Raw genomic sequence first — 52,813 nt, forward strand, 5'->3', positions numbered from 1 at the left:
ACCAGCCTGCTCGATCTGAATGACCGCATCTGCCGGTGGCCGATGGGCCATCCCGGCGAAGCGGACTTCCACTTCTGCGGTGTCGCGGTAAACCCGGGCTTCCCCTACTGCGTCGAGCATTGCGGGCGGGCGTTCCAGGCACAGCTGCCGCGCGGCCATCGCCGGCCGCCGCCTCCGCTGCCCTTTGGCGGACCGCGCGTTCGCTGAGATGCAGCAGCGTTAAACGGCTCGGGCTTGCTCGTGCTCGGTGATGCTGCGCACAGGATTTACTGCGTAGAACGAATACAGCGCCGCGGTCGCGGCGATGTCGCGAAAGGTCATGCCTGCGGCAAAGCCGCTCCGGAATGCGGATGTGACCGGCTTGAAGGCCAAGGCCGTGCGGCGCGCCGCCGCCGACCCGTAAAAAGTCTGCGCGCCGCGCGCGCACGCCGCAACATCGCGCGCGACCGGTGCCTGTTCCTGCCTCAGCACGCTGGCAGCACGTCGCGGGCAGCCGTGGGCAGACAGGATCGCTGCAGCCGCTGCTTGGCCGCTCTTGATCGCATTGTGGATGCCCTCGCCCAAAAGGCGCTCGCAAGTCCCCGCGGCGTCACCTGCAAACAGCACCCGACCAACGCTGGACGCGGCGCCGTGCCCATCGATGCCAAGCGGATGACCAACCACGCCGTCCAGCAGACCAGAACCGGTTGCGGTGCGCGCGTAGCTGTGCAGGGCATCGCGTGACAGGTTGACGTCTTCGTCCTGGGTGTAGAGCCCGATATTGAGGTGATCCCCCTTGGGAAAAATCCAGCCATAACCGCCCTGCACCGCGCCGAAATCGAACGCCAGCTGGCGGCGGTTGGCACCCGGCATCGGCATATGCCCCTCCAGCGCGAACGCACGCTGTACCTTCTTAAGTCCCGTAAGGCGGCGGATCGTGCTGTTTGCGCCGTCAGCTGCAATCACGAACCGGGCGGCTTCGCTTGCGCCGCTGGCAAAACGCAGCACGGCTTGGCTGGGCGATTGATCCACCGCCACGATCCGGTCTGTGCCGCGGTTGGAAAAGACGGCGCCCCGCTCCACAGCGCGGTCCAGGCAAAAGGCGTCAAGCTCGGCCCGCACAGTGGTGACCAGCATCGGCGCCGGCCCGGCGATGTGCTGCACTGTGCCGCCATCGGTACTCAGCGCCATGTCGCGCACCACGCAGCGCACCACCGGCGCAATGGAAAAGCGCAGGGCGTTAAGCGCCTTGATCGTCACCCCGCCCGCACATGGCTTGACCCGGGGAAAATCTGCCCGTTCAACAAGCAGAACGCGCATCCCGCGTAGCACAAGGTCATAGGCGGCAGCACAGCCGGCTTGGCCTGCGCCAACGATCACCGTATCCCATTGTTCGCCGCCTGTAGTGCCCATCCCTGCCCCATTCCTTGCGAAAGACTGTGTGCGCAGCGCGGGCCCGGGTCAACGTTGACGACGCCAGTGGAAACGGCGCAGCCCAAGGCCGGTCTCCTGACAAAAAACGGGGCCACGCTCGCAGCGTGACCCCGGATTTTCTTGACGAAGGATCGCAGGATCAGTCGTCGGATTTAAGGAACGCCGGAATGTGATCGGGTGCCGGGCCATCGTCACGGTCGCTGCGCTCACGGCGCGGGCCGCGATCGCCGCCGCCATCACGGCCCCGGTCGTTTCTGGGACCACGATCGCCGCCACCGTCACGGCGCGGGCCGCGATCACGGTCACCGCCGCGGCCGCCAGGACGGCGATCGCCGCCTGGACGGTCACCACGCGGTTCGCGCGGCGGACGGGTGTCTTCCAGCTCAGCGCCGGTTTCCTGATCGACAACGCGCATCGACAGGCGAACCTTGCCGCGCGGATCGATTTCCAGAACCTTGACCTTGACCGGCATCCCTTCCGACACGACGTCGGTGGGCTTTTCGACACGCTCGTTGCGCATTTCGGACACGTGAACCAGGCCGTCCTTGCCGCCCATGAAGTTCACGAAAGCACCGAAATCAACGATAGTGACAACCTTGCCGTCATAGACCTTGCCGACTTCGGCTTCCTCAACGATGCCGAGGATCCAGTTCTTGGCGGCTTCGATCTGGCTGAGGTCAGACGAGCTGATCTTGATCAGGCCTTCGTCGTCGATGTCGACCTTGGCGCCGGTTTCCGCGACGATTTCGCGGATCACCTTGCCGCCGGTGCCGATCACTTCACGGATCTTTGACTTGTCGATCTGGATCGTCTCGATGCGCGGAGCGTGGGCCGACAGCTCAGTCCGGGCAGTGCCCAGCGCCTTGGTCATTTCGCCCAGGATATGCGCACGGCCTTCCTTGGCCTGATGCAGCGCGGCTTCGAAGATTTCCTTGGTGATCCCGGCAACCTTGATGTCCATCTGCATCGTGGTGATGCCTTCAGACGTACCGGCCACCTTGAAGTCCATGTCGCCCAGGTGATCTTCATCACCCAGAATGTCGGACAGCACGGTGAAATCATCGCCTTCCAGGATCAGACCCATCGCGATGCCCGAAACCGGGCGCTTGATCGGCACACCGGCATCCATCATCGACAGCGCGCCGCCGCAGACAGTGGCCATCGACGAGGAGCCGTTGGACTCGGTAATGTCCGAGACCACGCGGATCGTATAAGGAAACTCTTCCTTGCTGGGCAACACAGCCTGCAGCGCGCGCCAGGCAAGCTTGCCGTGGCCGGTGTCGCGGCGCGAAGGCGCGCCGAAGCGGCCCACTTCACCAACCGAATAGGGCGGGAAGTTATAGTGCAGCATAAAGCTGGAATAGCTCAGCCCTTCCAGCCCGTCGATCATCTGCTCGGCGTCTTTGGTACCAAGCGTGGTGGTGCAGATCGCCTGCGTTTCACCGCGGGTGAACAATGCCGAACCGTGGGTACGGGGCAGGAACCCGACCATCGATTCGATCGGGCGAACCTGGTTGACCTTGCGCCCGTCGATGCGGGTGCCGTCCTTCAGGATCGCGCCGCGCACGATGTCGGCTTCGACCTTCTTGACCGACTTGATCGCGACCATCTGGGTCTGTGCGTCCTTGTCGGCAAAGGCGGCCTTGGCCTTGTCGCGCGCCGCGTTCAGCGCGTTGGAGCGGGCCGACTTGTCGGTCAGCTTGTAGGCGGCGGCAATGTCCTTGCCGATCAGCTTCTTGAGTTCGTCCTTGATCGCGGTGTTGTCGCTGGTGGTGACGTCCCAAGGGTCCTTGGCAGCCTTTTCCGCCAGGTCGATGATCAGGTTGGCAACCTTCTTGCATTCTTCATGAGCGAACATGACCGCGCCCAGCATGATTTCTTCGGGCAGCTCGCGGGCCTGCGATTCGACCATCATCACAGCATTGCCGGTGGCGGCGACGACCAGGTCGAGCGCGCCGGCAGCAGCAGCATCCTGCTTGGGATTGAGGGTATAAGCGCCGTCTTCGTAACCCACGCGCACACCGCCGATCGGGCCCATGAATGGCACACCCGATATGGTCAGCGCAGCCGAGGCAGCGATCATCGCCACGATATCAGGCTCGCACTCACCGTCGTAGGACAACACGTGCGCGATCACGTTGATTTCATTGTAGAAACCTTCGGGGAACAGCGGGCGGACCGGACGATCGATCAGGCGGGAAACCAGCGTTTCCTTTTCCGTCGCGCCGCGTTCACGCTTGAAAAAGCCGCCCGGAATGCGTCCGGCAGCAAAATACTTTTCCTGATAGTGGACGGTCAGCGGGAAAAAGTCCTGACCTTCCTTGACGCTCTTGGCAGCCGTTACGGCGCAGAGCACAACAGTTTCGCCATAAGTGGCGATGACCGCGCCGTCAGCCTGACGGGCAACACGGCCGGTTTCCAGAGTGAGGGTCTTGCCGCCCCACTCCATCGATACGGTTTTTACGTCGAACATTTAGTGTTTCCTTGTGAACCCGCGCGGCCAGATTGCGGCGCGGGGCCTTCTGCCGGGTCAATCCGTCCCGGTCCGGTGCGGGGCATTTATGGCCCCCTTAAGGCCCCGCACCGAATTGCGCGGGAACCCCAAAGCAAAAGCGGCCCCCGTCGGGAGCCGCCTCGCGTTATTACTTGCGCAGACCCAGCTTGGCGATCAGCGCGTTGTAGCGGTCAACATCCTTGCGCTTGAGGTAATCAAGCAGGCTGCGGCGCTTGTTGACCATCATCAGCAGGCCCCGGCGCGAATGGTTGTCCTTGTGGTGATCCTTGAAGTGACCCTGCAACGTGTTGATGCGGCTGGTCAGGATCGCGACCTGGACTTCCGGCGAACCGGTATCACCCTTGGCGCGGGCGTTGTCTTCGATGATTTCAGTCTTCTTTTCGGCGGTAACCGACATATTTTTACTCCGCGACATCGGGAAGGTTGAAACCCCGGACTACAGCGGCGTTGCCGCCGGAAAGATCGACCAGCGCGACAGGAACAGATCCTTTTCGCGCCCAGTAAAGCCCATCGTCCTGGGTCAGTCCGGTCAGAACCCGGCCCTGGCGGACCATGCTTGCCTGTTCCGGACCGAGGTTGAGAGCCGGGATGTCGACCAGCCCTGCCTCCAGCGGCAAGAGTACGTTCTCAAGCGCCGCGCCCTTACCCACTTCGTTCAGTTTGTCCAGCGAAATCGCCTGATTTTCGGCAAACGGCCCCGCGCGCAGGCGGCGCAGCATGGTGACATGGCCGACTGTCCCGAGCGCACGCGCGATGTCGCGGGCCAGGCTGCGGATGTAGGTGCCCTTGGATACATGCGCAATCAGCGTGACGGCGTTATCGGCCGCCGACTGGATGGCCAGCGAATGCACCGTCACCGCTCTTGATTTGAGTTCCACTACCTCGCCCTTGCGGGCCAGGTCATAAGACCGTTCACCATCGACCTTGAGCGCCGAATAGAGCGGCGGAACCTGCTGGATCGGGCCGGTGAAGCGCGGCAGTACGGCCTCGATCGATGCCAATACGGGGCGCACCGGACTTTCTGCGATCACCTTGCCTTCAAGGTCGAGCGTGTCGGTCTCCGCCCCGAACCGTACGGTGAATGCATAGGCCTTGCTGGCATCAAGCATGCGCCCGCACAGCTTGGTCGCCTCGCCCAGCGCGATTGGCAGCACTCCGCTGGCCAGTGGATCGAGCGTGCCCCCGTGGCCGGCCTTGACTTTGCCATAGCCTGCCTCGCGCAAGTTGCGCTTGACCGCGCCGACCGCCTGGGTCGAGCCGAGCCCGACCGGCTTATCCAGAATGATCCAGCCATCCGGCATCGGCTCAGCGTCCGGCGATGGTCTGCGCAAGATCGAGGTAGCGCTGTGACATCCAGTCAACCGGCACGCCGATCAAGTTACCGACCGGATTGAAGCCGGGTATCAGCTGCGGCAGCACAACGATCAGCCCGATTACCAGCAGAAACCCGTACTTGCGCAAGCTGCCATAGGCCTGCGCGGCGCGTTCGGGCAGCAGGCCTTCCATGATGTGCGAACCGTCGAACGGCGGAATCGGAATCAAATTGAACAGCGCCAGGAATATATTGATCAGAATGAAGTTGAGCAGATTGAGGCCGGCAAAATGCACTGCCGTCATGGGCGCGGGCTCGCCGGTCAGCTTGATCAGCAAGCCCAACCCAATCGCGCCGGCCAGTGCCATCACCAGATTCATGGCGGGGCCAGCGGCCGCCACCAGGATCATGCCGCGTTTGGGATTGTTAAGCCGCCGGAAATCAACCGGTACCGGCTTGGCCCACCCAAACACGGGCAGTCCCATCAGCTTTAGCGCGCCCGGTACCAGGATCGTGCCAACCGGATCGACATGGCGCAGCGGGTTGAGACTTAGACGGTTGAGCTGCGATGCGGTGGGATCGCCCAATGCGCGGGCTACCCAGCCGTGGGCTACCTCGTGAAACACGATGGCAAAAATCAGCGGCAGGATAATGGCTGCCGCGTTGAAAATGGTATCGTTCATAGTCCCAATCGCTCCCGGTCGCGTTCGACGACCGAGAATATGGCGCTGTCGCGCTCAAAGCCGGTCCAGGTAATCCGTTCATTGCGCAGCACCCCGTCCAGGCTTGCGCCGATCTTGCGGCAGGCCGCCTGGCTGCGGGCATTGCGGGTGTCCACGGAAAAAAAGATCCGCTTCAGTCCGCAACGAAAACCGTGGGCCAGCATCAGGCGCTTGAGCGGGCCGTTAATGCGCCCGCCGCGGAATTGCGGCCGCAGATAGGTGTTGCCGATTTCCGAGCTGCGCCACGCGGCGTTGGTGCCTATCCACGCAGTCATTCCGGCCAGCTCGCCATCGACCAGGATGGCAAAGGGAAGACGTTCGACACCGCAGATCAGCGCGGTGAAACTGTCGTCGAAATGGCCGGCACCATAGGACACGCCGTACATATCCCAGATCGCCTCATCCTCGGCGCAGGCAGCGCGCAAGCCATCGCGGTGGCGCTCTTCCAGGGGTTCAAGCCGAAGATCTCCATCTTCCAGAACGGTCAGCAAGCCCAGCGGATCCGGCATCATCGACCCAGCGCCTCGACAAAGTGGCGGCGGCACAGCGCAACATAGCGGTCGTTGCCGCCGATTTCGGTCTGGGCACCGTGCTGGACGGCAACACCGCTGGCATCGACCCGCAGGTTCATGGTCGATTTTCGGCCGCAATGGCACACCGCCTTCAGTTCAACCAGGTTGTCGGCAATCCCCAGCAAGACTTTTGCACCAGGAAAAAGCTCGCCCTGAAAATCGGTGCGCAGCCCATAGCACAGCACCGGGATGCCCGCCTGATCGGCCACGCGGGCAAGCTGCCACACCTGCGCTTCTGTCAGGAACTGCGCCTCATCCACCAGGACGCAGGCCAGCGGCTCAACACGGGTGGCGGCTGTGATCCGTTCCCACAGATCGGTAACTTCAGCAAAGCGGTGGGCGTCCGCCCCCAGCCCGATGCGGCTTTCGATCGCCTTTTGATCGCTGCGATGGTCCAGGGCCGCGGTCCACAGCATTGTCGCCATGCCGCGCTCACGATAATTGAAATCGGCCTGCAGCAGCGTGGTCGATTTTCCCGCATTCATGCTGGCGTAGTAAAAGTACAGCTTGGCCATCGCCCGATCAGATAGGGTGTTTGCCGGCAAAGACCAGTGCGATTGACAGGTAGCCGGCGCAGGCCCAGCCTTGCGCACGGCACATCAGGTCGCAGGAGAGTGAAATGCGGGCAGGCCATGCTGCGGCAATCTTGCTGTTTTGTTCCGGCGCCGCCGAACCGACCCATCGTTATGCCCTGGGGCCGGGCAGCGATGTCAGCGCAAAGGTCGGTTTTTTCGGGCTGGCAAGCAAGACTGCGACGTTTCCGCGAATGAGTGGGTCCATTGCCTTGCAGCCCGGGCGGCTTGATACGATCAACCTTGATGTCACGCTTGATGCCACTGCCCTGAAGGCAGGTGATAGCGTCACGCAGAAACGGCTGATGGGAAAGGACTTTTTCGACGTCGCCCGTTATCCGACCATCGCCTTTTCCGGGCGCCGCATGGTAATGAGCGGCCCGCTCACTGCGACAGTCGATGGGCAGATCACGGCGCGCGGTGTGACCCGGCCGACGCGTCTGGACGTTACCTTCGACCAGCCCCCTTCCCGCGCGACGGGCCGCGATCCGGTTGGTTTCACCGCAAGGACTGTGATCGACCGGCGTGATTTTGGCATGACAGCCTACAGCTTTATCGTGGGCAAGAAGGTCGCGATAACCATCAAAGCGCAAATGGTGCCGACATAACACGCGAAACCGGGGGCCTAACGGCACATCATCGCCCTGTCGCAAAGCGGACACGTTAAGCCCCGGCGTTAACATAATCGAAAGGCTGTTTGGCGAACCTGCGTTAGGGATATCACGGGGTGCCAAATGCGGATTTTTCTTTCACTTGTGCCGTTGCTGGCAACTGCGGCGGCGCAGCCTGCCTACCGTTATTAGCTGGATAGCAGCGCAAGCGCTATCGACGCCAAAGTGACAGTTCTTGGCATCGCAAAGAAGACTGCCCAATTTCCGAGAATGTCAGGCGCAATGGCTTTCACGCCGGGACAATTGGGCGCGTTCGATCTGGATGTCGCAGTGGATGCCCGCGCTATGGCGACACGCGACAAGGCGATTGGCGATCAGCTGAAAGGGCCGAACTTCCTTGATGTGGCGCATCACCCTGTGGTCAGCTTTTCGGGCCAGCGTATGACCATGACCGGGGCGACAACGGCCCAGGTATCGGGCCAACTTACCGCCCGCGGCACGACCCGCCCCGCCATGATGAGCATTACTTTCGCCACACCGCCAGCCGAAGTGACCGGACGCGAGCCCGTGCGCATTACCGCCAGGACGACGATTGATCGCCGCCAATTCGGCATGAACGGTTATTCGGGACTGGTTGGCAAGGACGTGACCATTACGATCAACGCCCGGATGGTGCCGGACTAGGGTTCTTCGTCACCCAGATCGCGCTGGACCTTGGGATCGCGCAGGAGCTTTTCGATCTTCTCCGCCTCGTCAAATGTTTCGTCGGGCAGAAACTTGATCTTTGCCGCGTATTTGAGCCGCAGCTTGCCTGCGACTTCCTTTTGAAAGAACGCGGTGTGGGTGCGCAGCGCTTTCAGCACCACCGCCTCGTCCTCACCCAGCAGCGGCTTCACGAACACCGTCGCGTGGCGCAGGTCGGGCGACATGCGCACTTCCGTAACGCTGACCGCGTGGGCCGTCAGCACGTCATCGTGGACCATCTGCCGGGTCAGCAGATCGCTGATGACATGACGGACCTGCTCACCCACCTTGAGCAGGCGGACCGAACGGGTTTCAAGGTTAGCGCTGGGCTGAGCCATTTTTGCAATATGCCTTGATATTTTGTGAGTTCAAACGGGCCATTTCGCGATTGTATGCCCTGAAATAGCTAGTGATCGCATTACCACATGCTGTTTTGGGGGGATCGAAGTCGCAGCAAAAGTGCCCCTTAACACTAAATATGCCATCGAAATCAGGTCCGGCGAAAGGCGACAGACCGCCGGCACCCATCCCACTAACTTCGCAAACACCCTCTGCCGCAAGTGTTGCAACGACACCGTTGTGGCTCATCAGCAAAAATCGACGATCGCCACGATAGAAATTCGCCTCCGCGTCCTTGAAAGGATCGCGCCTGCCGACCTCGGAAACGCAAGCCAAGACTTTGTCATTAAGGCCAGCTCGCTCGGCCCGATGCAGCAGAAACCAAACCGACGATACAAGTCCTGCGATGAGCACCGTCGCAAGTGCAATCGCAGAATAAAGCAACCGGCTGCTCTTCAATGCAATATCCTAAGTTCGGGAAGAATTACAACGTCCGTTCGCGCTCTTCCACCTCGAACACTTCGAGCATATCGCCCGCCTTGATGTCGTTGGTGTCCTGCAGCAACACGCCGCATTCCAGGCCAGCGCGGACTTCGGGGACATCGTCCTTGAAGCGCCGCAGCGAGGCGATCGTGGTTTTGGAAACGATGACATCCTGACGGGTAAGACGGGCAAACAGGCCCTTCTTGATCCCGCCTTCGAGCACCAGCAGACCCGCCGCCTTGTCGCGCTTGCCGGCCGGGAACACGTCCTTGACCTCGGCGCGGCCGACCACGTGTTCGATCCGTTCCGGACCCCAGATGCCGGCCATCTCTTTCGCGATTTCGTCGGTCAGGTGATAGATCACATCGAAGTATTTCATCTGCACCTTCTGGCGCTCGATCATCTCGCGCGCCTTGGCGTTGGGGCGGACGTGGAAGCCGATGATCGGCGCGCCGGTGGCCGCCGCCAGCGACACGTCGCTTTCCGTAATCGCGCCAACGCCCGATTGCAGCACCTTGACCTTGATTTCGTCGTTCGACAGCTTGTTGAGCGCATTGACGATCGCTTCGGTCGATCCCTGCACGTCGCTTTTGACCACAACCGGGTATTCGATCACATCGGACTTGGCCTTCAGCGCCGAGAACATGTTTTCCAGGCTGGCAGGCGTCGTTGTGGTGCGCTTGGCCGTGGCCTTTTCCTGGCGGTAGGCGGCGACTTCGCGGGCGCGGGTCTCGGTGTCGACCACAGCCAGGGTGTCCCCGGCCATCGGCACGCCGCCGATCCCCAGCACTTCAACCGGGAGCGAGGGCGGCGCGATCTTCACCTGGCGGCCCTTGTCATCCAGCATTGCGCGGACGCGGCCCGAATGGGTGCCGACCACCAGAATGTCACCGACCTTCAGCGTGCCGCGGTTGACCAGAACTGTCGCCAGCGGGCCCTTGCCCTTGTCAAGCTTGGCCTCGATCACCGTGGCTTCGGCGCCGCGATCAGGATTGGCCTTCATTTCCATCACTTCGGCCTGAAGCAGGATCTTTTCGATCAGTTCGTCGAGCCCGGCCTTGGTCTTGGCCGAAACCTCTACGTCCTGAACATCGCCGCTCATCGCCTCGACCACGATTTCGTGTTCAAGCAGGCGCTCGCGGATTTTCTGGGGTGCGAACTCGGGCTTGTCGGCCTTGGTGATCGCCACGATCATCGGCACGCCGGCTGCCTTTGTGTGATTGATCGCCTCAATCGTCTGGGGCATTAGCCCGTCATCGCCGGCCACCACGAGGATCACGATGTCCGTCACATTGGCACCGCGCTGGCGCATCTCGGTGAAGGCTTCGTGGCCCGGCGTATCGAGGAAGGTGATCAGATCGCCGCCCTTGGTCTTGATCTGGTAGGCGCCGATATGCTGAGTGATGCCGCCTGCTTCGCCGCGCACTACATCGGTTCCGCGCAGCGCATCCAGCAAGCTGGTCTTGCCGTGATCGACGTGGCCCATGATTGTCACCACCGGCGGACGCGGTTGCAACGTTTCGGGCGCATCGACATCGACGGCGGTGTCGATATCGACATCACTTTCCGAAACGCGTTCAATGTTGTGGCCGAACTCTTCAACCAGCAGTTCGGCAGTATCCTGATCGATCGTCTGGTTGACGGTGACCATCATGCCCATCTTGAACAGCGCCTTGACCAGGTCGGCGCCCTTTTCGGCCATGCGGTTGGCCAGTTCCTGCACGGTGATCGCTTCGGGCACGATCACGTCGCGGACTTGCTTTTCACGCGGCGCGGACTGTCCGGCAAAGTGGGCGCGCTTTTCCTTTTCGCGGGCGCGCTTCAGCGCGGCGAGGCTGCGCGCGCGGGCGCCTTCATCCTCGTTCAGCGCGCGGGTAACCGTCAGCTTGCCTGCATGGCGGCGCTGGTCGGTGCCGCTCTTGTCGCGCGGGTGGGCGGGCTTTTTCGAAGCAGGCGGCGCCGGTTCGGGCCGCTTGGGCGCAGCCACCGGGGTAAAGCGGCGCGGCGCGGGGGCTGCGGTGCGCGTCTCTTCACCCATGTCCTCGTCGGCCGCTGCCGCTGGCTCTTCGGCCGCAGGTTCGGCAGCCGGGGCAGACGCAGGAGCGGCAGCCGCTTCGGCTTCGGCCTTGCGATTATCTTCGGCGCGGCGGCGTTCATCCTCAATCGAACGGGCCCGTTCCTCGGTCTCGCGCTCGGTCTGAGCGGCCAGCACGGTCAGGCGGGCTTCCTCGGCCTCTCGCTGGAGGCGGGCGACGCGCTCCTGCGGGGTTTCGTTCGACGCGGCAGGCTTGGGCGCAGCCGGCTTGGGCGCGGCGACAACGGGAGCGGGCGGCGGCGGCGGCGGCGGCGCAGCCTCAACCTCGGCCGCACCGGGCTTGCCGATCAGCTTGCGGCGTTTAACCTCGACCACCACCTTGTTGGTGCGACCGTGGCTGAAGGTCTGCTGGACCTGCCCCGCTTCGACCGAACGCTTCAGCCCCAAAGGCTTCCTGCCCAGCGTCGGTTTGTTATCGGTATCGCTCATGTGCACTCAGGTCCTTCAATCTCAAATCGTCGTCATCAGGCGTGGGCGCCGGCATGGTCTGCCGGTCCTTCGCCGCTGTGTGTTCCGGTCTTCTCGCCCTGCCCCAGAAAGCGCATCAGGCGCTGGAGGGGAACGGTCAGCCGCTTTGCCGCGGCCGGATCGGTCAGCGCCATGTGGACGACGTTGTCGCGGCCCAATGCCACAGACAGTGTCGTGCGGTCCAGTGGCAAGGTTACCCCTGCCTTGCCGCTTCCTTCAGCGTCCTGGCCGACTCGCCAGGCCTGATCCAGCTTGCGCGAACCGTCTTCGCCGGCGTCTGCCGCATGGGCCAGCCAGGCGACTCTGCCCTGCCGCGCGTTTTCGGCAATCCGGTCTGATCCGACCAGCAGCCGCCCGCTTTTCATTTCCAGCCCCAGCCGGTCGGTAAAGGCACGAGTCAAAGCCAACTGGGTGCGCTGGGCCAGATCATCGGGGATCGACAGTGTGGCACCCTTGAAGGCACGCGCCAGAGCACCTTTAAGTTTGCCCTTCGCCATCGCTTTTTCAAGGTCTGCGCGCCCGACGCCGATCCACGCGCCGCGCCCCGGCGCCCGCGCCAGGGCATCGGGCAGCACTTCTCCGTCCGGCGAGATTGCCAGGCGGACAAAGTCGTCGCGCACGCCTTGCTCACCGGAAAGGATGCAGGTCCGTTCCGGGGCGTTCGCCAAATTGTCGGAGCTTAGGCGCTCATTGTGAGGAATCCGCATTGGCGGCCTCCTCGTCTGCGAACCAGTGGGCGCGGGCAGCCATGATGATTTCGTTGCCCTGCTCTTCGTTCAAGCCATAGTCGCCCAGCACGCCGCCCTTGTCCTCGCTGCGTTCGCTGCGGCGCGGGCCGCTTGGCGCAGGTGAATTGTCACGGCGGCGCTGCTCGACCCGCTTTTTGGCGATCAGTTCGTCTGTGGCCAGATCGGCCAGATCATCCAGCGTCTTGATCCCGGCTTTACCCAGCGTGACCAGCATCGCTTCGGTCAGGTGCGGGATTTCGGCCAGCGCATCTTCGACGCCCAAAGCACGGCGGGCTTCGCGGCTGGCTTCCTCACGGCGCTCCAGCGCTTCGGCAGCACGGCTTTGCAGCTCTTCGGCCAGTTCGTCGTCGAACCCTTCGATCGTCGCGAGTTCGCTGATTTCGATATAGGCGACTTCTTCCAGCTCGCTGAACCCTTCGGCGACCAGCAGCTGCGACAGCGTTTCGTCGACGTCGAGTTCCTCCTCGAACATCTTTGAGCGTTCGGCGAATTCCTTTTGGCGCTTTTCGCTCGATTCCGCTTCGGTCATGATGTCGATCTGGCTACCGGTCAGCTGGCTGGCGAGACGGACATTCTGGCCGCGGCGGCCGATGGCCAGGCTAAGCTGATCATCAGGGACGACCACTTCGATGCGGCTTTCCTCCTCATCGATCACCACGCGGCTGACCGTGGCCGGCTGCAGCGCGTTGACCACGAAAGTGGCTGTATCTTCCGACCAGGGGATAATGTCGATCTTCTCGCCCTGCAGTTCCTGTACCACCGCCTGAACGCGGCTGCCCTTCATGCCCACGCAGGCGCCGACCGGATCAATGCTGCTGTCACGGCTGATCACGCCGATCTTGGCGCGGCTGCCCGGATCGCGGGCGGCGGCCTTGATCTCGATAATACCGTCGTAGATTTCGGGTACTTCCTGCGCGAACAGCTTCTTCATGAACTCGGGGTGCGAGCGGCTGAGGAAGATCTGCGGGCCGCGGTTCTGCCGTTCGACCTTGCTGATATAGGCACGGACGCGTTCGCCAGTGCGGGCCACTTCGCGCGGGATCTGCTGATCGCGGCGGATAACGCCTTCGGCGCGGCCCAGGTTCACGATCACATGGCCGAATTCGACCGATTTGATTACGCCTGTGACAACTTCGCCGGCGCGGTCCTTGAACTCTTCGAACTGGCGGTCACGTTCAGCATCGCGGACTTTCTGGAAGATCACCTGCTTGGCAGATTGCGCATCGATCCGGCCCAGATCGACCGGCGGCAGCGGATCGACGATGAAATCGCCCAGCTTGGCGTCGCTGTCGAGCTTTTGCGCGGCTTTCAGATCAACCTGCTTGAAGTAATCGTCCACTTCCTCGACCACTTCGACGACGCGCCACAAACGCAGGTCGCCGGTGCGCGGATCAAGCTTGGCGCGAATATCGTTTTCCGCGCCATAGCGGTTGCGTGCGCTTTTCTGGATCGCCTCTTCCATCGCTTCGATGACGATCGACTTATCGATCATCTTTTCGGTCGCGACCGACGTGGCGATCGCTAGCAGTTCGGCGCGATTGGCAGAAATCGGGCTGGCCATTCTTAGTCTTCCTGTTCTTCGAGAAGTTCGTCGGCACCGCTGGCATCCAGCGGGCGGGTTGCGGCAATCAACCGGTCGGTCAAGACCAGCTTGGCGGAGAAGATATCGGCAATCGGGAACGTCACCGGACCGCTTTTCCGGTCATCGAGGCTAACGGTATCGCCGTCGATCCCGATCAGGTCACCCTGCAGCGCGGTACGGTTGCCGTCGACCGGATTGGCCAGCTGGACGCGGGCTTCATGTCCGGCCCAGTTGGTAAAATCCTGCGCACGGGTCAGCGGCCGGTCAATCCCGGGTGAGCTGACTTCAAGCCGGTACGCCTCGGCGATCAGCACCTCGCCCGCCTCTTCCAGCGCATCGATAGCATCGGACACGCGGCGCGACAGTTCGGCGCAATCCTCGATCACCAGCTGGCCGGTATCGGGGCGTTCGGCCATGATCTGGAGCGTGTGCTCCTCGTCGCCGATTTCGCCGCCCTTGAAATAGCGCACGCGCACCAGATCGAAGCCAAGGGCCTGTGCCTCCGGCTCGACAACTTCGGTAATGCGCGCGATATCCGCCATGAAAACTCCAATACGCCGATGCTGTGACAACGCGGTTTCGCGCCGGCCCCTTTCGGCGCCAGCCCTGACGTTGCGTAACAATATCGGGATGAGCGCCAGATAGGCGCGAGGTTGCCCAAAAGCAAGCGGCAATGCGTGCCTGTCGTATACTCCGATTGCATTTCCAGCATTTGGCTCTATATACGGTCCAGCTAACGTCGCCTGCGACGGAACCTTTCGGTCTTTTAACCGGCCACTTCGTTCCCTTACTCGCCACTAATGCTCCTGCGGACACTCGGGCCCGCGGGGTCACTCGTTTCGTGAAAGGAACACATCATGCCAGTAGGCACCGTAAAGTTTTTCAATGCCGCCAAGGGTTATGGCTTCATCGCTCCTGATGGCGGCGGCGCAGACAGCTTCGTCCACATCTCTGCGGTTGAGCGCGCCGGAATGGCCACGCTTGACAAGGATCAGCGCGTCAAGTTCGACGTTGAAACGGACAACCGTGGCAAAGCCTCGGCCGTGAACCTCGAATCCGCGTAAGATCATGGCCAAAGAGGATCTTCTGACCCTTGATGGCCAGATTGACGAGATACTTCCGGATGGGCGCTTTGGCGTCATGCTGGAAAACGACCACCGGATTATCGCTTACACCGCCGGGAAGATGCGCAAGTTTCGCATCCGCTCGGTGGTGGGCGACCGGGTTAAGGTCGAGATGACCCCTTACGACCTGTCCAAGGGCCGCATCGTCTTCCGGGAAAAAGGTCCCGGCGGCGGTCCAGTTGGCGGACCACGCCGTGGGGCGCGACGTTAGGTTTTCTAAACCTGACACGAATGACGGCGCCCGCGCGGCGCCGAGGATTACAGATATGATTGAATTGATTTACGCCGCGGCCCGCAGGGCCGTTCCGGCCGCCCCTGGCCACACCCGCCACCCCTTTGCCCCGCCTGCACGCCCCGGTGTGCTGAGCCGCGAAGAGTTGCGGCGGGCTGTGGCCGAAGTGATCGGCTGATACCGGGAGCCGCAGCAGCGGCCTCCACCCGACTACCCAGTAAAGGTCCCCGTCATGGCACAATCGGCAAGCTACTACCTGCAACAGGCCGAAACCTGCGAGCGCGCTGCGGCGGCGACCGAACTGGATAACCAGCGCGCAACCCTGCTGCGATCGCAAGCCGCCTGGCTGGCGCTCGCCGCGCGCGAACTGGGCATCCAGGCCGCCCGGGCCGAACGCTTGAACCAGGCAATCAAGGAAACCGACGATGTCCAGTGATACGCTCCGCCCCTTTCTGATCAACCAGGACGGTGAAGGCAACTATCGCCTGACCGTGCGCGATATTCGCTATAACAGCCAGGGCTATCCCATCGTCACCGGGGTGATGCAGGATGAACTGTTTAAGACCGCCGCTGCCGCAAAAAGCTGGGCGCGCGACAATTTTCAGGCCAAGGCCGGGCAATACGCCAGCAAATAGCGCTGCTTAATGCGCCTTGCCCGCCAGCAGCGGATAGGGATTGATTGCCGTCGATGGCTGATACCAGGTGCGCTCAGGCATCGTCATCATAATGGCGAAATGCAGGTGCGGCGCAGCCGGATTGGCGTTGCCGGTAAAGCCGACCCTGCCAATCGGGGCACCTGCCGCGATCGCCTGCCCCTCGATCAACCCGGGGGCATAGGCATCCAGATGCGCGTAGTAATAGATCACGCGCCGGTCCGCTGAGCGGACGTAGGCGGTGATCCCGCCCAGGTTGGACCAGAACAGCTTTTCCACCGACCCTGCTGCTGCGGCTACCACTTGCGTGCCGCGCGGAGCCATGATGTCAATCGCGTCGTGGATCCTTCCGCCAGACCGGCTTTGGGCATAGGTATCGACCAGGTCGCTCGCCCTCACACCCACCACCGGCATGGTCAATGTGCTGGCTGTGGCTGGAGGTGGTGGAGGTGTTGGAGGCGCCGTGCTGGCAGCCATGATCCGTGCAGGTGCCTGGGGTGCCTCTGCCTGCCGGACTTCCGCAACCGCTCCTGGCCGGGATAGCGAAACCGCCGGGACCTGGCGGTAATGCCACACCAAACCCGCAGAAATCCACAGGCCTGAGGTAGCAGTCGCGCTTACTGCGGCGGTCTTGATCAGGGCCGGCCAGCCGAACTGTGCCATCCTCAGGCCTCGAACAGTACCTTGGTTGACGTACTGACCATTTGTGCCAGACGCGCCACATCCCAATTGGTCAACCGGACACAGCCGTGGCTTTCCGCCCGCCCGATAGTCTGCGGTTCAGGGGTGCCGTGGATGCCGTAGTGTTCCTTGCTCAGGTCGATCCAGGCGACGCCAACCGGACCGTTCGGCCCGGGCGGCAGCATGAGCTTGTCTGCCTTGTCATTAACATCCCAGAACAGCTCAGGGTTATAGCGAAACGGCGGATTGTGCGCGACACCGAGGATCTTCCACTCACCTAGCGGCAAGGGGTCGTGGCCCGAACCCATCGTCGCTGTAAACATCCCGACCAGCTTGTTGTCCGCATCGTAGGCTTTAAGTGTGCCCTTGCTTTTGCTGACGACGATCCGCGCCGCTTTGGGTTGGCTGGTGCCCACACCCAGCATGGCCAACGTATCACGCCACTTTGCCTCACCGACCTGGCTTGCATCCAGAGCATCTGCGCCCACATTCGGCACACGTATTTGCTGGCCCGCGCGGACAAAGCTGGACGCAGGTGTTTCGCTGCCCGTCGCGTCCGGCACGGCAATTGGGTTTTTTAACGGAGTGCCCGTCGATCCGGATGGTGCCGAAGAACCTGCTGGCATACCGCCCGGATTTAGCGCTTTGAGAGTGTCGATTGTAGTGTGGAACCGCTCGGCCAGCTGTTCGTCAAGCGATGTATAAGCCATCTTTTCCAGCTTGGCCTGTTCTTCGGCCTTTTTTGGTATCGGCATGAATGGACCCGCGGCAAAGGCTTCCGGTATTGTCACCACGCGGGTCGCCGGTATGTTGCGCCATTGCTCCAGTTTCACTTTTGTCGGCTCGTCCAGTTTACCGGTCAGCGGCAAATCGTTGGCTTCCTGAAAGCCCAGTATCGCGTTGCGCGTAGACAGCCCGTCCTTGCCGTCGACAACCCCTGGCGTGAACCCCATGCGGTCGAGCACAACCTGTGCTTGCATGACCGGGCGCGGCTGATCGTCGGCCAATTCGGCTGGCAAGGCGGCCCCCGGCTCAAGGTCACGGGCAGCAAGCGGATCAGCGACGGGCTGGGTTTGACCGGCGATCGGTGCAGACCCCTTTTCCTGCGCGTCAGGCTGGTTCGTCATCATGTTGCAAGCCGCTATCGACAGCAAGATCGGCAAAGTGGCAAAGGCAGGGACCGAGCGCATCTGATATCCTTGGCAAGCGCCGCATTTGCGGCATCTGCCGGATACAACGCTTCAAGCGACACAAGGCTCCTTTAAAATGGCCTGATGATCGTGCAGCTCAGCGTTGACCCGGATTAATGAACGCCAACCCGATAAATCCGCCGGTGCGCCAGCGCACTTCTACAGGATGGACCGAGCCGTCTTCTAGTTCGACGAGCATTTCCTTGCTGCTGAATACCTCTTCGATCGCCTCTCCTTTCAAGCCGCCGGCAGAAATATCCTCGATGGCGAAGGCGCGCGGTGCACCGTCGATGTGGAGCGTCAACACGCAGCCATCAGCGGGTTGCCGTTTGTCACTACGGCGTTCGCGGTATGGCTTGCCGCCGGCTACCAGATGCAGCGCAACCTGCTTGTGGCCAACAGGATCGAGCCCCATGGAAGCGGCTTCTGCCAACGGCAGCGCTGTGCCGCAGCGAGCGCATTCGGCGGTGATCCTGCCAACTAGCCAGTTGACGCCGTGGCATCCCGGGCAATGGTTGATCGTGTCGGCGTGAAACAGCACCTGATAACCACGGGCGCTTGCCTTGCCGCCGCCGAAAGGCGGGATCGATGAATGCGCATTCATGGCGGGTATCCTTGCCAGCCCTGTAATCAGCGCAGAATAGCTGCTGCCTATTGCCAAGACTTTAACCCGGTTTTCACCGTGGTACTCAAGCGCCCATCTGTCTGTCCAGCAGTCCGTGCTTTTTCATGCAGTGACGCAGCTGATCATAGGTCAATCCCAGCGCCTTGGCTGTCTGGCGCTGATTATAGCGGTTGCGGCCCAAGGCGTGTTCAACAATCGCCCGTTCATGCGCATCGACCGCAATGCGCAGATCCGAAATCGAATCGAAATGCGGTGAAGAATTGGGCTGGGGTGCCTCAAAATCGGAAGCCTGCGCGACCTGTGCGTCGGCGCGGGGCGGCGGTGCGGGTTTCCACGGGCTGTCGAATGGGTCGAATTGGATGTAGCCGACCGGTCGGTCCCAATCGTCCCAGCGATAAACCGCCCGTTCGACCACGTTTCTCAGTTCGCGGACATTGCCGGGCCAAGGGTAGTCTTCCAGCGAACGCATCGCCAACTCGGAAAAGCCGGGCCATTCCTCCCAGCGCAGTTCAGTAGCCATGCGCCGCCCGAAAAAGTCCGACAGCACAGGAATATCGCCTTCGCGTGCCCGCAGCGGTGGCAGGGTAATAACGTCGAAGCTCAGCCGATCGAGCAGGTCGGCGCGAAATCGGCCCTGCTGGGCCAGTCGGGGCAAATCTTCATTGGTGGCCGCCACAATACGGACATCCACCTGGATCGCGCGAGATGATCCGATGCGGGTCACCTCGCCATATTCAACCGCACGCAGCAGACGTTCCTGTGCGCCCATCGACAACGTCGCCAGTTCGTCGAGAAAAAGCGTCCCTTTGTCGGCTTCCTCAAACCGTCCGGCACGCGCTCTGGTAGCACCGGTGAAGGCTCCCTGCTCATGACCGAACAATTCCGCCTCGATCAGTGTTTCCGGCAAAGCTGCACAGTTCAGCGTGACCAGCGGTTCGCCCCATCGCTTGGACAAGCGGTGGAGGCGTTCGGCGACGAGTTCCTTACCGGTCCCACGCTCACCGATCACCAGAACAGGACGGCGCATCGGCGCCGCCCGGCTGGTGCGATCTACGGCATCAAGGAAGGCCTCGGACTGACCGAGGAACTGAACGTCCCGCTCCATGCCCAACATATAGCAAATATCACCAACAAGGCGCAACGGCCACCACATGTTGTTCGTCGAATACCGCAGAAATCGTCAGCTATGCGGGATGCCGGTAATTTGGCACGCGCCTTGCTGTTAGGTGAACAAGCACCAATCCCGCGAGGACATTATGTTCACCAACACCTCTTTCGCCGCTACCAAACTCGACAAGGCAATCGTGATTTCCATCGCCGCGATGCTGACGATGAACATCTTTGTTCTAACCCAGCAACATGCCGCCCAGGCCATAGCGGCTGTTCCAGCCCCTTCAGCAACCGCCCAGGCCTGAGGGATACGCTCGTGATCAACGAACCCTTAGACACCAATGACCCCCTTGGGCCGGAACGCGCCGACCCCCCTGCAGGAGAGAACCAGTCCCCTCGCCTGCCCCGCGTTCCGGCCCATTCCACACCGTCAACCTCGGGCGGCGTTGCCCCGGATACCTCGTTCGGTTTCGGTCGTCGTCATGCGCGTCTGGACGCAGAAGTGGACCGTCTGCGCCGTTCCCCTACCCCAACCCTTGGAGCACCCTTGATGGGCATATTTAACCGCACCCGTGACATCATTGCCGCCAATTTCAACGAATTGCTCGACAAGGCTGACGATCCTTCAAAGATGATCCGGATGATTATCCTCGAGATGGAGGAAACGCTGGTAGAAGTTCGCGCCAGCGCTGCGCGTACTATTGCCGATCAGAAGGAAATGCATCGCCACACAGTCAAGCTCGATCAATTGCAGGCTGACTGGGCGGACAAGGCCCAGCTGGCGCTGTCCAAGGATCGCGAGGATTTGGCCCGCGCCGCTCTGGTCGAAAAGAAGAAGGCAGCCGATATGGCCGACCAGCTCAAGACCGAGATTACTGTGCTGGATGACGCTCTGCGCGCGTATGAAATCGACATCGAAAAACTGCAGACACGACTGCGCGAAGCCCGCAGCCGTCAGACCGCCATCGCCGCACGGCTTGAAAGCGCCGAAAACCGGGTCAAGCTGCGCACTCTGCTGGCAAGCGAACGGGTTGATGAGGCGATGTCGCGGTTCGACCAGCTGGAACGCCGGGTCGACTATGCCGAAGGCCGCGCCGACGCGCTGAGCCTGGCCGACGGCACCAAGCAGCCCAGCCTGGCGGACGAGATCGCCGCCCTGGCCGGGCAGGACAAGATCGATGAAGAGCTCGAGGAAATGAAGCGCGCGCTTCAGGCGCAGAACAGTTCCGTTTCGCCGAGCCAAGACAAGAAGGAAGATTGAGCCGTGTTTCCGAGCGAACTTATTATTGTCCCGGTAATCTTCATCGGGCTGCCGTGGATCATCATGCATTACGTCACCAAGTGGAAGACGGCCGCGACCATCACCACCGATGACGAGGCCCTGCTGGACGAACTGTACCAGCTGGCCCGCCGCCTGGACGAACGGATGGACACCGTGGAGCGTCTTGTTTCGGCCGACAATCCAGCTTTCAAGCCCGCGCGCATCCAGCACGACCGCGACGTTGACAACCAGCCCCTGCGCGAACTCGATCGCCTGGTGGCCGAGACACGAGGAACCCGCAAATGACCGATTCACGCACCACCTTGTACCGCGACAAGCAGAACGCGAAGCTGATGGGCGTGTGTTCCGGCATTGCCGACTACACCGGCGTCAACGCCTTGTGGATCCGGCTGGCCGCGATCACCCTGCTGATCATGACCGGCGGATCGATCATCCCGTTCTACTTCATAGCCGGGCTGCTGCTGAACAAGAAGCCGCAGCACCTGTATGTCGACCGCGAAGAGCAGCAGTACTGGCAGCGCGTCCGGCAGTCGCCCGCCCGGACTGCGCGTGAAGTGCGTTCGCGCTTTCGCGACATCGACCGCCGCCTGGCCGAAGTGGAAACCTACTACGTCACGAGCAACCCGCGCCTGTCCGCCGAAATCGAGCGGCTGCGCTAAGCCATTCCTGAGGGGGAGTACGTACAATGGATGCCGGTTCGATTGGCGCCCTGATCCCGATCTTTGCCCTGTGCATTCCGATCGTGGCGATCTGGACCAAGCACAAGCAGAAGATTGTCGAGATGGAAATTCGGACGACTGCGGAAAAGGCGGCGCAATATGCAACGCAGAACACCGCACTGGAAGACCGGGTCCGCGTGCTCGAGCGCATAGTCACGGACAAGGGCTATGACGTCGCCACACAGATCGAGGCGCTGCGCGATGCGCGCAAGGTCGACGCGCTGCTTGATCACCGCGACAAGGAGCAAAACTGATGGAATTTGGCGATTTCATGGGCTTAGCGGCCGTGGTGATTGGCTTTATATCGATCACCGGCATCCTGACTGGCGCTTACAAGAGCAAGCTTCGAGTACGTGAGCGCGAGTTGGAACTGCAGATCATGCAAGCCAACAGGAACGCCGAAAAAGCACCACCAGCCACTGCGAGAATTGAGCAGCGTCTACGCGTCTTGGAGCGCATTGCGACCGATGCCGCCGCCGACAAGGGGCCTAACCTGGCCGAACAGATCGAACAATTGCGCGACGCGCGACAGACAGAGGTACTGTGACGTGGACGGGGATGTCTTCAACATTGTCGTCATGGGCATCATCGCTGCCAGCCTGGTCACGGGCGCCGGGATCGCTGCGTGGATTTATACCACCCGGATGCGGATCAAAAACGGCTATCCGCTTAACGGAGCATGGGGGCAAAGCGTTTATCCCAAGGTAACGACCGAGGAAGTTGAACGGATCAAACTGCTCAGCAACGAACATGCCCAGCTGCGCGCTGAACTCGGTTCGGTAAAGGATCGCCTGGCAACGGCTGAACGGATCGTCACCGACGGCGGCTATGCACTGACCCACCAGATCGAAGCCCTGCGCGACTTGCCGAAGAACTGAAGGAGTTAAAGACATGAGTGGAGGCGTCGTTGCCATTGTTATCGTCGCGATCATCACCAGCATGATCGTGCGCCTGGTCAAGATCCAGCATGGCATGAATCCGGATCGCCGGCACCGCCGTGGCCAGAGTCAGGCTCTGCTCGATCCGGCCCAGCCGACCTTGCGCGAACAGGAACTGCAGCGGGAGGTCGAAGACCTGCGCGAACGCATTCACGTGCTGGAACGCATCGCTACCGATGACCGCAAACCACAGGCCTTGGCAGACGAAATCGAAAGGCTGCGCGACCGTTAAGGCCGCAGCGCAAGGGAGCAACCGCAATGACCAGCGAAACGTTCCTGATCGCCATGACTGCCCTGGTTGGCCTGATCGTCTGCGCCGCAGCGGCGCTGCGGGGCTGGCAGGGCTGGCTGACGCTCAAGACTCGTGAACTCGAAACTCATCACCGTCCCGAAATCGAAGGGGGCGTTGGCAGCGGCATGGCGCGGATCGAGATTGCCGACCTCAAGGAACGCATTCGCAAACTGGAAGCCATTGCCGCCGGGGTGGACCTCTAGGTTGGCCCCGGCTAGTGCCGCGGCGATGCGTAGCCTATCCGACATACACGACGAATACGATTTCCTGGACGGTGATGAACGTTATCGCCTGCTCATCGAACTCGGCCGTATGCTAGAACCGATGCCAGATGCTTTAAAGACCGATGCAACACTTGTTCGCGGGTGTTCGGCCAGCGTTTGGGTTTATCCGACGCGACTTGATGATGGCACCCTGCATTTCCTGGCTGACAGTAATGCAGCGATTACCAAGGGAATCGTCGCACTGGTCATCGCCGCGGTGCAAGACCGCCCCGCGGCCGTGGTTGCAGCTACCGATATTGCCAAAGCGCTCGCTCCGTTTGATCTCAGGAACCAGCTTTCGTCAAACCGCACCCAAGGCGTTCCCAATATGATCGGCCTGATCCGCGACACCGCGGCGCGTCTGGCACAAGACTGACCGCTGTGCGGATGCTCCTGCTCAAGACAGCGGGCTACGCCTCGCTCGTCGCGGGATTCATTGGTATTTTTTTGCCTATCTTGCCGACCGTGCCATTTCTGTTGCTGGCCGCGTTTTGCTTTGCCCGCAGCCATCCCGAAATGGCGGAACGGCTTTATACCAATCCTCGCTACGGCCCGGCAATGCGTGAATGGCGCGATCGCCGGGCAATTCCGCGCCGTGCCAAAGTTTCGGCGCTGATCGCCATGGCAACGGGCGGCGTGTTTACCTGGTTCACCATCGGATGGCCTTGGGTGCTGATTTCCATCGCGGTGCTGATGGGAGCGGGAAGCTGGATCTGGACCCGCAACGAATAGCAATGGCCCTTGCCAGAAGCGCGCGCCCTGCTTAGGCGATTGGCTGTTATGGCCAGCAGACCGCGTACCTTGTACGAAAAGATCTGGGACGCGCACGTAGTCGAACGGCGCGATGATGGCACGTGTCTGATCTATATCGACCGGCATCTCGTTCACGAAGTGACCAGCCCCCAGGCGTTCGAGGCGTTGCGGTTGGCGGGGCGCAAAGTCCGTCGTCCCGACCTGACCCTGGCTGTGCCCGATCACAACCTGCCTACAACAGCACGCCGCGATGCGGCAGGCCGGCGCATGCCGATCGCCGATGCGCAAAGCGCGCAGCAGCTTGAGGCGCTGGAACGCAATGCACCGGAATTCGGTATTCGCCTGATTGGTGATGCCGACGCCGAACAGGGCATTGTTCATGTTGTCGGGCCAGAGCAGGGATTTTCGCTGCCAGGCGCGACGATTGTTTGCGGTGATAGCCATACAGCGAGCCATGGCGGACTAGGCGCTTTGGCCTTCGGCATCGGCACCAGCGAGGTTGAGCATGTTCTGGCCACACAAACTCTTCTTCTGGCTCAATCAAAAACAATGGAAGTGCGCGTTGAAGGCCGGCTTGGCCCGGGCGTAAGCGCTAAGGATGTTGTGCTGCATATCGGCGGCGTGCTCAGCGCCTCAGGCGGGACCGGATTTGTAGTCGAATATACCGGGTCGGCCATTCGCGCCCTGTCGATCGAGGGACGGTTGACGGTGTCGAACATGGCGATCGAGCATGGCGCGCGCGCCGGGTTGATCGCGCCTGATGACAAGACTTTTGCCTATGTAAAGGGCCGTCCCTATGCGCCCGCGGGTTCGGACTGGGACCGGGCTGTGGCCTGGTGGCGCAGTCTGGCAACCGATCCCGGCGCGGCATACGACAAGATCGTCTTGATTGACGCTGCGGATATCGTCCCTTCAGTTACCTGGGGAACCAGCCCGGAAGATGTGGTGCCGATCACTGGTACAGTACCAGCGCCTGAGGACTTTGCCGATCCGTCGAAGCAGGACGCCGCGCGCAAATCACTGGAATATATGGGGCTGACTGCCGGACAGAAACTGACCGATATTGAAATTCAGAACGTCTTCATCGGCAGTTGCACCAACAGCCGTATAGAAGATTTGCGCGCCGCTGCCGCCGTTCTGAAAGGCAAAGTCAAAGCATCCAATGTCACCTGGGCTATCGTTGTACCGGGGTCAGGCCTGGTAAAGCACCAGGCGGAAGCCGAAGGGCTGGACAGGATTTTCACTGCGGCTGGATTTGAATGGCGCGAACCGGGTTGTTCAGCCTGCTTGGGCATGAACCCCGACAAAGTTCCGCCGGGTGAACGATGCGCCTCGACCAGCAATCGCAACTTCGTCGGCAGACAGGGCCCTGGCTCACGCACGCACCTGGTTTCACCGGCGACAGCCGCAGCCTCAGCGATCGCCGGTAAGCTGGCAGATATCAGGGCGCTTGATTAGGAAATACCGCAGCTTGCAATCCGGACCCAGCGATCCCCATAGAGGCACCATGACCGATCAATCTGACAAGCCCGACAAATCATCCTGGACCAGCGCTGCGGCGATGGCGGGGGCGGCAATCGGTTCTGCTGCGCTGGCCGCCGCTTTACTTTATGCTTCGCGCCGCAAAGAGCGGGCCGACAAGTCCGCGCGCATGGCTAAGCCCGACCAGGCGCCGGAGACCGATTGATGGAACCCTTGCGCGAGGTGAGCGGACGGGCAATCCCGTTTGGCCGCAAGAACGTCGATACTGACGTGATCATCCCCGCCAAATGGCTCAAGACCATCACCCGCGACGGTCTGGGCAGGGGCGCGTTCGAAAGCTTACGCGAAGATCCTGCCAACCTGTTTGATTCGCCCGAATACACTGGTTCGCCGATCCTTATTGCCGGCGATAATTTCGGCTGCGGATCGAGCCGCGAACACGCCGCGTGGGCACTGCTTGACTTAGGCATCAAAGCGGTAATCGCGCCAAGTTTCTCGGACATTTTTTCTAGCAACGCGTTCAAGAATGGCATTCTCACCGTGGTATTACCGCAAGATGCGATTGACCGTTTGATGACCGTCGCGCGTACTGATCCCATCGCCATCGACCTTGAACAACAGAGCGTCACCACGCCGTTCCAGGACCGCTTCCGCTTTGAAATTGATGCTTTTCGCAAGCACTGTCTGCTGGACGGGCTGGACGAAGTGGGCCTGACTCTGTCTCGTGACTCTGCGATTACGACTTACGAAAAACACGCGGCGGCGGCCATGCCATGGCTGGCCCAGACCGCATAAAACCCGGGAGAATTGCCATCATGAAGGCCCTGCGAAGCCACGCCGTCGGCGGACCCGAAACCTTGACTCTTGACGAACTGGAAAGTCCCCAGCCGGGCCCCGGCCAAGTAAGAATCGGGGTGAAGGCCTGTGCAATCAATTACCCTGACGTGCTGATCATTCGCGACATGTACCAGTTCAAGCCGCCGCGTCCGTTTTCGCCAGGCGGAGAATTGTCCGGTGTGATTGATGCGGTAGGCGAAGGTGTGACGCAGTGGGAAGTCGGCGACCGCGTAATCGCGATGATGGGCAACGGCGGTCTTGCCACCCAGGCTCTAGCCCCGGCTGACAAGCTGTTTCCCTTGCCTGACGGGGTCAGCTTTGAGACCGGTGCGTCGCTCTTGATGACTTATGGCACCAACATGCACGGTCTGCTTGATCGTGGCCACCTGAAAGCCGGTGACACTCTGCTGGTGCTGGGCGCGGCTGGCGGCGTTGGCCTTTCGGCAGTCGAACTGGGCAAGGCTTATGGGGCGCGCGTGGTCGCCGCAGTGTCGAGCGAGGAAAAGGCTGCAGTAGCGCGGGAGCACGGGGCGGACGAGGTGGTCATCTATCCCGTCGCACCGCTTGACAAGGACCAGTCCAAAGCGTTGGCCGAAGCGTTTAAGGCAGCCTGCGGACCTGAAGGCGCCAACGTCGTCTACGATATCGTCGGCGGTGACTATTCCGAACCGGCAGTGCGCTCAATTGCGTGGGAGGGAAGGTTTTGCGTGGTCGGCTTTCCGGCCGGTATCGCGAAGCTGCCGCTCAACCTTACACTGCTCAAAAGCTGCGATGTCTGCGGGGTCTTCTGGGGCGCCTATGCCGCCCGCGATCCGAAAGGCAATGCTGCCCACATCACCAAGCTTTTCGAACTGCTTAAATCAGGCAAGATCAGGCCGCGCGTCTCAGCAACTTTTCCGCTTGAACGCGGCGGCGAAGCGATCACCATGCTGGCTGACCGCAAGGCAATCGGCAAAGTTGTGGTAACGATGGACTGAGATGGGCAGGAGACAGCTATGAAGACAGCACACATGGCCATAGCAATCGGACTGGCGCTGACCGGGTGGGCTGCGCTAGCGAAGCCTGCACCAACACCTGCTGCTCCCAAGCCTGCTGACGTTGTAGCCGCTCGTCAGGCTGCAATGGCAATGGGCGCGGTTACGTTCAACATGCTTAAGAACGCGAGTGGAGCGGGAACTCCGGCAAAGAACCTCGGCTTTGGCGCGAATGCACTGGCTAAATGGAGCGCGGCCATGCCCGCGATGTTTGCCCCTTCGACCCGCAACGTGCCCAGCCGAGCCAAGCCGGAAGTCTGGGCTGACATGTCCGGTTTCGCTTTGAAAAGCGCCGCCTTTGCTGATGCAACCAAGGCATTGGTCGCGGCTGCGAAGAACGATGACAAGGAAGGCTTTGCTGACGCGCTTGCCAGCACCGGCGCCGCGTGCAAGGGCTGCCACGACAGTTATCAAGTGCCACCGCCCGCTGCCAAGCCGGGCTAACGCGGCACCAAGCAGACGATCAGGAGCAAAGATGACCGACTTCAACGACCGGGAGCGCGCCGAAGAAGCAAAGTTCGCCCGAGACGAAGAAATGCATTTCCGCGTTCATGCCCGCCGCAACCGCCTTTTGGGGGAATGGGCGGCCGGGTTGATGGGCCTGTCTGCGGTAGAAGCAGAAGGTTACGCCAAGGGCGTGGTTCAGGCTGATTTCGAGGAAGCCGGCGATGAGGACGTAATCCGAAAGGTTTTGGGCGATCTTGTCTCAGCCGGACAGGATGTCAGTGAGGCCGATGTCCGCGCTGCGCTGGAGACAAAGTCTATCGAAGCCCGCCGCGCGCTGATGGGCGAAGGATAAGTAATTCATCATGGCCATGGCTGGTGACACGATTGAGGCGATGATCAAGACCGCACTTCCTGATGCACAGGTTACGATGACCGATCTTGCCGGCGACAACAACCATTGGGCCGCACATGTGGTTTCCGCCGCTTTTACGGGCAAGTCGCGAATTGCCCAGCATAAGCTGGTCTATGCGGCGCTTGGCGGCCGAATGGGCGGTGAACTGCACGCCTTGCAACTGACCACCGCCGTTCCCACCTGAAGGAACGAGGAGCCCAACCCAATGTCCGACACCACTGCCCGCATCGCCGAAATCGTCAAAGCCAATGACGTCGTCCTGTTTATGAAGGGCACGCCATTATTTCCTCAGTGCGGGTTTTCCAGCCGGGCGATTGCGATTTTGGATCATCTTGGCGTTGCCTATGACAGCGTCGATGTGCTGCAAGACATGGAAGTTCGACAAGGCATTAAAGGCTTTTCCGACTGGCCGACAATCCCCCAACTTTATGTGAAGGGCGAGTTTGTAGGCGGCAGCGACATTATGATGGAAATGTACGAAGCGGGCGAACTGCACCAGCTGATGGCTGATAGCGGCGTCAAGCCTGCCGCCTGATCGCCTCCATATCGGCAGGCTTCAAAAGCGCTTCGCCGATCAGTCCAGCAATCGCTGGCCCGGTCATAGGCATACCGACAAGATGGCCTTGGAATTCGCGGCAGCCACACGCTTCGAGGCATTCTTTTTGCCGCGCGTTTTCCACCCCCTCGGCAATGACCTCAAGGTCTAGAGCGCGGGCGAGTTTGATCATCGCATCCACCAATGCTTCGGATTCGTCTTCTCCGCCAAGTGCTGCAACAAATGATCGATCAATCTTGATCTTGTCGACCGAGAAGCGCTGCAGAACACTTAGGCTTGAGTAGCCGGTCCCGAAATCATCCAGTGCTATGGAAAATCCCAGACGCTTCAGGGCATCAATATTGGCTGCTGTGACCGGATCTTCTCCGAGCAGTGCCGTTTCGGTCAGTTCGATTTCGTATTGCGACGGGACAATCCCGGCCTGCGCCGCCAGCCGGGTTACCAAAGCAGCGAAGCCCGGAGCACGCAGCTGCACAGCCGATACATTGATGGCGATGCGCGCTTTGGTCCAATGGCCAGTTTCAGCAAAAACCTTCCGCAGGACCTGCTCACCCAAGGCCAGGATCAGTCCGCACTCTTCAGCCAGCGGAACAAACGTTGACGGCGGCACGGCACCGCGTTCGGGATGCACCCACCGCACCAACGCCTCTACCGCCACGATCCCGCCATGGTGGTCTACCTGAGGCTGATAGACCATTCCCAGCGCATCACTGTGAAGCGCCTCGCGCAGGTCCGTTTCCAGCGAACGACGGTTTCGCAAAGCCATATCCATTTCGGCTTCGAAAAAGGTGACGCGGCAGCGGCCAAGCTCTTTTGACCGATACATCGCCAGATCAGCCCAGCGGAGGGCTTCAGACGGCTCGACGCCGGCGTTGTCGATCACGGTAGCGCCTACCGAGCAACCGACTTCGAGAAGACCGTATTCCGTTTTCAGCGGAGCACGAACTGCGGAAACAATGCGTTCGGCCAATACCGTCACGGCAGCGTCATTGGCGTTTTCAAGCATCACGACAAACTCATCGCCGCCCAGACGGGCTATCAAGGCCTCATCGGCACACACGTCGCGTAGGCGTCCGGCAACAGCTTGAATTAACGCATCGCCAGCATGGTGCCCCAGCGTGTCATTTACTTCTTTGAACCGGTCCAGATCCACAGCAAGTATGGCCACTCGCTGACTGAGTGTCCCTATTCCGGCCAAGACCGGTCCCAGCCGCGCAAATAGCATAGAACGGTTTGGCAGTTTGGTCAGGGGATCGTGAAAGGCAAGATGCCGTGCGCGCGCTTCGCTGGCGATCAATTCGCTGAAAATCGTCGCCCCACTGCGCACCACAATCATGGCGATCATCGCCATGGCGGCGATCGCGGCAAGTGCCGGGATCCACAACTGACGCAATAGCATCAAACCGGGTCGGCGCGGCGTCCAAGCAAGGCGGCCAACCAGCACTCCATCTGCGCCGTGCAGATCTACCTTCGTATACTGACTTACCGCGATATCTGCGGGATATAGATGTAGGTCATCGACCAGATACCGCCCTCCGAAAGTTCGGATCATCCGGGCATCCAAAGGCATGGCCATGATAACTACGGGCGCGCGTTTACCGGTCGGCTGGACTTTGCCTACGTCGGGTTGAACAAGAGTGGCAACCACAATGAACAATGTGTCATCGGCCCAAGCCAACGCGTTCATCTGGATTGGCGCGACCTGCGCAGCATCGGCATTCGGCGTTACCCGCACGGGTGGGCGAACAGCTTCAACTGCGCGTATTTGCGGCAACAATTTCGCGGTAACCGAAGCGAACGGGGCAAAGGCATCGGTAGACGCTCGCTCCCCCCGAACCGAAGCGTAAAACGCGTTGCCCGAAGCATCGACGACGAATGCGCGAGTAAACCCGTTAAACGTGAACAAATAACTTCCCAAGTTCATGTCCGCCCAGCGCAGGTCGCGATTGATATCAAGCGCCTTTACCGATTCGTCCCAGGCAACCTGCGGATGTATGACTTCATCGATTTCACGAAGTTGACGCGCAAAACCGTTTTGCACCATCTTCTGTTCGCGGTCTGCGGCCACTTCATCAAATTGCATGACAAGGAATACAGCAAGGCACACAAGCAACATCAGCCCGGCCAGCGTCATCACAACGATAGGGCCGAACAACCGTAATTTTCTGTGATCGATTTTATTTCGAAGGAAAGGCCCAGGGATCACGCGTCACATTGCTTTCAAAGCATAATTGAGTACGCGCCGATCTAATTACCTGATCTCAAAGAATGATTAGCGTCACGTTCAGCAAATATTGACCCTGATGACCGGCAGACATTCGTTTGCCAGCCGAAATGAACGTTCAAAGCCAAAACTTTGTGGAACTTTATGCGTGTCGGGGAGATAGCAGGGGAGGCGGGACCGCGGGAGACCAGGGGGGTGCGGCCCCGCCTCTCTTTGAGACTGCTTGGGGGTATGCCTTACTAAGCATGAGCCGTGCCAATTCGAGAAAAAACACAGAATTTCGTGACTTACGTGCTTCGTTATCGTCCCGGCTGATCGCTACATGTAAAGCCAGCCGACATCGCTCGTCTATGTGATTTGCGCTTGGCAAAGTGGCTGGTGGTAGGCACCGTAGGGCGATGGACAGTAAAGACGAATACGCCGAACACGATCAGCCGCCCCCGGCCATTCCTGCTGCAACGCTGATTATCTTTCGCAATTCCCCTGATGGCGGCGCGCCGCAGGTATTGATGGTCGAACGGTCGGCTTCGATGACCTTTGCCGGGGGCGCGGCAGTGTTTCCTGGCGGCCGGGTCGATGACGCCGATCTTGAATTCGCGCAAGAGCTAGGCGCGACGGACGACAACCAGCGTGACGAACTGGGCGCCCGGATCGCGGCGGTGCGAGAAACGCTTGAAGAGACGGGCTTGGTAGTGGGCATCGATCAGCGTGCGTCGGTTGAACACGCCCTATCCGCCCGCGCGAAGCTGCTAGAGCGCAAGGTTCTTGCGCCCGTTCTGGCTGACATGGGCTGGACCTTGCAGCTGGACCGGCTTCTGCCATTTTCCCGCTGGCGGCCGAAGCACCGGCATCTTCGGGTCTATGACACCCGTTTTTACCTCGCCGATTTGGGTACCGGCGCAGTCGACTTGCTGGTTGACCAAAGCGAAAATACGCATCTTTTCTGGGCCAGCGCCGCAGACGCGCTGAAACTTGCCGACAGCGGCCGGATCAAAGTGATATTCCCGACCCGGCGCAACTTGGAACGGCTGGCGCAATTTGCGTCGTACAGCGAAGCGGCCGAGCACGTAACCCGCTTTCCCAGCCGAATGATCACCCCTTTCATGCAAACGCGCGATGGCGTTCCATGGCTCGCCATACCCGACGATGCGGGATATCCGGTGACCGGTGAACCGCTGGAAAGTGCTGCGCGGAGTTAAAAAAAAAGAGCCCCCGCCAGCCTAAGCTCGCGGGGGCTATAGTTGGCCGGTAGGAAGGGCCCACCGGTCGGGTCGCATAACCCTCATAAGACAGGCGCACTGATTCGACCGTGACGGAGGTCACACCTCTACGAAAAAATGCAGTTGGATGGCGCGCCCGGCAGGGGTCGAACCTGCGGCCTCAAGATTAGAAGTCTCGCGCTCTATCCAGCTGAGCTACGGGCGCGCGCCGGGGGTTCCCATAAGGCGGGATTGCACGGCGCGCAAATGCGGCTAGCGTGCCGCCCATGAGCACCCACCTCAACATGCTGGACGGACAGGCAGGCGCGCGCCGCCACTACCGCTATTTCGATTATGTGATGGCAGCATTTGTCGCCATCCTGCTGCTGTCTAACCTGATCGGGGCTGCCAAGCTGGCAACGTTGGGGGGATACACGTTTGGTGCTGGCATCATGTTCTTTCCGATCAGCTATGTCCTTGGCGACGTGCTGACCGAAGTTTACGGCTATGCCAATGCGCGACGGTGCGTCTGGGTGGGCTTTGCCGCAATGATTTTCATGGCTTTCATGAGCTGGGTGGTCGTGGCCCTGCCTCCGGCCTCGGGGTGGAGCGGGCAGTCTGCCTATGAAAGCGTGTTCGGCAGCACCTGGCGAATCGTTGCCGCTTCAGTGATCGCGTTCTGGGCGGGGGAGTTCGTCAACAGCTTCGTCATGGCCAAGATGAAGATCTGGACTGAGGGCGGGAAACTGTGGACGCGCACCATTGGATCTACGTTTTTCGGCCAGGCCATAGACAGCCTTATTTTCTATCCGATCGCCTTTCTCGGGATCTGGAGCACCGGGCAGGTCTTGACCGTAATGGTCACTAACTGGCTGCTGAAAGTTGTGTGGGAAGCATTGCTGACCCCGGTAACCTATGCAGTGGTCGGCTGGCTCAAGCGGCGCGAGGGGGTTGAGGTTTTTGACCGCGGCACCGATTTCTCGCCATTCGCCAAAGCAGATGCGGTTTAGGCCCCGCCGCTTCGCGGCAGGGCCTCACCGGCGATTGCTCAATCGGCGATGAGGCCGATCGCGATATAGATCAGCACCAGGCTGCCGAATCCCAAGATTGTGCCCAGTGCCCAACCGACGCGAACCAGCGTTACGTCCACGCCGAAATAGTGGGCCATTCCCGAGCAAACACCCATCACCTTGGCGTTTTCACGGTCCAGGCGAAAGCCGGTGCGGTCGGGCAGGATGGGGCTGCCATTGTCGAGCGCGTTCATGCGACAACTCCGATATAAGCAGCAGCCGCTTGGGGCGCGGTCGGGGTGGCAACGGTGCCTGTGATAAGCAGGAACGTGAGGGCCAGCGCCGATACGGCTGCGGTTGCCTTAGTGCTAAACGTGTTGGATTGCGTCATTTTCGATCTCCTTGGACAAAGTGTGTTGCGCTAGTTGCGCATGTGACGGTGTCTGCAGGGAGCGTGCCAATTGCGGAAATTGGCACAAATCCACCCTTTCTACAGGATGAACAAAATCTTTCGCCTACATGAATACTCAACTTTGGCGATATTTCCTAACAATCAGCATTCGCCTTTCGCGTGACCTCACGTGTCGCGCACTCTATCACTGACTGATGGCGCTTGACCGCATCGTCCTTACTTCTTTTCGCAACCATCTCGGCACTCGGCTGGAAGGCACGTCAGCTTTCAACCTGCTGGTTGGTGACAACGGCGCAGGCAAGACCAACGTGCTTGAAGCGCTGTCATTGCTAGCTCCAGGACGCGGTTTGCGCCGGGCGGCGCTGGGCAACATGGCCGGTCAGGGCGGTGATGGCACTTTTGCGGTCAGCGCGGCTCTTGGCGATCAGGTGCAATTGGGGACCGGCATCCGTGCCGACCGGCCCGGACGGCGCATTGTTCAGGCGAACGGGGCTGAAATTTCTGCCGTTCAGCTGGGCGAATGGGTCAGCCTGGGCTGGTTGACGCCGGCGATGGACCGACTGTTTGCCGAAGGAGCCGGAGCGCGCCGCCGCTTTTTGGACCGCCTGGTGCTTGCGCTGGAACCCAGCCACGCCCGTAACGCAGCGCGGCTCGACACGGCCCTAAGGGAACGCAACCGCCTGCTGAGCGGTGCATCCGATCCCGATCCGCTCTGGCTCGACGCAATCGAGATTCAATTGGCCGAGGCAGGAGCTCAAGTGACCCAGGCCCGGGCGCGCATGGTTGAGCACTTGGGGCTTGCGCTGACAGCTATACCCGATGCCCCGTTTGCCAAGCCCGATCTGACCTATCAGCCGGGCGGGCCGCTGGACGCGTCATCATTGGCCGCAGCCCTGGCCGAAGGGCGCCGCCGCGACCGCGCCGCCCAGCGCACCCTGACCGGCCCGCACCGCGACGAACTGGCTGTAACGATGGCCGGCAAGGGTCAGCCCGCCGCTGAATGCTCAACCGGCGAGCAGAAGGCCATGCTGATCGCGATCACCCTGGCCCACTCGGGCTTACTGGGCGGCGAACGGCCGTCTCTGCTGCTGCTGGACGAAGTGGCCGCCCATCTTGATCCGCTGCGGCGCGCCGCCCTGTTCGACCGTCTCCGCCAGGGTCAGGCGCAAGTCTGGCTAACCGGCACCGAGATTGCGCCATTCGATGCAATCGCTGGTGAGGCTGCGGTCTGGCGGGTCAGCGGCGGGTCTGTGGAACGGCTGGCCTAGCCGGCAGAGCCTTGGCGACCGCATCGGCCGTGTCCGCGACCAGCAGGTCCACCCCGGGCGCGGTTGGGTGGACATGATCAGGCTGGACCAGATCGGGCTTGTCCAGCAATGTCTGCAAGAAAAACGGAACCAACGCCGCGCCATGCTTTTTTGCCAGCGCGGGATAAATCGGATTGAACTGCGCTGCATAATCCGCGCCCATGTTGGGCGCGGCGATCATGCCCATCAGCATTACCGGCACCTTGCGTTGCTTCAACCTGGTCAGGATCGCATCAAGGTTGGAGCGGGTCTGTTTGGGCGGGAGGCCGCGCAGCATGTCGTTCCCGCCCAGACTGATCAGAACCAGCGCTGGCGGGTTAGGGTCGCTGTTGAGCGTAAAGTCCAGCCGCTGCAACCCCCCCGCCGTGGTATCGCCCGAAACCCCGGCGTTCATGATCCTTGCATTGATTCCGCGCGCGCGCAGCGCCGTTTCGAGGCGCGCGGGATAGCTTTGCCCCGGCTCCAGTCCATAGCCAGCAAACAGGCTGTCCCCCAGGGCCACGATGCGCTGCTGTGCGCCCATCATTGGCGGCAAGGGCGCCGTATCAGCGCTGGCACGCACGCCCGGCGGCGCGTCGGCAGGCTCTGCCCCGCACCCTGTCAGTACCAGGGCCAGCAAAACGGGGGTTGTAACCGAGCGGGTCCGGTTCCATTTCATTGAGCAACTCCTTTATCTTTCCCCTAGCTATGGCATCCCGCTGACGTGACAAGCCCCCAACCGATGACGCAAGGCGCCATCGCCGCGTCCAACCTGACCCTGACCCTTGGCCAGGACGGCAGCGCGGTAGAAATCCTGCGCGATATCGATCTGGCGGTTCCGCTTGGTCAGACGCTCGCACTGCTCGGCCCGTCAGGATCGGGAAAAAGCTCTCTGATGGCAGTACTTTCCGGGCTGGAGCGGGCCAGTGGAGGGGCGTTGACCGTGGCCGGAGCCGATTTTGCGGCGCTGGATGAGGACGGACTGGCGGCAGCCCGGCGCGGGCGGATCGGGATCGTGCTGCAAGCGTTTCACTTGCTGCCGACCATGACAGCGCTGGAAAACGTCATGACACCGCTCGAGCTTGCCGGCATTCCAGATGCCCGCAGCCTTGCCCAGGCGGAACTGACCGCCGTGGGCCTGGGGCACCGGCTTGACCATTATCCGGCCCAGCTTTCGGGCGGCGAGCAGCAGCGGGTGGCCATCGCCCGCGCGCTTGCCCCGCGCCCGCCGTTGGTCTTCGCCGACGAGCCGACCGGCAACCTGGACATGGCAACTGGCGAGGCGGTGATGGACCTGCTCTTTGCCCGCCGCGCTGAAACCGGGGCGACGCTGGTGGTAATCACCCATGACGCTGCCTTGGCTGAACGCTGCGAGCGCGTGGTGACCTTGGCCGACGGCCGCATCGCCAGCGATACTTTGCCAGCGTGACGACAGTCCTGCCCTGGCGCACTGCCTGGACAATTGCCAGGCGCGACTTGTCTGCACGGTTCAAGGGGCTGCGCCTGCTGCTGGTCTGCCTGTTTCTGGGGGTTGGTGCACTGGCTGCGATCGGCACGCTGACCGGTGCGATCGAGCGCGAGCTGGCAAGTCGGGGCCGCACCATTCTGGGCGGCGATCTGGAACTGGCGGTGTGGCAACGCAGCCCGACTGTTGCCGAGAAATCAGCTTTTGCTCGGTTGGGCGCAACTTCGACCGGCGTTCGGATGCAGGCAATGGCGACGGCGGCTGACCTGGCCGCACCGGTGGAACTAAAAGCAGTCGACAGCGCCTGGCCGCTGGTCGGACGGCTGACGCTGCAAGACGGGCGCAAGGTTGGCGCCCCGCCAGCAGGATCGGCCTGGATCGCCAGCGGCGCGGCCGAGCGGCTGAGCCTGCGCCCGGGCAGCACGATCACTGTAGGCGGCAAGCCGTTACAGGTTGGCGGCATTATCGCGGACGAGCCCGATCGGCTGGGCGAGGGCTTTACCCTTGGTCCCGTGGTTATCGCCCCGGCGGGTTTTCCGGCGCAAGCAGGTCTGACCAGTCCGGGGGCGATGTACCGCAGCAAGACGCGGATCGCCCTGCCTGCCGGACGCGATCCGGTCCGCGTCGGCGCCGCGCTGAAACGCCAATTTCCCTCTGCCGGGTTCGAGATACGCACGCGCGACAAAGCCAGCCCCGGCGCAGAGCGTTTTGTCAGCCGGATGGGGGATTTTCTGGTTCTGGTCGGGCTGGCTGCACTGGTCATCGCCGGGATCGGGATTGGCGGCGGCGTATCCTCCTACCTTGAAGCGCGGCGGGGCAGCATCGCCACGTTGAAGGTACTGGGCGCAAGCAGCACCGCCATCGCGCGTATCTACATGTTGCAGATTGGCGCGGCGGCGTTGGCCGGAAGCCTGGCCGGGCTGGTCGGCGGAGTGCTGATCACACCGCTGCTTGGCGCGGCGCTGGGCAATCTGCTGCCGGTCGCCCCAGGCTTTGTATTCGATCCGCTCGCCTTGGTCAAAGCTGCACTGTATGGGCTGCTGGTGGCGGTTATTTTTGCTGCGCCGCCTTTGCTTGCTGCGCGCCGATTTCCCGCCATGGCGCTGATGCGGGCGCGCGTAGCACCCTTGGCGAGCCGCTGGCGCGATAGCGTTCTGCCGGTGACCTTGGGCATCACAGCGATTGCCGCGCTTGCTTTGGCCACGGCATCGCAGCCCAGGGTCACAGCGTGGTTCCTTAGCGGTTGCATTGGTCTGCTGGCTTTGCTGGCCTTGCTGGGGTGGGCAATACGGTGGGGCGCCCGGCGTTCCCCACGCCCGCAGCAGCCCTTGCTGCGCATTGCCCTTGCGAACCTGTACCGGCCTGGCGCGCAGACGGGCGCACTGGTGACAGCGCTGGGCTTCGGCCTTTCAGCTTTCGTGACGCTGGCGGCGATCCAGACCAGCCTTGACGCCAATATCGCCGCGCGTGTGCCGCAGCGCGCGCCTGACTATTTCGTGCTCGACGTACCGCGCGAACGCGCCGACCTGTTTCGAAGAACGGTGACCGGGCAATCGCCCCGCGCTGATGTTCGCATGGTTCCCTCGCTGCGCGGGGCAATACTGGCCTATGGCCAGACCGACCGGATGACCCGCGTGGCCGACATGGCAGCCATCCCGGACGAAGCCTGGCCGCTTCGCGGTGAGCGCGGGCTGACCTATTCAGACACCGTGCCCGAAGGCAATACCGTGACCGCCGGAAAGTGGTGGCCGACTGGTTATGCCGGTCCGCCGCTGGTTTCGATCGATGAGAAACTGGCGCAGGCGCTCAACCTTGGCATCGGAGACAGCCTGACCATCGGCCTGCTGGGGGTTGAGCGTACTGCACGGATCGCCTCGCTGCGGCGGATTGACTGGGATTCGATGGGGTTCAACTACGTGCTGGTGTTCAGCCCCAACGCGATTGCCGATGCCCCGCACAACCTGGCTGCAACTATCGACCTGCCACAAGGCAGCGCCAAGGGGCCGCTGCTGCGCGCCATGGTTCGGGCTTTCCCGTCAAGTTCGGTTATCGAGATCGGCGGCGTGCTGACCCAGGCGCGTGCTCTGTTGTCGCAGGTCAGCCTGGCGATCTTGTCCGCTGCATCGGTCGCGGTGCTGGCCGGGATTGCCGTGCTGCTGGGCGCCATCGCGGCCGCGCGGGCCAGCCGCACTTATGACAACGTGGTGATGCGGGTGCTGGGTGCCAGCCGCCGCCAGCTGCTCGGCCTGCAATTGGCGGAATATGGTCTGCTGTCCCTGGTTCTGGCCGGGGTCGCGCTTGCACTGGGCTCAGGCATAGCCTGGCTGGTCATCGTCCAGATGTTCGATTTCGACTGGCTACCATCCTGGCCGCGGGTCCTGGCCGTTCTGGGCACCGGACTGCTGCTGGTCATCGGCTTTGCCCTGGCAGCTTCGCTTCCCTTGTTGAAAGCGAAGCCGGCCCAGGCGCTGCGCGAACTTTAATCAATCAGGCGAAAACGTCGCTGCTTGTTGGATCCTTCGGATCGGGGCCAAAGCGGTTGGGCCCTTTGGTGCCTTCCAGGAACATCAGCACAAGGAAGCCGATCGAGATAAGGATGTTAAGCAGCGGAATGAAACTGCCGATTACAAAGCCCAGATACCACCAGCCCGACATATCGCGATCATGCAAGCGGCGCACGGTGACTGCAATGCCGGGTATAAAGGCGGCGAGGCTCCACAGAGCCAGCAGGATGCCGGTTGTGCCACTGAACATCACGCCATAGACGGACAAGGGGCTGGTCGCGCTGGCGGCAGTAAGCTGCGCCATGGTGTCGCCCGAAGCCATCTTCATGCCGCCCAGCACGATCCACACAATCACATTGAGCAATGAAAACATCCAGAACTCCATCCGCCGCGAACGGCCTTTGAAGTCGGCGAAACGTTTGAACGGCAAAATCATCCAATTCATAGTACTGGCCCTCTCCCTGTATCGACCGCATGAGGTCGAACACAGCTTGCGGCCAATATCAAACAAAAAAAGGGGGCCCGCGAAGGCCCCCTTCTTTGTTGGCTGGTTCAGGTGCTTACCACTTGAACCGGGCCCCGACGCCGTAAGTACGCGGTTGGTTGGTGTAGCCCGAGATCGAACCCGACTGCGCCACCGAATCGAAGATGGTGGTGATGTTGCGGGAATCGAGCAGGTTGCGGCCCCACACCGACAGTTCAAGACCGTTTTCCATCGCATAGGTCAGAGATGCGTTGGCATCGCTAACCTCACGGCGGAACGGCCGCGCGGCGGCAAAGGCCGGAGCATAGCTTACGACCTGACCTTGCGCGTTGCGCTGGATGAAACCGGGCAGGCCATCGGCGATCTGCACCGGTGCATCATAGTGATAGTCACCGCGCAGGATGATAGTGTCGCCGTTGGTCAGCTCCTTCTCGTACTGCGCGCCGAAGGTAGCGGACAAACCGGGCAGACCGGCCGGCTTGCGTCCGGTGGCATCGCCCAACGCCGAATTGGGGAAGCTGTCGTATTTGGGATCAAGGTAGATGAACGATACGTTGAACGTCAGCGCATCTACCGGCTTGACCATGCCGTCAAACTCGATCCCGAAAGTCGATTGCTTGCCCGCATTGGCCAAGGCAAAGCCGGTACCGGTGAAGATGTTGGACTGAAAGCCCTTGATCGTCTGCTTGAACACCGCAAGGTTGGCCGAAACCAGACCCCAGTTTGCCTTCAGGCCGAACTCGTACACGCTGGCGTCTTCAGGTCCGGCAAAGCGGCTGCCGGCGCCCAGGTTGACAGGCGCGATGCCGGCGGTGCGGATCGCGGCAAGGTCGCTGGCCAGCGGGCGGCTGTCACGGCTGAGGTTGAAGGAACTTGCCTTGAACCCGGTCGCATAGCTCAGATAGACGTTGACCGTATCGGTCGCGTCATAGGCAGCGCGCAAGGTATAGGACCAGTCGCTGTCGCGGGTCTTGCCGCTTTCCACCGCGTTGGGCAGGTTAAGGAACGGCGGCAGGAACTGGAAAGCACGCAGGCCGCCCAGCGGATTGGCGGCCGGGTTGTTCTGGTTGGCCGCCGCAAAGGCCGCTGCACCCGCAGGGCTAGCGCCCTGGCCCAGCGCGCCAAGGAACAGCAACTGGTTGCGGAACGGCGCATAGGCTGCCGCATCAAGGTTGATGCCCGAGAACACGTCGGTCGAAACCACATTGGTGGTCACGTCCTTGCGATCATTGGTATAGTTGAACCCGGCGGTCAGTGTCAGCCGGTCCGTCACCTCGAAATCGACGTTTCCGAACAAGGAGTAAGCCTTGTCGCGAAGCTTGTATTGTTCGGTCAGGCCGTCACCGGCGCGGAAGAAGGTGTTCAGGTATTTTGCCGGATTATTTTCAAGCGCGCCGAACGTACCTTCCAGTGTGGTCACGTTGAGCGCGCCCCCCGATGCCGCCTGGATCAGGGCGTTTCCGTACGGGCGGAACTGGCTTCCGAACAGGATCTGGTTGCCCTGGTTGATCGTTTCATCGAAGTAGTAACCGCCCAGCAGGAAATTGAACGGGCCGTCCAGGTCGCTGGCGATGCGCAGTTCCTGGGTGAATGTGCCAATGTCAACGTCAGCCGAATTGCGTCCGATCAGATCAGCGCTGGTGAAATCGCTATCCTGATTGGTGATTGCCCGGCTCTTGCGGTAGGCGGTTATCGAGGTCAGCGTCAGCGGGCCGGCCTTGTATTCCATCTGGCCCGACAGGCCGTAGTTTTTGATGTCGTTGCTTGACGGGAAGTTGGAATAGACGGTGTCGGCAAACGGGGTCTGGAAATCGTTCACCCGGCCGCCCAGCGTCTCAATGATCGAAGTCGCGCCCGAACGGCGCAGGTTGACCACTGAACAGCAGGTTTCGTCGATCTTGTCGTAATCGGCAATCAACCGCAGCTTGAAAGCATCGCTGGGCTGGAACAGGGCCTGGCCGCGCACGAACCAGCGGTTGCGGTTGTTCGCCTCGCCATTGTAGCCCAGATCGGTGATATAGCCGTCGCGCTTGTTGATACCGCCCGCCAGACTGACCGCGATCGTATCGCTGACCGGGCCGGTGACCACGCCTTTGACCACGACTGCATTGTAGTTGCCGTAGCTGGCTTCGACATTGCCGCCGAACTTGAACTGCGGAGCGCGCGTTACAATCGAGATGACGCCGGCGCTGGCGTTCTTGCCGAACAGGGTCGATTGCGGGCCGCGCAAGACTTCGATGCGCTGGACGTCTGGCAAGTCGCCGATCTGGGCAGCAGTGCGCGAACGGTACACGCCGTCGACAAATACGCCGACCGACGGTTCGATCCCGGCGTTATTGGCGCCATTGCCAAAGCCGCGGATAAAGAAGTTCGTGTTGGCCGAGCTTTGCAGCTGGCCCACGCGCAGGGCAGGCACGATCGACTGCAGATCGCTGAGATCGCGAATCTTGGCGCGTTCGATGGTTTCTGCGGTTGTCACCGATACAGCAACGGGCACATCCTGCAGGGTCTGTTCGCGCTTGGTCGCGGTAATGACGATTTCGTTGCCCTGCTCTTCGGCTGCAACGTCGTCCTGCGCGGCAGTGGCCGGCTGGGCTTCTTCCTGCGCCTTGGCGAGGCTCGGCAGGATCATGGCGGGCATGGCAATGCCAAACAGCAGCGCCGAGCGGATAGACCCGGCGGTACCGGCAAACTTCGATTTCATGAAAAACCTCTCCTGGAAACTTGCAGAATCGTTGAGTCGCCGGGGAGCCTCCGGCTGGATGCCGGATGGTGCGACCGGAGCCCTCATAGAAATGAATGGACGGTGTTAGAAACAGTTACGTGACAGCGGAGTAATATCCTTGCGCGCTGTTGCAACAAGATCACAGTCGGCGCTCTTGCCCCGGCGGGCCGTCTGGGCTAGGGGCGCGGCGAAATCCGCGAGGCCTTCGTGCGCTCGCCCCTCCAATCAGAGAAGCCCTCATGTCCGCCCCCCTGCCCTTGCGCAATATCGCCATCATCGCGCACGTCGACCACGGCAAGACCACTCTGGTCGATCAGCTGTTCCGCCAGTCCGGCACGTTTCGCGACAACCAGCGCGTCGAAGAACGCGCGATGGATTCAAACGACTTGGAAAAAGAGCGCGGCATCACCATCCTGGCCAAGTGCACCTCGGTCGAGTGGAGCGGTACCCGGATAAACATCGTCGACACCCCCGGTCACGCCGACTTCGGCGGCGAGGTGGAACGCATTCTGTCGATGGTCGACGGCGTCATCCTGCTGGTCGACAGCAGCGAAGGTGCAATGCCGCAGACCAAGTTTGTCACTGGCAAGGCGCTTGCACTTGGTCTCAAGCCGATTGTGGTTGTCAACAAGGTCGATCGCCCCGATGAACGCATTCAGGAAGTGCTCGACGAAGTATTCGACCTGTTCGTCAGCCTCGATGCCAGCGACGAACAGCTGGACTTCCCCGTTCTCTATGCCTCGGGCCGCAATGGCTATGCCAATGTCGACCCTGCCCTGCGCGAAGGCACGCTGACCCCGCTGTTCGAAAAGATCGTCGATCACGTGCCGCCCCCGGCCGCCGATTTCGATGGTCCGTTCAAGTTCCTGGTCACGCTGCTGGATCGCGACAACTTTCTTGGCCGTATCCTGACCGGCAAGGTCCAGTCGGGCACGGTCAAGGTAAACTCGCCGATCCACGCGCTGGACAGCGACGGCAAAGTGATCGAGGCTGGCCGCGCCTCCAAGCTGATGGCCTTCCGCGGACTCGAACGCGTCCCTGTGGACGAAGCCCGCGCCGGTGACATCATTTCGATAGCCGGGCTGACCGAAGCGACCGTTGCCAATACAATCTGCGACACCAGTGTGACCGAACCGCTGCACGCGCAGCCGATTGATCCGCCGACCCTGTCGATGCGCTTTGCGGTCAACGATTCGCCGATGGCGGGGCGCGAAGGAACCAAGGTAACCAGCCGCATGATTCGCGACCGCCTGCTGCGCGAAGCGGAATCCAATGTCGCTATCCGTGTCACCGAAAGTTCAGATCGAGACAGCTTCGATGTGGCTGGCCGCGGCGAACTTCAGCTTGGCGTGCTGATTGAGACAATGCGCCGCGAAGGGTTCGAACTGGGCATCAGCCGCCCGCGCGTGCTTTACCGCCAGGACGAAGGCGGCCAGCGCACCGAACCTTACGAGACCGTCGTCATCGACGTTGACGACGAACATTCCGGCACGGTCGTCGAGAAAATGGCGCTGCGCAAGGGTGAGATGACCGACATGCGTCCGTCGGGCGGCGGCAAGACCCGCATTACGTTCGTCGCGCCCAGCCGCGGCCTGATCGGCTATCACGGCGAGTTTCTGTCCGATACCCGCGGCACCGGTATCATGAACCGCCTGTTCGATGCCTACGGCCCTTACAAGGGTGCGATAGGCGGGCGGCAGAATGGCGTGCTGATCTCAAACGGCAGCGGCGAGGCCGTGGGCTATGCGCTCAACATGCTGGAAGAACGCGGTATCCTGTTCGTACGTCCGCAGGACAAGATCTACGAAGGCATGATTATCGGCGAGAACGCCAAGCCCGATGACCTTGAAGTCAACCCGATGAAGTCCAAGCAGCTGACGAACTTCCGTTCGACCGGCAAGGATGACGCCATCCGACTGACCCCGCCCAAGATCATGACGCTGGAACAGGCCATCGCTTACATCGACGATGACGAAATGGTGGAAGTTACGCCGAAATCGATTCGCCTGCGCAAGGCGCTGCTCGACCCTCACGAACGCAAAAAGGCCAGCCGCCGCAAGGACGACTGAGATCTGCTGAAACGTCCGGCAGGGCCCGGCTATCAGTGTGGCCGCTCAATATTTAAACGGGCCGCTCCACGATCTGTGGAGCGGCCCGGCTTTTAATGACCTGTCAATTGAACTGCCCGATCAGAACCGGAACGACAGAGTTCCGCGGAACGATTGGTAAGTGAAGTTTTCGCTCGACGGCTGCATCCGGACATTGCCGCCGGACAGCACGAAAGGATTGGTCGCGCCGCCGCCGCTGACCTGCACATAATACTTGTCGTCGTTGTAGCGGTTGAACAGATATTCCAGCCCCAGCGAGATATTGTTCGTCAGCATGACTTCGGCACCGCCGCCATACTGATAACCCAACACCATCTTGTCGTTGTTCACTTCGGTAAAGGTGTTCGCGGTGTTGCTGGTGCGGAATGAGTGATTGATCTTCGCACCGCTGACTCCGCCGGTCGCATAGAAAAGCGCCCCGCCGCCGGGGGTGTATCCGACCCGCGCCCGTGCGGACGCATTGAACTTTATGCCGCGCTGCAGTTCGTAGAATGCGGGAGTGCTGCTGAAACCGGTCGTCCCGTCAAGGATGTCGTTGCCACTGCCTTCCAGCAGGACACCAACGACGATGTTGCCCATGCGCTTGTCGTAGCCAATGCGCCCACCGTATTCGACCCGGTCCTTGTCGTTCGAGCAGCCGGTGCTGGGAACGTTGCTGGTCGCCCGACCGTTGCAGAAACCGGTAAAGGCATTGGCACCCGAACTGGTGCGGACGGTATCTTCATAAACTCCGTCACCATTCGTGTCGAAAACCACGCTGTCACGGGCATCGCTTGGCTGTGCTGCAACACCGCCGAAGGCGGTAATGTATGGGCCGTCGAAATGGCTGTCACGGTCAAAGCCGCTATCCTGGGCAAATGCAGCAGTGCTGCAAAAGGATGACGCCAAAAGTGCACAAATAAATATTCTGGAGCGCTGCATTGTTAATCCCTTCAGATCTTTGATTCCGGGGGGGAAACGTTCGAGCGCACGAAAAGGATCACGCAGGAGGCCAAATATTTTTCCAACTTTTGAATGTGTTGCATATTTGCACCAGTGAAACTGTCGTTTTCCTTGGAATTCGGTTCCGAACCGGCCTGACGGACTTTGCGAAATTGTAGATCGCCCAGCCGGGCAGCACTCGCGCTTGAACCGCCATTAGGCTAGTGGATTGCGCGATGCAGATGTCCGACCTTCGCATTGCCCTGTTCAGCGGCAATTACAACATGACCACCGACGGGGCGAACCGGGCGCTTAACCGGTTGGTTGAGTACTTGCTTCGTCAAGGCGGGAATGTGCGAGTCTATTCGCCTACTAATGCCGAGCCGGCCTTTCCGCCAATGGGTGAACTTGTCAGCCTGCCGTCGCTCGCCATTCCGGGCCGCGCGGAATACCGGTTGCCAATGGCTCTCAGCGGCCGGGTGCGGCGCGATCTGGCTGGGTTCAAGCCCAATGTGGTCCACGTATCTTCGCCCGATATCAGCGCTCATCGCGCGGTGACGTGGGCGCGGCACCGCGGAATGCCGGTGCTGTCATCAGTCCACACGCGGTTCGATACCTATCCGCGCTATTACAATATGGCCTGGGCCGAGCCGGCGCTGACCGCGCTGCTGCGCCGGTTTTACCGCCGCTGCGATGCACTGGTGACACCGTCTGAATCAATGGCGCAGGTATTGCGCGACCAGCGGATGAATTATGACATTGGCATCTGGTCGCGCGGGGTGGACCGCACCGTGTTCAACCCCGGACGGCGCGACATGGCCTGGCGCCAGTCGCTGGGCATCGCGGACAGCGAAGTTGCCGTGGGCTTCCTTGGCCGCCTGGTCATGGAAAAGGGGCTCGACGTGTTTTCTGACTCGATCGATGAACTGCGCGCGCGAAACATTGCCCATCGCGTCCTGGTGATTGGCGAAGGGCCGGCACGCGACTGGTTTGAAGCGCGGCTGCCCGATGCGGTGTTCGCCGGATTTCAGGGAGGTTCCGATCTGGGCCGCGCGGTGGCGAGCATGGACGTGCTGTTCAACCCTTCGATTACCGAAACCTTCGGCAACGTCACGCTTGAGGCGATGGCCTGCGGATTGCCCGTGGTCGCAGCAGCCGCCACCGGAAGTGAAAGCCTGGTCGACGATGGTCAGTCGGGTCGGCTGATCCGTCCCGGCGCGATCCACCACTTTGCCGAGGCGCTGCGCGGTTACATCGAAAACCCTGAACTGCGCGCGCGGCACGGCACTGCGGGCGAGGCCCGTTCAAAGGATTTCAGCTGGGACCGGATCAACCAGGCAGTGGCAGACACCTATCTGCGGTTGATCCGGCAAAAACCTGGCACGCGGCCCTAAACTTGGATGCCTTGAGCGGCGGACTTGCGCGAATAATGCCACAAGAACAAAACGGCCGCGCAGATCACCAGCGGCATCAGCTTGCCCGCCGTTGAATCCAGCGCAGCGGGCGTATGGGTGTATTGGTAAGCGAAGCTGCCTACCGCTCCGGCCAGCGACACCAGAAATGCCGTGGCTGCATGGCGCGACCTGAGCAGCATCAGCACCGATCCCGCGACCGAACCCCACACGCCAAAACCCCAGGCAGCCTGAACCCATAGCGGAAAACTATCGATCCAGCTTAATATCACCTGCGGATCGCCCGCCGCCTTGAGATAATCGACGTTGCGCATGCGGGTCATCACATAGTCCATTGCGCCGAAGCTGTTCCACAGCGCACCCAGAACCGATATAACCCAATAACTGGCCGGCACGCGTGCCGTCTGTGACTCATCCATCGCACTATCCCCCTCGTTGTTGCGCCCGGACGGTCCGAGCGTAACACAGCAAGAGGAATGCGCAAAAATGTGGCCAAGCTGAAGCGGCCCCGGCTGGCAGTCTAAAGCCGTTCGATCTTGCGCGCCGCCTCATCAAGTATGTCAGCGACGGCAAGCATGGTGTCACGGTCGAAATCGCCGGACGCCGCGCGCTGGCGGACCGCGGTGAACAGGTTGCCCATGGCCCGGCGCAGCGGCGGGGCGCCGTGACGGTCGTGATCATCGGCAAGACCCCGCAAACGGCTGGTGATCGTTTCGATTTCTTCCCTGCGGCTGGCGATTTCCGCACGTCCAGCCTCGGTCGCGGCATAGGCCTTGCGCGCACCCTCACCAGCTTGTTCAGCGATCAGGTCTTCATCGGTCAGCAGGTTGAGCGTGGGATAGACGACACCCGGGCTCGGCGCATAGTTGCCGCCAGTGAGCTCCTCGATCGCCTTGATCAGTTCGTAGCCGTGCCGCGGCTGATCAGCGAGCAGCGACAGCAGGAAGAGCCGAAGCTCGCCGCCGCCGAAAACGCGTCCGCGTCCGCCCGGTCCATGGCGGTGGCGACCACCCCATTGCGGCCCATCACCGCCAAAATCACTGCCCCAGCGCCGGTGGCGGCCACCTATCATTGCCATCATCGGCCAAACTGCTGCCCCGCGAGAGCTGCATCCATATCTTTTCATTTAACTACCTTTCATGATATTCTTAAGATATATCTTTTGGTGGGACTTGCAAGCCTTCGATGGCATTTTTGGCGGCGCGGCCTATCTTGGCTGCGATGGCTGACCTTTTCGTAGATGAACTGCCCGCTGCTGCTGCCCCAGAAGAACCGGGCGCGGACGCTCCGCTCGCTGACCGGCTACGGCCGCGCTCGCTGGATGAAGTTATCGGGCAGGAACATCTGACCGGGCCGGAAGGCGCGATCGGGCGAATGGTAGCGGCGGGGCGTTTGTCCAGCATAATCCTGTGGGGCCCGCCTGGCACCGGTAAGACCACCACCGCCCGGCTTCTGGCCGACAGCGTCGGAATGCGGTTCGTGTCGATCAGCGCGGTGTTTTCGGGGGTTGCCGACCTTAAGAAAGCCTTTGCCGAGGCGCAGATGGCAGCCAAAGCGGGGCAACGCACACTGCTGTTCGTGGACGAGATTCACCGTTTCAACCGCGCCCAGCAGGACGGCTTCCTGCCGTTCGTTGAAAAGGGTGTGGTCACGCTGGTCGGCGCTACGACCGAAAACCCCAGCTTCGCGCTTAACGCCGCACTGCTCAGCCGGGCGCAGGTACTGATCCTTCACCGGCTGGACGCGCGGGCATTGGCCGAATTGCTGGCCCGGGCCGAAGCACTCGAAGGCCCGCTGCCACTGACCGATGACGCACGCGAGGCGCTGGTTGCCAGCGCGGACGGGGATGGCAGGTTCTTGCTCAACCAGGCCGAAACGCTTTACAACGCCCGCATACAGGCACCCCTCGATCCAGCCGCTCTTGGTGCATTTCTGCAGCGGCGGGTAGCGGTCTATGACAAGGACCGCGACGGGCACTACAACCTGATTTCCGCGCTGCACAAGGCGCTGCGCGGGTCTGATCCACAGGCCGCGCTTTACTATATGGCGCGGATGCTGACTGCCGGAGAAGAGCCGCTTTATGTGCTTCGCCGCCTGGTGCGTTTCGCCAGCGAGGACATTGGCCTGGCTGATCCGCAAGCGCTGGTCCAGTGCCTTGCGGCAAAGGACGCGTACCAGTTCCTTGGCAGCCCGGAGGGCGAGCTTGCGATCGTCCAGGCTTGCCTTTACCTGGCCACCGCGCCCAAATCCAACGCCGCCTATATGGCACAGAAGGAAGCGTGGCAAAGCGCCAGGGAAACGGGCAGCCTGACCCCGCCCGCCAATATCCTGAATGCGCCGACGAAACTGATGAAGGACATCGGTTACGGCCAGGGCTATGCCTATGATCACGACGCTGATGACGGATTTTCGGGCGACAATTACTGGCCCGAAGGGATGGCTCCGCAACACTATTACCGTCCCGTCGAACGGGGGTTTGAACGTGAGGTGGCGAAGCGGCTGGAATGGTGGGACAAGAAGCGACACGACATCGCCAACGCGAAATCCTAGCGGAACAAGGAAGCCTGAAGATGAACTTTGGCCATCTGCGCCGGGTGCGCGTGTCGGCAGCAATCGCGCTTGCCGCCAGCGGCACGGCGCTTTGCGCAGCAACAGCAGCAGCGGATCCGGTTTCCGGCGTCTGGCTGGTTGAACATCCAACGGCACCTTTTCCGCTTCATCTTTACGTCTTCAACGCTGATCACACCATGCAGCAGGCCAATCCCGATGCCGGAAATCCGCGCGAAAGTGACAGCGATGGTAAAGGTATCTGGTTACGCAAGGGCAACCGGATCGTCGGGAAGTGGGTCGAGATCATGGCGGATCGGACCACCCACAAATTGACCGGCAGAGGCGAATTGACCTTTGAACTGACCGTATCGGGCAACCGCATCACTGGCACCGGATCGTTTACCCAGTTTGACGCGGCAGGCCTGCGCAAAGGTGACCTGATCGACGCACCGTTTACCGGATCGCGAATTACAGTTCCTTGACGCCTGACCGGTTCTGCAACTTTGCCGCTATCGACTGGTCGGGTGCGGCTGGTGAGCGGCATCGCGGCATCGCCGTTGCCCTGCTGCGTGCTGACGAGATTACGCCCGCGATCATCCGGGCCGGACATCGCTGGTCGCGCCCCGAGGTGCTGGAATGGCTGCTGAACGATATGCCACACAATACACTTGTCGGCTTCGACATGGGCATCAGCCTGGCTCACGCAGACTGCGGTGCATTTTTCCCGGAATGGGCAGACAGTCCGGTTGATGCCAAGGCGCTGTGGGCCATGGTCGACCGGATCTGCAGCGATGATCCGCACTTGGCGGTCACGTCGTTTGTGAACCATCCCGAAGCCGCACGGCACTTCCGCCGCCACGGCGGGCGTGAAGGGGACCGGTTTGGCGCACAGGGCATCGCAGGGGGACGCGGCCGGCTTCGCGTGACCGAACGCGCGCAGGAAAAGCTTGGCTGCAAGCCCTATTCAAACTTCAACCTGGTAGGTGCAGCGCAGGTTGGGAAATCCAGCCTTACGGGCATGCGGCTGCTCCACCAGCTGGATGGACGTCTGCCGGTCTGGCCGGTCGATCCGCTGCCGCCAACCGGTTCGGTCATAACCGAGATTTACACCGCCATTGCCGCGATCGCAGGCGGGCGAAGCGCTGGCCGATCAAAGGTGCGCGACTACGCCGGGTTGAACGACGTATTGGCGCGGCTCAACTGCGGTCATGTTCCCGGACAAGGCCCGATTGCCGATCACGAAAGCGACGCTCTGATAACCGCCGGCTGGCTGCGCCGGGCAGCTCAGGACGCGGCCTTGTGGACCCCCAAATGCCTGACTCAGCAAATTGCACGAACAGAGGGGTGGACCTTCGGCGCTCCTTAGTTCTAAGGACGCCTGCACATAAGGCCACGTTGCCGGCTTAGCTCAGTTGGTAGAGCACCTGATTTGTAATCAGGGGGCCAGGGGTTCGAATCCTCTAGCCGGCACCATTTTCATCGCGGGAGCAGCCGGCACCAATGCTAGCCGACATGATCGAACGCTTGCTGGACCGTCATCTGGATGATGCAGCGCAGGCCCAGGCGCGCGAAGGGCAGTGGCTGCCCGCGCTGTGGGCCGAGGTTGAGGAAATGGGCCTGCCGCTGGCACTGCTGACCGAAGACCAAGGCGGCTTCGGCCTGAGCTTTGAGGAAGCTGGCGAGGCGCTGCGCCTGCTTGGCCGCCATGCCATGCCGCTGCCTGTTGTTGAAACCATGGCCGCGAACCAGTTGCTGGCCGCCGCTGGTTTGCCGCTGGCAGAAGGCGCAGCCGGTCTGGCACGGGCCGATGATCTCAAGCTGATTGATGGACGCCTGACCGGCACCGTTCCGCGGGTGGCGTGGGGCGAACAGATCGGTTGCCTGGCACTGGCCGTGGGCGATAGACTGTACCGCGTGCCGCGCAGCGGCTGGAGCGTTGCCGAACAAGGGACATCGCTCAACTTTCACCCCCGACCCAGCCTGGCGATCGATTGGGCGGTCGATGCGTCTGCGCCGCTACCGCATTGCCCGCTGGCCGCCGGCGCGACCGTGCGCGCTTTCCAGATCGCTGGGGCTCTCGAAGCCGCACTGGCCATGACTCTCGACCACACAGCGACCCGCGTCCAGTTCGGCAAGCCGCTGCAAAAGAACCAGGTTGTCCAGCACGAACTGGCCAAGCTGGCGGGCGAATTGGCCTGCGCCACTGCCGCCGCCGATCTGGCGGGCGAAGCTCTGGCGCGCGGCGATACATTGGGCGTTGCGGCAGGATCGCTGCGCGCACGCGAAGCCGCCGGAACCGGAGCCGGTATCGCCACGCAGATGCACGGCGCGATCGGGTTTACGCGCGAACACCGGCTGCACCTTTACACGACAGCCCTGTGGACCTGGCGCGACGAGTTTGGTGGACAGGTCTTTTGGGCAACGCAGCTAGGCCGCGCTGCGATAACCGCTGGCGGACAAGGCTATTGGCCGATGGTAACAGCCTTATGAGTGCAATCCCCTTCCCCGCCCCGCCAGCCGACAGCCCCGAGGTCGTGGCCCTGCGCACCCAGTTTCGGGCTTTCCTGCACCAGCAGCTGGGCGATCGTACTCCGCGTCAGCGCAGCGATAACTGGTACGGCTTCAGCCGTGACTTCTCGCGGGCGATGGGCCACGCCGGATACCTCGGCATGACCTGGCCCAAACAGTATGGCGGGCATGAACGCAGCGCGTTTGAACGTGCTGTCATCGTCGAGGAATCGCTTGCCTCGGGCGCTCCGGTTGGTGCCCACTGGATCGCCGACCGGCAGAGCGGCCCGTCGATCCTGAAGTTCGGGACCGACGAACAAAAGGACACGATCCTGCCGCGCATCGCGGCGGGCGAGCTTGCCTTCGGCATCGGGATGAGCGAGCCTGATAGTGGCTCCGACCTGGCAGCGACGCGGACCAAGGCAGTGCGCGACGGCGATCTATACCGTGTCACCGGCACCAAGGTCTGGACCAGCTTTGCGCATGAGGCTGACTATGTGATCCTGTTCTGCCGGACCAGCGGCACACCGGCCGACCGGCACCAGGGCACAAGCCAGCTTCTGGTCAACCTCAAGGACACTCCAGGTTTGACGATTCGGCCGATCATCGACCTGGCCGGTCAGCATCATTTCAACGAGATGCACTTCGAAGATGCGATCGTTCCGGCAAAGTATCTGCTTGGCAAGGAAGGCGATGGCTGGAACCAGGTGATGAGCGAACTGGCTTTCGAACGTTCAGGCCCCGAACGCTTTCTGTCCTCGATCGAACTGATGCTCCAGCTGCTCAACATGCTGAAAGGGCGTGATGACGATGCGGCGCTGGCCACCATCGGCCGCCTGACCGCGCAGCTTGCCGTGCTTCGGCGACTGTCCCGCTCTGTCGCGGCGATGTTGCAGGACAAGCAGGATGCAGCGCTGCAGGCGTCTATCGTGAAAGACGTCGGTGCGGTGTGGGAACAGACCCTGCCCGACTTTGCCCGCCAGCTGGTCGATGCCGAACCCGACCCGCGCAGCGCGGCGGCCTATGCCGGGGTGCTGGCCAACATTGTCCATAATGCGCCGAGCTGGTCCTTGCGTGGCGGCACGCGCGAGATCCTGCGCGGGATCATCGCCCGGGGTCTGGGAACCCGCTAATCCGGTTGCAATTGTAACCTTACCGGTCGATGGTTTGCGCCATGACCGAGACGATGACCTATGCC

At 61.4% G+C, this 52,813-nt stretch carries 66 protein-coding genes and 2 tRNA genes (2 of these 68 cut by a window edge); 41 read left to right on the top strand and 27 right to left on the bottom strand.

What is annotated here, in order from left to right; translation table 11 throughout:
• Positions 1–207: the 3' portion of a GcrA family cell cycle regulator gene (locus tag Q0L62_RS02065; RefSeq protein ID WP_296675721.1), read on the top strand. 471 nt of this gene lie to the left of the window's left edge; the window shows 207 of its 678 coding nt (coding positions 472–678); its start codon lies beyond the left edge, outside the window; its stop codon occupies positions 205–207.
• Between the two features lie 12 nt (positions 208–219).
• On the opposite strand, the gene Q0L62_RS02070 is transcribed toward Q0L62_RS02065, so the two are convergent.
• The 7 genes from Q0L62_RS02070 to Q0L62_RS02100 all read right to left on the bottom strand — a co-directional run bounded on the left by Q0L62_RS02070 (position 220) and on the right by Q0L62_RS02100 (position 7,049).
• The gene (locus tag Q0L62_RS02070; protein WP_296675723.1) at positions 220–1,392 is read right to left on the bottom strand and encodes an NAD(P)/FAD-dependent oxidoreductase; all 1,173 of its coding nucleotides are present in this window, start codon (positions 1,390–1,392) and stop codon (positions 220–222) included.
• 160 nt (positions 1,393–1,552) lie between these two features.
• Positions 1,553–3,886, bottom strand: a complete 2,334-nt coding sequence (gene pnp / locus Q0L62_RS02075) for a polyribonucleotide nucleotidyltransferase (RefSeq protein WP_296675725.1) — start codon at positions 3,884–3,886, stop codon at positions 1,553–1,555.
• 169 nt (positions 3,887–4,055) lie between these two features.
• The gene (gene rpsO / locus Q0L62_RS02080) at positions 4,056–4,325 is read right to left on the bottom strand and encodes a 30S ribosomal protein S15 (protein WP_296675726.1); all 270 of its coding nucleotides are present in this window, start codon (positions 4,323–4,325) and stop codon (positions 4,056–4,058) included.
• A 4-nt stretch (positions 4,326–4,329) separates the two neighbouring features.
• Positions 4,330–5,229 carry a tRNA pseudouridine(55) synthase TruB gene (gene truB, locus Q0L62_RS02085; RefSeq protein WP_296675728.1) on the bottom strand — a complete coding sequence of 300 codons (900 nt, stop codon included), beginning with the start codon at positions 5,227–5,229 and terminating at the stop codon, positions 4,330–4,332.
• Between the two features lie 4 nt (positions 5,230–5,233).
• Positions 5,234–5,923, bottom strand: coding sequence for a site-2 protease family protein (locus tag Q0L62_RS02090; protein ID WP_296675730.1), 690 nt, complete (start codon positions 5,921–5,923; stop codon positions 5,234–5,236).
• Positions 5,920–6,474: a GNAT family protein gene (locus tag Q0L62_RS02095; RefSeq protein WP_296675733.1), complete on the bottom strand. Its 555-nt coding sequence runs from the start codon at positions 6,472–6,474 to the stop codon at positions 5,920–5,922. The genes Q0L62_RS02090 and Q0L62_RS02095 overlap by 4 nt, the downstream gene beginning before the upstream one ends.
• The gene (locus tag Q0L62_RS02100; protein ID WP_296675735.1) at positions 6,471–7,049 is read right to left on the bottom strand and encodes a thymidine kinase; all 579 of its coding nucleotides are present in this window, start codon (positions 7,047–7,049) and stop codon (positions 6,471–6,473) included. Before Q0L62_RS02100 ends, Q0L62_RS02095 begins: the two co-directional genes overlap by 4 nt.
• A gap of 104 nt (positions 7,050–7,153) precedes the next feature.
• Here Q0L62_RS02100 and Q0L62_RS02105 point away from each other — a divergent pair, with 104 nt between their 5' ends.
• Both Q0L62_RS02105 and Q0L62_RS02110 read left to right on the top strand, forming a co-directional pair.
• Entirely contained in the window at positions 7,154–7,714 is a 561-nt protein-coding gene (locus Q0L62_RS02105; RefSeq protein ID WP_296675738.1) for a YceI family protein, read from the top strand.
• Between the two features lie 195 nt (positions 7,715–7,909).
• Positions 7,910–8,401, top strand: coding sequence for a YceI family protein (locus tag Q0L62_RS02110; protein WP_296675965.1), 492 nt, complete (start codon positions 7,910–7,912; stop codon positions 8,399–8,401).
• On the opposite strand, the gene rbfA is transcribed toward Q0L62_RS02110, so the two are convergent.
• Genes rbfA through rimP form a run of 6 tightly spaced genes read right to left on the bottom strand, consistent with a single transcriptional unit; the run spans position 8,398 to position 14,719 of the window.
• Complete coding sequence (gene rbfA, locus Q0L62_RS02115) at positions 8,398–8,799, bottom strand: 30S ribosome-binding factor RbfA (RefSeq protein WP_296675739.1); 402 nt, start codon at positions 8,797–8,799, stop codon at positions 8,398–8,400. The two genes, Q0L62_RS02110 and rbfA, sit on opposite strands and share 4 nt — an antisense overlap.
• A complete protein-coding gene (locus Q0L62_RS02120) occupies positions 8,780–9,244 on the bottom strand; it encodes a hypothetical protein (RefSeq protein WP_296675741.1) in 465 nt (154 codons plus the stop codon). Before Q0L62_RS02120 ends, rbfA begins: the two co-directional genes overlap by 20 nt.
• A gap of 40 nt (positions 9,245–9,284) precedes the next feature.
• On the bottom strand, positions 9,285–11,807 hold the full coding sequence (infB, locus tag Q0L62_RS02125; RefSeq protein ID WP_296675743.1) for a translation initiation factor IF-2: 2,523 nt from the start codon (positions 11,805–11,807) through the stop codon (positions 9,285–9,287).
• Positions 11,808–11,842: 35 nt separating this feature from the next.
• A complete protein-coding gene (locus Q0L62_RS02130; RefSeq protein ID WP_296675746.1) occupies positions 11,843–12,553 on the bottom strand; it encodes a DUF448 domain-containing protein in 711 nt (236 codons plus the stop codon).
• Entirely contained in the window at positions 12,534–14,156 is a 1,623-nt protein-coding gene (gene nusA, locus Q0L62_RS02135; RefSeq protein ID WP_296675750.1) for a transcription termination factor NusA, read from the bottom strand. Before nusA ends, Q0L62_RS02130 begins: the two co-directional genes overlap by 20 nt.
• A 2-nt stretch (positions 14,157–14,158) precedes the next feature.
• The gene (gene rimP, locus Q0L62_RS02140) at positions 14,159–14,719 is read right to left on the bottom strand and encodes a ribosome maturation protein RimP (protein ID WP_296675752.1); all 561 of its coding nucleotides are present in this window, start codon (positions 14,717–14,719) and stop codon (positions 14,159–14,161) included.
• A 315-nt stretch (positions 14,720–15,034) separates the two neighbouring features.
• Between rimP and Q0L62_RS02145 the strand changes: the two genes are divergently transcribed.
• The 5 genes from Q0L62_RS02145 to Q0L62_RS02165 are packed head-to-tail and all read left to right on the top strand — an operon-like array spanning position 15,035 to position 16,168.
• Positions 15,035–15,241, top strand: coding sequence for a cold-shock protein (locus Q0L62_RS02145; RefSeq protein ID WP_296675755.1), 207 nt, complete (start codon positions 15,035–15,037; stop codon positions 15,239–15,241).
• Positions 15,242–15,245: 4 nt separating this feature from the next.
• Positions 15,246–15,512 (top strand): translation initiation factor IF-1, encoded by a 267-nt coding sequence (infA, locus tag Q0L62_RS02150; protein WP_296675758.1) that lies wholly within the window; start codon positions 15,246–15,248, stop codon positions 15,510–15,512.
• Between the two features lie 55 nt (positions 15,513–15,567).
• Positions 15,568–15,711 carry a hypothetical protein gene (locus Q0L62_RS02155; RefSeq protein ID WP_296675762.1) on the top strand — a complete coding sequence of 48 codons (144 nt, stop codon included), beginning with the start codon at positions 15,568–15,570 and terminating at the stop codon, positions 15,709–15,711.
• Between the two features lie 54 nt (positions 15,712–15,765).
• The gene (locus Q0L62_RS02160; RefSeq protein WP_296675764.1) at positions 15,766–15,969 is read left to right on the top strand and encodes a hypothetical protein; all 204 of its coding nucleotides are present in this window, start codon (positions 15,766–15,768) and stop codon (positions 15,967–15,969) included.
• The gene (locus Q0L62_RS02165) at positions 15,959–16,168 is read left to right on the top strand and encodes a hypothetical protein (RefSeq protein ID WP_296675767.1); all 210 of its coding nucleotides are present in this window, start codon (positions 15,959–15,961) and stop codon (positions 16,166–16,168) included. Before Q0L62_RS02160 ends, Q0L62_RS02165 begins: the two co-directional genes overlap by 11 nt.
• Positions 16,169–16,174: 6 nt before the next feature.
• Here the strand turns inward: Q0L62_RS02165 and Q0L62_RS02170 are convergent, their stop codons facing one another.
• The 4 genes from Q0L62_RS02170 to pspF form a co-directional block, all read right to left on the bottom strand.
• Positions 16,175–16,849: a M23 family metallopeptidase gene (locus Q0L62_RS02170; protein WP_296675770.1), complete on the bottom strand. Its 675-nt coding sequence runs from the start codon at positions 16,847–16,849 to the stop codon at positions 16,175–16,177.
• A gap of 2 nt (positions 16,850–16,851) precedes the next feature.
• Complete coding sequence (locus Q0L62_RS02175; RefSeq protein ID WP_296675772.1) at positions 16,852–18,057, bottom strand: L,D-transpeptidase family protein; 1,206 nt, start codon at positions 18,055–18,057, stop codon at positions 16,852–16,854.
• Between the two features lie 97 nt (positions 18,058–18,154).
• The gene (locus Q0L62_RS02180; RefSeq protein WP_296675775.1) at positions 18,155–18,661 is read right to left on the bottom strand and encodes a PilZ domain-containing protein; all 507 of its coding nucleotides are present in this window, start codon (positions 18,659–18,661) and stop codon (positions 18,155–18,157) included.
• Between the two features lie 85 nt (positions 18,662–18,746).
• Positions 18,747–19,787: a phage shock protein operon transcriptional activator gene (gene pspF, locus Q0L62_RS02185; protein ID WP_296675777.1), complete on the bottom strand. Its 1,041-nt coding sequence runs from the start codon at positions 19,785–19,787 to the stop codon at positions 18,747–18,749.
• Positions 19,788–19,908: 121 nt separating this feature from the next.
• Here pspF and Q0L62_RS02190 point away from each other — a divergent pair, with 121 nt between their 5' ends.
• The 19 genes from Q0L62_RS02190 to grxD all read left to right on the top strand — a co-directional run bounded on the left by Q0L62_RS02190 (position 19,909) and on the right by grxD (position 28,786).
• Positions 19,909–20,097: a hypothetical protein gene (locus Q0L62_RS02190; protein WP_296675779.1), complete on the top strand. Its 189-nt coding sequence runs from the start codon at positions 19,909–19,911 to the stop codon at positions 20,095–20,097.
• A gap of 245 nt (positions 20,098–20,342) precedes the next feature.
• Positions 20,343–21,053: a phage shock protein PspA gene (gene pspA, locus Q0L62_RS02195; RefSeq protein WP_296675782.1), complete on the top strand. Its 711-nt coding sequence runs from the start codon at positions 20,343–20,345 to the stop codon at positions 21,051–21,053.
• A 3-nt stretch (positions 21,054–21,056) separates the two neighbouring features.
• Entirely contained in the window at positions 21,057–21,359 is a 303-nt protein-coding gene (gene pspB / locus Q0L62_RS02200; protein ID WP_296675785.1) for an envelope stress response membrane protein PspB, read from the top strand.
• Positions 21,356–21,733 carry an envelope stress response membrane protein PspC gene (gene pspC / locus Q0L62_RS02205; protein WP_296675788.1) on the top strand — a complete coding sequence of 126 codons (378 nt, stop codon included), beginning with the start codon at positions 21,356–21,358 and terminating at the stop codon, positions 21,731–21,733. Before pspB ends, pspC begins: the two co-directional genes overlap by 4 nt.
• Positions 21,734–21,759: 26 nt before the next feature.
• Positions 21,760–22,047 carry a hypothetical protein gene (locus tag Q0L62_RS02210; RefSeq protein ID WP_296675790.1) on the top strand — a complete coding sequence of 96 codons (288 nt, stop codon included), beginning with the start codon at positions 21,760–21,762 and terminating at the stop codon, positions 22,045–22,047.
• Positions 22,047–22,340 carry a hypothetical protein gene (locus Q0L62_RS02215; protein WP_296675793.1) on the top strand — a complete coding sequence of 98 codons (294 nt, stop codon included), beginning with the start codon at positions 22,047–22,049 and terminating at the stop codon, positions 22,338–22,340. Before Q0L62_RS02210 ends, Q0L62_RS02215 begins: the two co-directional genes overlap by 1 nt.
• A gap of 31 nt (positions 22,341–22,371) precedes the next feature.
• A complete protein-coding gene (locus Q0L62_RS02220; RefSeq protein WP_296675967.1) occupies positions 22,372–22,671 on the top strand; it encodes a hypothetical protein in 300 nt (99 codons plus the stop codon).
• Positions 22,672–22,684: 13 nt separating this feature from the next.
• Positions 22,685–22,963 carry a hypothetical protein gene (locus Q0L62_RS02225; RefSeq protein ID WP_296675795.1) on the top strand — a complete coding sequence of 93 codons (279 nt, stop codon included), beginning with the start codon at positions 22,685–22,687 and terminating at the stop codon, positions 22,961–22,963.
• A 26-nt stretch (positions 22,964–22,989) separates the two neighbouring features.
• Positions 22,990–23,226 (top strand): hypothetical protein, encoded by a 237-nt coding sequence (locus Q0L62_RS02230; RefSeq protein WP_296675798.1) that lies wholly within the window; start codon positions 22,990–22,992, stop codon positions 23,224–23,226.
• 25 nt (positions 23,227–23,251) lie between these two features.
• A complete protein-coding gene (locus Q0L62_RS02235; RefSeq protein ID WP_296675800.1) occupies positions 23,252–23,662 on the top strand; it encodes a SufE family protein in 411 nt (136 codons plus the stop codon).
• Between the two features lie 11 nt (positions 23,663–23,673).
• A complete protein-coding gene (locus tag Q0L62_RS02240) occupies positions 23,674–24,018 on the top strand; it encodes a YbaN family protein (RefSeq protein WP_296675969.1) in 345 nt (114 codons plus the stop codon).
• Between the two features lie 48 nt (positions 24,019–24,066).
• Positions 24,067–25,497, top strand: coding sequence for a 3-isopropylmalate dehydratase large subunit (gene leuC / locus Q0L62_RS02245; RefSeq protein WP_296675802.1), 1,431 nt, complete (start codon positions 24,067–24,069; stop codon positions 25,495–25,497).
• 49 nt (positions 25,498–25,546) lie between these two features.
• A complete protein-coding gene (locus tag Q0L62_RS02250; RefSeq protein ID WP_296675805.1) occupies positions 25,547–25,726 on the top strand; it encodes a hypothetical protein in 180 nt (59 codons plus the stop codon).
• Complete coding sequence (gene leuD, locus Q0L62_RS02255; protein WP_296675807.1) at positions 25,726–26,316, top strand: 3-isopropylmalate dehydratase small subunit; 591 nt, start codon at positions 25,726–25,728, stop codon at positions 26,314–26,316. The genes Q0L62_RS02250 and leuD overlap by 1 nt, the downstream gene beginning before the upstream one ends.
• Positions 26,317–26,336: 20 nt before the next feature.
• A complete protein-coding gene (locus tag Q0L62_RS02260) occupies positions 26,337–27,335 on the top strand; it encodes an NADPH:quinone oxidoreductase family protein (RefSeq protein ID WP_296675810.1) in 999 nt (332 codons plus the stop codon).
• Between the two features lie 18 nt (positions 27,336–27,353).
• Positions 27,354–27,836: a cytochrome c gene (locus Q0L62_RS02265; protein ID WP_296675811.1), complete on the top strand. Its 483-nt coding sequence runs from the start codon at positions 27,354–27,356 to the stop codon at positions 27,834–27,836.
• Between the two features lie 31 nt (positions 27,837–27,867).
• The gene (locus tag Q0L62_RS02270; protein ID WP_296675814.1) at positions 27,868–28,191 is read left to right on the top strand and encodes a DUF1476 domain-containing protein; all 324 of its coding nucleotides are present in this window, start codon (positions 27,868–27,870) and stop codon (positions 28,189–28,191) included.
• 10 nt (positions 28,192–28,201) lie between these two features.
• Positions 28,202–28,435: a BolA family transcriptional regulator gene (locus Q0L62_RS02275; protein ID WP_296675816.1), complete on the top strand. Its 234-nt coding sequence runs from the start codon at positions 28,202–28,204 to the stop codon at positions 28,433–28,435.
• Positions 28,436–28,456: 21 nt separating this feature from the next.
• A complete protein-coding gene (gene grxD / locus Q0L62_RS02280; RefSeq protein WP_296675818.1) occupies positions 28,457–28,786 on the top strand; it encodes a Grx4 family monothiol glutaredoxin in 330 nt (109 codons plus the stop codon).
• Here the strand turns inward: grxD and Q0L62_RS02285 are convergent.
• A complete protein-coding gene (locus Q0L62_RS02285) occupies positions 28,770–30,941 on the bottom strand; it encodes an EAL domain-containing protein (protein ID WP_296675821.1) in 2,172 nt (723 codons plus the stop codon). The genes grxD and Q0L62_RS02285 overlap by 17 nt on opposite strands.
• A gap of 488 nt (positions 30,942–31,429) precedes the next feature.
• Here Q0L62_RS02285 and Q0L62_RS02290 point away from each other — a divergent pair, with 488 nt between their 5' ends.
• On the top strand, positions 31,430–32,230 hold the full coding sequence (locus Q0L62_RS02290; RefSeq protein WP_296675823.1) for an NUDIX domain-containing protein: 801 nt from the start codon (positions 31,430–31,432) through the stop codon (positions 32,228–32,230).
• Between the two features lie 149 nt (positions 32,231–32,379).
• Here the strand turns inward: Q0L62_RS02290 and Q0L62_RS02295 are convergent.
• A tRNA-Arg gene (locus Q0L62_RS02295) sits at positions 32,380–32,456 on the bottom strand.
• 61 nt (positions 32,457–32,517) lie between these two features.
• On the opposite strand from Q0L62_RS02295, the gene Q0L62_RS02300 reads away from it, so the two are divergent.
• Entirely contained in the window at positions 32,518–33,240 is a 723-nt protein-coding gene (locus Q0L62_RS02300) for a queuosine precursor transporter (RefSeq protein ID WP_296675826.1), read from the top strand.
• A gap of 38 nt (positions 33,241–33,278) precedes the next feature.
• Here Q0L62_RS02300 and Q0L62_RS02305 read toward each other — a convergent pair whose 3' ends face one another.
• Entirely contained in the window at positions 33,279–33,494 is a 216-nt protein-coding gene (locus tag Q0L62_RS02305) for a PspC domain-containing protein (protein ID WP_296675829.1), read from the bottom strand.
• Positions 33,491–33,631: a hypothetical protein gene (locus Q0L62_RS02310; RefSeq protein ID WP_296675831.1), complete on the bottom strand. Its 141-nt coding sequence runs from the start codon at positions 33,629–33,631 to the stop codon at positions 33,491–33,493. Before Q0L62_RS02310 ends, Q0L62_RS02305 begins: the two co-directional genes overlap by 4 nt.
• A 215-nt stretch (positions 33,632–33,846) precedes the next feature.
• Here Q0L62_RS02310 and recF point away from each other — a divergent pair, with 215 nt between their 5' ends.
• Entirely contained in the window at positions 33,847–34,920 is a 1,074-nt protein-coding gene (recF, locus tag Q0L62_RS02315) for a DNA replication/repair protein RecF (RefSeq protein ID WP_296675833.1), read from the top strand.
• On the opposite strand, the gene Q0L62_RS02320 is transcribed toward recF, so the two are convergent.
• The gene (locus Q0L62_RS02320) at positions 34,889–35,617 is read right to left on the bottom strand and encodes an arylesterase (protein ID WP_296675836.1); all 729 of its coding nucleotides are present in this window, start codon (positions 35,615–35,617) and stop codon (positions 34,889–34,891) included. The genes recF and Q0L62_RS02320 overlap by 32 nt on opposite strands.
• A 63-nt stretch (positions 35,618–35,680) precedes the next feature.
• Here Q0L62_RS02320 and Q0L62_RS02325 point away from each other — a divergent pair, with 63 nt between their 5' ends.
• Both Q0L62_RS02325 and Q0L62_RS02330 read left to right on the top strand, forming a co-directional pair.
• Positions 35,681–36,367: an ABC transporter ATP-binding protein gene (locus Q0L62_RS02325; RefSeq protein WP_296675839.1), complete on the top strand. Its 687-nt coding sequence runs from the start codon at positions 35,681–35,683 to the stop codon at positions 36,365–36,367.
• Entirely contained in the window at positions 36,364–38,886 is a 2,523-nt protein-coding gene (locus Q0L62_RS02330; protein ID WP_296675842.1) for an FtsX-like permease family protein, read from the top strand. Before Q0L62_RS02325 ends, Q0L62_RS02330 begins: the two co-directional genes overlap by 4 nt.
• A gap of 4 nt (positions 38,887–38,890) precedes the next feature.
• On the opposite strand, the gene Q0L62_RS02335 is transcribed toward Q0L62_RS02330, so the two are convergent.
• Both Q0L62_RS02335 and Q0L62_RS02340 read right to left on the bottom strand, forming a co-directional pair.
• Complete coding sequence (locus Q0L62_RS02335; RefSeq protein WP_296675845.1) at positions 38,891–39,352, bottom strand: DUF805 domain-containing protein; 462 nt, start codon at positions 39,350–39,352, stop codon at positions 38,891–38,893.
• A gap of 115 nt (positions 39,353–39,467) precedes the next feature.
• Positions 39,468–42,095 carry a TonB-dependent receptor gene (locus Q0L62_RS02340; protein ID WP_296675847.1) on the bottom strand — a complete coding sequence of 876 codons (2,628 nt, stop codon included), beginning with the start codon at positions 42,093–42,095 and terminating at the stop codon, positions 39,468–39,470.
• Positions 42,096–42,355: 260 nt separating this feature from the next.
• On the opposite strand from Q0L62_RS02340, the gene typA reads away from it, so the two are divergent.
• Positions 42,356–44,185 (top strand): translational GTPase TypA, encoded by a 1,830-nt coding sequence (typA, locus tag Q0L62_RS02345; RefSeq protein ID WP_296675850.1) that lies wholly within the window; start codon positions 42,356–42,358, stop codon positions 44,183–44,185.
• 120 nt (positions 44,186–44,305) lie between these two features.
• On the opposite strand, the gene Q0L62_RS02350 is transcribed toward typA, so the two are convergent.
• A complete protein-coding gene (locus Q0L62_RS02350; protein WP_296675852.1) occupies positions 44,306–45,145 on the bottom strand; it encodes a hypothetical protein in 840 nt (279 codons plus the stop codon).
• A gap of 236 nt (positions 45,146–45,381) precedes the next feature.
• On the opposite strand from Q0L62_RS02350, the gene Q0L62_RS02355 reads away from it, so the two are divergent.
• Positions 45,382–46,539 carry a glycosyltransferase family 1 protein gene (locus Q0L62_RS02355; RefSeq protein ID WP_296675855.1) on the top strand — a complete coding sequence of 386 codons (1,158 nt, stop codon included), beginning with the start codon at positions 45,382–45,384 and terminating at the stop codon, positions 46,537–46,539.
• Here Q0L62_RS02355 and Q0L62_RS02360 read toward each other — a convergent pair.
• Entirely contained in the window at positions 46,536–46,976 is a 441-nt protein-coding gene (locus tag Q0L62_RS02360) for a hypothetical protein (RefSeq protein WP_296675858.1), read from the bottom strand. The genes Q0L62_RS02355 and Q0L62_RS02360 overlap by 4 nt on opposite strands.
• A 101-nt stretch (positions 46,977–47,077) precedes the next feature.
• Positions 47,078–47,638, bottom strand: coding sequence for a PadR family transcriptional regulator (locus Q0L62_RS02365; RefSeq protein WP_296675861.1), 561 nt, complete (start codon positions 47,636–47,638; stop codon positions 47,078–47,080).
• 140 nt (positions 47,639–47,778) lie between these two features.
• Here Q0L62_RS02365 and Q0L62_RS02370 point away from each other — a divergent pair, with 140 nt between their 5' ends.
• The 7 genes from Q0L62_RS02370 to Q0L62_RS02400 all read left to right on the top strand — a co-directional run.
• Positions 47,779–49,107 carry a replication-associated recombination protein A gene (locus Q0L62_RS02370; RefSeq protein ID WP_296675864.1) on the top strand — a complete coding sequence of 443 codons (1,329 nt, stop codon included), beginning with the start codon at positions 47,779–47,781 and terminating at the stop codon, positions 49,105–49,107.
• A gap of 20 nt (positions 49,108–49,127) precedes the next feature.
• Entirely contained in the window at positions 49,128–49,589 is a 462-nt protein-coding gene (locus Q0L62_RS02375) for a hypothetical protein (RefSeq protein ID WP_296675869.1), read from the top strand.
• On the top strand, positions 49,586–50,473 hold the full coding sequence (locus Q0L62_RS02380) for a hypothetical protein (RefSeq protein ID WP_296675872.1): 888 nt from the start codon (positions 49,586–49,588) through the stop codon (positions 50,471–50,473). Before Q0L62_RS02375 ends, Q0L62_RS02380 begins: the two co-directional genes overlap by 4 nt.
• 31 nt (positions 50,474–50,504) lie before the next feature.
• Positions 50,505–50,580, top strand: a tRNA-Thr gene (locus tag Q0L62_RS02385).
• Between the two features lie 39 nt (positions 50,581–50,619).
• A complete protein-coding gene (locus Q0L62_RS02390; RefSeq protein ID WP_296675875.1) occupies positions 50,620–51,597 on the top strand; it encodes an acyl-CoA dehydrogenase family protein in 978 nt (325 codons plus the stop codon).
• On the top strand, positions 51,594–52,748 hold the full coding sequence (locus tag Q0L62_RS02395; RefSeq protein ID WP_296675878.1) for an acyl-CoA dehydrogenase family protein: 1,155 nt from the start codon (positions 51,594–51,596) through the stop codon (positions 52,746–52,748). Before Q0L62_RS02390 ends, Q0L62_RS02395 begins: the two co-directional genes overlap by 4 nt.
• 41 nt (positions 52,749–52,789) lie before the next feature.
• Positions 52,790–52,813, top strand: the 5' end (the start) of a protein-coding gene (locus Q0L62_RS02400) for a tryptophan 2,3-dioxygenase (protein ID WP_296675881.1). Its footprint extends 768 nt past the window's final position; only the first 24 of its 792 coding nucleotides appear in the window; it begins with the start codon at positions 52,790–52,792; its stop codon lies off the right edge, out of view.

The sequence above is a fragment of the Novosphingobium sp. genome, from assembly GCF_024642085.1.
Lineage (GTDB): Bacteria > Pseudomonadota > Alphaproteobacteria > Sphingomonadales > Sphingomonadaceae > Novosphingobium.

What these genes read in the sequence shown, in the direction of transcription:
- Q0L62_RS02070 (WP_296675723.1), bottom strand. Translation starts at nt 1,392, where the DNA reads ATGGGCACTACAGGCGGCGAACAATGGGATACGGTGATCGTTGGCGCA.
- pnp (WP_296675725.1), bottom strand. Translation starts at nt 3,886, where the DNA reads ATGTTCGACGTAAAAACCGTATCGATGGAGTGGGGCGGCAAGACCCTC.
- rpsO (WP_296675726.1), bottom strand. Translation starts at nt 4,325, where the DNA reads ATGTCGGTTACCGCCGAAAAGAAGACTGAAATCATCGAAGACAACGCC.
- truB (WP_296675728.1), bottom strand. Translation starts at nt 5,229, where the DNA reads ATGCCGGATGGCTGGATCATTCTGGATAAGCCGGTCGGGCTCGGCTCG.
- Q0L62_RS02090 (WP_296675730.1), bottom strand. Translation starts at nt 5,923, where the DNA reads ATGAACGATACCATTTTCAACGCGGCAGCCATTATCCTGCCGCTGATT.
- Q0L62_RS02095 (WP_296675733.1), bottom strand. Translation starts at nt 6,474, where the DNA reads ATGATGCCGGATCCGCTGGGCTTGCTGACCGTTCTGGAAGATGGAGAT.
- Q0L62_RS02100 (WP_296675735.1), bottom strand. Translation starts at nt 7,049, where the DNA reads ATGGCCAAGCTGTACTTTTACTACGCCAGCATGAATGCGGGAAAATCG.
- Q0L62_RS02105 (WP_296675738.1), top strand. Translation starts at nt 7,154, where the DNA reads ATGCGGGCAGGCCATGCTGCGGCAATCTTGCTGTTTTGTTCCGGCGCC.
- rbfA (WP_296675739.1), bottom strand. Translation starts at nt 8,799, where the DNA reads ATGGCTCAGCCCAGCGCTAACCTTGAAACCCGTTCGGTCCGCCTGCTC.
- infB (WP_296675743.1), bottom strand. Translation starts at nt 11,807, where the DNA reads ATGAGCGATACCGATAACAAACCGACGCTGGGCAGGAAGCCTTTGGGG.
- Q0L62_RS02130 (WP_296675746.1), bottom strand. Translation starts at nt 12,553, where the DNA reads ATGCGGATTCCTCACAATGAGCGCCTAAGCTCCGACAATTTGGCGAAC.
- nusA (WP_296675750.1), bottom strand. Translation starts at nt 14,156, where the DNA reads ATGGCCAGCCCGATTTCTGCCAATCGCGCCGAACTGCTAGCGATCGCC.
- rimP (WP_296675752.1), bottom strand. Translation starts at nt 14,719, where the DNA reads ATGGCGGATATCGCGCGCATTACCGAAGTTGTCGAGCCGGAGGCACAG.
- Q0L62_RS02145 (WP_296675755.1), top strand. Translation starts at nt 15,035, where the DNA reads ATGCCAGTAGGCACCGTAAAGTTTTTCAATGCCGCCAAGGGTTATGGC.
- infA (WP_296675758.1), top strand. Translation starts at nt 15,246, where the DNA reads ATGGCCAAAGAGGATCTTCTGACCCTTGATGGCCAGATTGACGAGATA.
- Q0L62_RS02155 (WP_296675762.1), top strand. Translation starts at nt 15,568, where the DNA reads ATGATTGAATTGATTTACGCCGCGGCCCGCAGGGCCGTTCCGGCCGCC.
- Q0L62_RS02160 (WP_296675764.1), top strand. Translation starts at nt 15,766, where the DNA reads ATGGCACAATCGGCAAGCTACTACCTGCAACAGGCCGAAACCTGCGAG.
- Q0L62_RS02165 (WP_296675767.1), top strand. Translation starts at nt 15,959, where the DNA reads ATGTCCAGTGATACGCTCCGCCCCTTTCTGATCAACCAGGACGGTGAA.
- Q0L62_RS02170 (WP_296675770.1), bottom strand. Translation starts at nt 16,849, where the DNA reads ATGGCACAGTTCGGCTGGCCGGCCCTGATCAAGACCGCCGCAGTAAGC.
- Q0L62_RS02175 (WP_296675772.1), bottom strand. Translation starts at nt 18,057, where the DNA reads ATGCGCTCGGTCCCTGCCTTTGCCACTTTGCCGATCTTGCTGTCGATA.
- Q0L62_RS02180 (WP_296675775.1), bottom strand. Translation starts at nt 18,661, where the DNA reads ATGAATGCGCATTCATCGATCCCGCCTTTCGGCGGCGGCAAGGCAAGC.
- pspF (WP_296675777.1), bottom strand. Translation starts at nt 19,787, where the DNA reads ATGGAGCGGGACGTTCAGTTCCTCGGTCAGTCCGAGGCCTTCCTTGAT.
- pspA (WP_296675782.1), top strand. Translation starts at nt 20,343, where the DNA reads ATGGGCATATTTAACCGCACCCGTGACATCATTGCCGCCAATTTCAAC.
- pspC (WP_296675788.1), top strand. Translation starts at nt 21,356, where the DNA reads ATGACCGATTCACGCACCACCTTGTACCGCGACAAGCAGAACGCGAAG.
- Q0L62_RS02210 (WP_296675790.1), top strand. Translation starts at nt 21,760, where the DNA reads ATGGATGCCGGTTCGATTGGCGCCCTGATCCCGATCTTTGCCCTGTGC.
- Q0L62_RS02215 (WP_296675793.1), top strand. Translation starts at nt 22,047, where the DNA reads ATGGAATTTGGCGATTTCATGGGCTTAGCGGCCGTGGTGATTGGCTTT.
- Q0L62_RS02220 (WP_296675967.1), top strand. Translation starts at nt 22,372, where the DNA reads ATGGGCATCATCGCTGCCAGCCTGGTCACGGGCGCCGGGATCGCTGCG.
- Q0L62_RS02225 (WP_296675795.1), top strand. Translation starts at nt 22,685, where the DNA reads ATGAGTGGAGGCGTCGTTGCCATTGTTATCGTCGCGATCATCACCAGC.
- Q0L62_RS02230 (WP_296675798.1), top strand. Translation starts at nt 22,990, where the DNA reads ATGACCAGCGAAACGTTCCTGATCGCCATGACTGCCCTGGTTGGCCTG.
- Q0L62_RS02235 (WP_296675800.1), top strand. Translation starts at nt 23,252, where the DNA reads ATGCGTAGCCTATCCGACATACACGACGAATACGATTTCCTGGACGGT.
- Q0L62_RS02240 (WP_296675969.1), top strand. Translation starts at nt 23,674, where the DNA reads ATGCTCCTGCTCAAGACAGCGGGCTACGCCTCGCTCGTCGCGGGATTC.
- leuC (WP_296675802.1), top strand. Translation starts at nt 24,067, where the DNA reads ATGGCCAGCAGACCGCGTACCTTGTACGAAAAGATCTGGGACGCGCAC.
- Q0L62_RS02250 (WP_296675805.1), top strand. Translation starts at nt 25,547, where the DNA reads ATGACCGATCAATCTGACAAGCCCGACAAATCATCCTGGACCAGCGCT.
- leuD (WP_296675807.1), top strand. Translation starts at nt 25,726, where the DNA reads ATGGAACCCTTGCGCGAGGTGAGCGGACGGGCAATCCCGTTTGGCCGC.
- Q0L62_RS02260 (WP_296675810.1), top strand. Translation starts at nt 26,337, where the DNA reads ATGAAGGCCCTGCGAAGCCACGCCGTCGGCGGACCCGAAACCTTGACT.
- Q0L62_RS02265 (WP_296675811.1), top strand. Translation starts at nt 27,354, where the DNA reads ATGAAGACAGCACACATGGCCATAGCAATCGGACTGGCGCTGACCGGG.
- Q0L62_RS02270 (WP_296675814.1), top strand. Translation starts at nt 27,868, where the DNA reads ATGACCGACTTCAACGACCGGGAGCGCGCCGAAGAAGCAAAGTTCGCC.
- Q0L62_RS02275 (WP_296675816.1), top strand. Translation starts at nt 28,202, where the DNA reads ATGGCCATGGCTGGTGACACGATTGAGGCGATGATCAAGACCGCACTT.
- grxD (WP_296675818.1), top strand. Translation starts at nt 28,457, where the DNA reads ATGTCCGACACCACTGCCCGCATCGCCGAAATCGTCAAAGCCAATGAC.
- Q0L62_RS02285 (WP_296675821.1), bottom strand. Translation starts at nt 30,941, where the DNA reads ATGACGCTGGCCGGGCTGATGTTGCTTGTGTGCCTTGCTGTATTCCTT.
- Q0L62_RS02290 (WP_296675823.1), top strand. Translation starts at nt 31,430, where the DNA reads ATGGACAGTAAAGACGAATACGCCGAACACGATCAGCCGCCCCCGGCC.
- Q0L62_RS02300 (WP_296675826.1), top strand. Translation starts at nt 32,518, where the DNA reads ATGAGCACCCACCTCAACATGCTGGACGGACAGGCAGGCGCGCGCCGC.
- Q0L62_RS02305 (WP_296675829.1), bottom strand. Translation starts at nt 33,494, where the DNA reads ATGAACGCGCTCGACAATGGCAGCCCCATCCTGCCCGACCGCACCGGC.
- Q0L62_RS02310 (WP_296675831.1), bottom strand. Translation starts at nt 33,631, where the DNA reads ATGACGCAATCCAACACGTTTAGCACTAAGGCAACCGCAGCCGTATCG.
- recF (WP_296675833.1), top strand. Translation starts at nt 33,847, where the DNA reads ATGGCGCTTGACCGCATCGTCCTTACTTCTTTTCGCAACCATCTCGGC.
- Q0L62_RS02320 (WP_296675836.1), bottom strand. Translation starts at nt 35,617, where the DNA reads ATGAAATGGAACCGGACCCGCTCGGTTACAACCCCCGTTTTGCTGGCC.
- Q0L62_RS02325 (WP_296675839.1), top strand. Translation starts at nt 35,681, where the DNA reads ATGACGCAAGGCGCCATCGCCGCGTCCAACCTGACCCTGACCCTTGGC.
- Q0L62_RS02335 (WP_296675845.1), bottom strand. Translation starts at nt 39,352, where the DNA reads ATGAATTGGATGATTTTGCCGTTCAAACGTTTCGCCGACTTCAAAGGC.
- Q0L62_RS02340 (WP_296675847.1), bottom strand. Translation starts at nt 42,095, where the DNA reads ATGAAATCGAAGTTTGCCGGTACCGCCGGGTCTATCCGCTCGGCGCTG.
- typA (WP_296675850.1), top strand. Translation starts at nt 42,356, where the DNA reads ATGTCCGCCCCCCTGCCCTTGCGCAATATCGCCATCATCGCGCACGTC.
- Q0L62_RS02350 (WP_296675852.1), bottom strand. Translation starts at nt 45,145, where the DNA reads ATGCAGCGCTCCAGAATATTTATTTGTGCACTTTTGGCGTCATCCTTT.
- Q0L62_RS02355 (WP_296675855.1), top strand. Translation starts at nt 45,382, where the DNA reads ATGCAGATGTCCGACCTTCGCATTGCCCTGTTCAGCGGCAATTACAAC.
- Q0L62_RS02360 (WP_296675858.1), bottom strand. Translation starts at nt 46,976, where the DNA reads ATGGATGAGTCACAGACGGCACGCGTGCCGGCCAGTTATTGGGTTATA.
- Q0L62_RS02365 (WP_296675861.1), bottom strand. Translation starts at nt 47,638, where the DNA reads ATGATGGCAATGATAGGTGGCCGCCACCGGCGCTGGGGCAGTGATTTT.
- Q0L62_RS02370 (WP_296675864.1), top strand. Translation starts at nt 47,779, where the DNA reads ATGGCTGACCTTTTCGTAGATGAACTGCCCGCTGCTGCTGCCCCAGAA.
- Q0L62_RS02375 (WP_296675869.1), top strand. Translation starts at nt 49,128, where the DNA reads ATGAACTTTGGCCATCTGCGCCGGGTGCGCGTGTCGGCAGCAATCGCG.
- Q0L62_RS02390 (WP_296675875.1), top strand. Translation starts at nt 50,620, where the DNA reads ATGATCGAACGCTTGCTGGACCGTCATCTGGATGATGCAGCGCAGGCC.
- Q0L62_RS02395 (WP_296675878.1), top strand. Translation starts at nt 51,594, where the DNA reads ATGAGTGCAATCCCCTTCCCCGCCCCGCCAGCCGACAGCCCCGAGGTC.